The 57,671-nt window shown below is 48.1% G+C and carries 18 protein-coding genes and 1 pseudogene (2 of these 19 cut by a window edge); 7 read left to right on the top strand and 12 right to left on the bottom strand.

From position 1 onward, the window contains the following. The 10 genes from ACO6VG_RS24205 to ACO6VG_RS24160 form a co-directional block, all read right to left on the bottom strand. On the bottom strand, nucleotides 1-4,774 hold the 5' portion of the coding sequence (locus ACO6VG_RS24205) for a hypothetical protein (RefSeq protein ID WP_422476043.1). The gene continues 215 nt to the left of window position 1, outside the view; 4,774 of the gene's 4,989 nt are visible here — the first part of the coding sequence; the start codon lies at nucleotides 4,772-4,774; its stop codon lies beyond the left edge, outside the window. 28 nt (nucleotides 4,775-4,802) lie between these two features. Beyond that, nucleotides 4,803-11,792, bottom strand: coding sequence for a hypothetical protein (locus ACO6VG_RS24200; protein ID WP_422476041.1), 6,990 nt, complete (start codon nucleotides 11,790-11,792; stop codon nucleotides 4,803-4,805). 234 nt (nucleotides 11,793-12,026) lie between these two features. Further along, complete coding sequence (locus tag ACO6VG_RS24195) at nucleotides 12,027-16,721, bottom strand: hypothetical protein (protein WP_422476039.1); 4,695 nt, start codon at nucleotides 16,719-16,721, stop codon at nucleotides 12,027-12,029. Between the two features lie 117 nt (nucleotides 16,722-16,838). Continuing rightward, on the bottom strand, nucleotides 16,839-23,165 hold the full coding sequence (locus ACO6VG_RS24190; protein WP_422476037.1) for a hypothetical protein: 6,327 nt from the start codon (nucleotides 23,163-23,165) through the stop codon (nucleotides 16,839-16,841). Nucleotides 23,166-23,356: 191 nt separating this feature from the next. Further along, a complete protein-coding gene (locus tag ACO6VG_RS24185; protein ID WP_422134658.1) occupies nucleotides 23,357-28,036 on the bottom strand; it encodes a hypothetical protein in 4,680 nt (1,559 codons plus the stop codon). Nucleotides 28,037-28,343: 307 nt separating this feature from the next. Beyond that, a complete protein-coding gene (locus tag ACO6VG_RS24180; protein ID WP_422476035.1) occupies nucleotides 28,344-38,822 on the bottom strand; it encodes a hypothetical protein in 10,479 nt (3,492 codons plus the stop codon). Nucleotides 38,823-39,092: 270 nt separating this feature from the next. Further along, nucleotides 39,093-39,272: a hypothetical protein gene (locus ACO6VG_RS24175; protein WP_422134656.1), complete on the bottom strand. Its 180-nt coding sequence runs from the start codon at nucleotides 39,270-39,272 to the stop codon at nucleotides 39,093-39,095. Continuing rightward, a complete protein-coding gene (locus tag ACO6VG_RS24170) occupies nucleotides 39,269-44,050 on the bottom strand; it encodes a hypothetical protein (RefSeq protein WP_422476033.1) in 4,782 nt (1,593 codons plus the stop codon). The genes ACO6VG_RS24175 and ACO6VG_RS24170 overlap by 4 nt, the downstream gene beginning before the upstream one ends. Nucleotides 44,051-44,304: 254 nt before the next feature. Continuing rightward, nucleotides 44,305-44,484 (bottom strand): hypothetical protein, encoded by a 180-nt coding sequence (locus ACO6VG_RS24165; protein WP_422476031.1) that lies wholly within the window; start codon nucleotides 44,482-44,484, stop codon nucleotides 44,305-44,307. Further along, nucleotides 44,481-50,417, bottom strand: coding sequence for a hypothetical protein (locus ACO6VG_RS24160; RefSeq protein WP_422476029.1), 5,937 nt, complete (start codon nucleotides 50,415-50,417; stop codon nucleotides 44,481-44,483). Before ACO6VG_RS24160 ends, ACO6VG_RS24165 begins: the two co-directional genes overlap by 4 nt. Nucleotides 50,418-50,891: 474 nt before the next feature. Between ACO6VG_RS24160 and ACO6VG_RS24155 the strand changes: the two genes are divergently transcribed. From ACO6VG_RS24155 to ACO6VG_RS24135, 5 genes are all read left to right on the top strand, one after another. Beyond that, entirely contained in the window at nucleotides 50,892-51,017 is a 126-nt protein-coding gene (locus tag ACO6VG_RS24155) for a hypothetical protein (RefSeq protein ID WP_422134652.1), read from the top strand. Next, nucleotides 51,014-52,198: an AAA family ATPase gene (locus ACO6VG_RS24150; protein ID WP_422134651.1), complete on the top strand. Its 1,185-nt coding sequence runs from the start codon at nucleotides 51,014-51,016 to the stop codon at nucleotides 52,196-52,198. Before ACO6VG_RS24155 ends, ACO6VG_RS24150 begins: the two co-directional genes overlap by 4 nt. Beyond that, nucleotides 52,198-52,764, top strand: a complete 567-nt coding sequence (locus ACO6VG_RS24145; protein WP_422138570.1) for a DUF4276 family protein — start codon at nucleotides 52,198-52,200, stop codon at nucleotides 52,762-52,764. Before ACO6VG_RS24150 ends, ACO6VG_RS24145 begins: the two co-directional genes overlap by 1 nt. A 557-nt stretch (nucleotides 52,765-53,321) precedes the next feature. Continuing rightward, nucleotides 53,322-53,846 (top strand): type IV toxin-antitoxin system AbiEi family antitoxin, encoded by a 525-nt coding sequence (abiEi, locus tag ACO6VG_RS24140; protein WP_422134649.1) that lies wholly within the window; start codon nucleotides 53,322-53,324, stop codon nucleotides 53,844-53,846. A 1-nt stretch (nucleotide 53,847) separates the two neighbouring features. Beyond that, nucleotides 53,848-54,738, top strand: coding sequence for a nucleotidyl transferase AbiEii/AbiGii toxin family protein (locus ACO6VG_RS24135; protein WP_422413905.1), 891 nt, complete (start codon nucleotides 53,848-53,850; stop codon nucleotides 54,736-54,738). A 20-nt stretch (nucleotides 54,739-54,758) separates the two neighbouring features. On the opposite strand, the gene ACO6VG_RS24130 is transcribed toward ACO6VG_RS24135, so the two are convergent. Together ACO6VG_RS24130 and ACO6VG_RS24125 are read right to left on the bottom strand one after the other, a co-directional pair. Continuing rightward, nucleotides 54,759-56,393 carry an IS1634 family transposase gene (locus ACO6VG_RS24130; RefSeq protein WP_422476027.1) on the bottom strand — a complete coding sequence of 545 codons (1,635 nt, stop codon included), beginning with the start codon at nucleotides 56,391-56,393 and terminating at the stop codon, nucleotides 54,759-54,761. A gap of 212 nt (nucleotides 56,394-56,605) precedes the next feature. Further along, a pseudogene (locus tag ACO6VG_RS24125) lies at nucleotides 56,606-56,869 on the bottom strand (IS1634 family transposase); the annotation flags it as partial. Between the two features lie 163 nt (nucleotides 56,870-57,032). Here ACO6VG_RS24125 and ACO6VG_RS24120 point away from each other — a divergent pair. Further along, nucleotides 57,033-57,341, top strand: coding sequence for a hypothetical protein (locus ACO6VG_RS24120; RefSeq protein WP_422476025.1), 309 nt, complete (start codon nucleotides 57,033-57,035; stop codon nucleotides 57,339-57,341). Between the two features lie 35 nt (nucleotides 57,342-57,376). Next, on the top strand, nucleotides 57,377-57,671 hold the 5' portion of the coding sequence (locus tag ACO6VG_RS24115) for an AAA family ATPase (RefSeq protein WP_422476023.1). Its footprint extends 329 nt past the window's final position; 295 of the gene's 624 nt are visible here — the first part of the coding sequence; it begins with the start codon at nucleotides 57,377-57,379; its stop codon lies off the right edge, out of view.

The raw sequence follows: 57,671 nt of genomic DNA, 5'->3' as shown, positions 1-57,671 counted from the left end.
TGTTGGCTTTAACACGGTAGGCGTACTCTTCATCGGTTTCACTGAAATATTGAGGCGCGGCAATAGCTGTGTGTTTCACATATTCATCGTCCGATTCACCCATGCCTCGCCAGCGGTTAAATTTATCAAGACTTCGGCCCAGGGGGCCACCCAGCCACTGAGTGAGCATCTTGTTGTCGTTCATAAAGAAGTCGTAAGTGAGACTCGACGCCAGAGCGAATCCGAAGGCTTGCGCATAAGTGAATCCGGATATAAGTCCATGGGCGTATGCTCCGACAGTGGCTACCGGACCCAGCACCAGAGCGGCTGTGGTCGAGGCCAGCGCTTTCACTTTTTGTGGTGTCACCCTGTGCAGAAGTGGCACTTGAACCCCTTGTCCGGAACCCATGGATTTCACTATTTCAGGCACCAGACGGGAAATGCTGCGATACCTGTGGGGATTAGCGTTGTACTGTCTGGCAAACAACACGGAGCCGGTTTTTAGCAGAATGACTGAAGCAGCGGCCTTGCCCAATGGCATGGCCAGACCGCCCACTTCAGAGACTTGTTCAATTCCGTTGTGGTAGGCGTATTGGCCGGTTCGCTCAAGATCAACACCATAATGTTCCAACCAGTGTTGGAAAGGTGTAAGCATTCTGTGGAGGTAATCACCCCTGTTGGTCAGATCCAGAAGATAGAGGAACGCCATGTTTGACAGGGACAGTCTGGCAGCATTCCAGGCGTTAGTGTTCATCAGCAGTGGTTTGTAGCTGGAGTAGTACCAGGTAACAGCCTGAACCAGAAAGGCTGAAGGTTTGACCCAGTAGTTATTTAGCTCCTGCTCAACCGCTGCAGCGTGAGCCTGCTTCAATGTGTCATGGATAGTCTGGATCAGTTCTGGCTCAGACAGGCCAACAGCATTGGCATAAGGTGTCAGGGTCTCCTGAGCATTGGCCAGAAATGCTGCCGTTCTGCGGCCATTTTCAAAGGCAATATCATCCAGAACGTAGTTGGCGATGACAGCTGCGGCATACTCTTTCATGCCGACAACAGACTCTTTCATGCCCGCCGGGCCAGTTGCGGTCACGGTCACAGGAGTAATGGCAATCCCCATGAATTGCTCAGCATCCTCATCGGACAGCATCTGGATAACCTTGCTGAACCCGGGCACCTTGATACCCTGTTTATAACCAAGGAAGTGTTCAAACTCAGCCACTGTCTGATAACCATCAACACCTCTGACGGCCTTTATGTAGTTTTCAAGTTCAACCTTGCTGATCAGACCTTCACGCAGCAGAGCTGTTATCTTTATCGCTGCAGACGCTGACAGAATCATTGCGGCTTCCAGAGCCTGTTTCTTGAGAGCGTGCAGGTGGACGAAGTCGTGCATATCGGTCAGTACTTCTAAATGCCCCGGTGTGTCCTGGAAGGGACCGCCATTATTTTCGAGGGCTTTTCCGGCGGCCTTCAGGGTATCCTGCATTCTCTCAAGGTCTGCCTTCCTGACTTCAATCTCAGCTTCCCGACGGACCTGTTCCTGAATTGGTTGCTGGATCTTGTCGCCACTGGCATCATCACCGCCCTCTAGTACCAGAGCATTCAGTTTTTGATGAGCAGTCTCCAGTTCATTTTCAGCTTCTTCCCAAGGCTGTTCTGTTGCGGTAGCTGGTGTTGCAGCAACCGGTGTTGCGGTAACCGGTGTTGGGGCAATTAAGGTTGCGACAACCGATGTTGCGGCAATCGGTGTTGGGGCAACCGATGTTGGGGCAACCGATGTTGGGGCAATCGGTGTTGCGGTAACCGATGTTGGGGCAATCAATGTTGCGGTAGCTGATGTGGCTGCAGCAGGTTGCTTGATTTCATTAATTTTCTGGCTGATGATTTTGGCTTGTTCTTCGGGGGTTTGGGTACCATCCCAGTTATCAATACCAAGCTTTGCTGCAATTTGACTGTTGTAATCCTGTATAGCTGCAGCTGTTGCTTCACGAGCTTTTTTTCTCAGCACTGGAATTCGGTCGACTTCTTCCTCGAGAAAGCGTAACCAGGTGCTCCGTTTTACGATCTTTTGCTGATTCTCAACATTTTGTTGATGGATCTCCAGTGACAGCTGCTTGATGCGCTGCTGAAGCCCCAGGTTGCGGGCCTCAAGGTCATCTTCGTTTTCTGGAACCAGATCGAGCTTACCTTCATAGAAGGCCAGTCTTTCCCGGATTTCCCCATCAGTTAGTTCTTCGTTATCTTGCAGCCGCTGTTGCTTTGACGGGCGAATGAACCGAAGGGCAGTCAGATCCTCTTTATTGTCCCAGACAAAACGCCTCTTGCTTCCAATGGCTGACGTTTTTGCTTGCACAGCTTCTCTATCAGGCTGTTCTGTTACGGCAGCCAATTGCCTGATTTCAAGAGTTTTTTGTCTAATGATGCTGGCTTGTTCTTCAGGTGGCAGTTTATCATCCCAGTGATCAATACCGAGATCTATTGCCATTTGAGCGTTGCGAACTTTTAAGGCATCTGCTCTGGCATCACGAGCTTGTTGTTTCAGCTTTGGAATTTGTTCGATTTCCTGCAGAAGTTTCTGTAACCATTTTTTCGGTTCTTCATGCTTTTGTGGATTCTGAATATGTGTTTGAAAAATCTCAATGGCCTGATGCATAAGGTGCAGTTGAATGGCCCGGCGACGGTCTGTAGGGCTACATCGGTTATTCGTCACCAGGCCGAGCTGACCTTCAAAGGCAGTCAGTTTTTCCAAAGCTTGAGCGTTGGGCAGTTTAGCATTTTGTCGTAGCTGTCTTTGAATGGAATGAAGGGTAGCCAGATTTTTTTTATTGACCGAAGCAATAATGCACTTGCCGCCAATGGTCGCCGGATTTGCTTTTAACGCTCCTTCATGAGACTGCCCTGCTGAGGCGTATACTCTTAAGATTTCATCAGTTCTCTCAATAATGCGTCTGGATTGTTCTTCTATTGAAAGGCTATCATCCCAGCCATTAATACCAAGCCGTGCTGCCATTGTGGCGTACTGAGCTATCAAGGCATGGGTTTTGGCACTACTGGTTTTTTTTTCCAGCGCTGGAATTCGACTGACTTGCAGCTGAAGTTTTTGTATCAGTGCGTTCTGTCGTTCCAGCTCTTGCTGAAACTGTGTAAGTTTACCTACAGTTTGCTGCCTGAGTTTAAGCACTCTTACTGTTTCCTTTTCACTGTTACTGTTTTTCTCCGTTGTAAGCTTTAACTGGTTTCCGGGCTGGATGAGTTCGCTTTCTTTTGTCAGCTGCTCTTTTTGCCTGGTGTTCATCTCAATCAGCTGTTCGGGCGTGTCGCTCGTGACTTTGGCAGCAAACTCTTCCCTGTCCTCGTTAGTATCGGCCTGCGCCAGGATGATATCACTGCCATCCGGTATCACTTCCCGCATACTCTCGATAAAGAATTGATCCGTCAGAAGGTTTCTGATTGCAGGTTTGAAGCTAAAGTGTTTTTCCAGTTGATCATGCATCCAGGTTGATGTAACAACCGAGGAAGCCACTTCGATCTGTCCTGTTGTGAGTTCAAATTCATCTGCTCCATCTTTAGTTGCAATGGTTAATGCCTGATGGAGATATTCATAATGTGACAGCGCCCTCAGTTCGCCTTCGCAAGCAAGTATCATTTTTCCATCTTCGTCAGGTTCGACATTGCGCTCTGCCGCTAAATCCTCCAGCAGTGCCATCTGCCTGCTTCGAATGGTGTACTGGTAGCTTTTGACCTTATCTTTTTTAATCTTTGCTGATGTTTTAGAGAGGGTGTTGTAGCCAGGTTCCTGCACCCACATGTCATAGAGACCTTCCACAAAAGCGACATCGGCCGAATTCTGTTTTTGACCGCGAAAAACAATAACCTCTCCGGGAGCCTCAGTCACTTTCAGCATTGGATAATCCTCAGGCAGAGGATATGGCTGTGTGTCATCCTCAGCGAGTACAACATAGCCGACAGGTTTATGGTACGACAGCAGTTTTTTGAGCGCTTTCTGTTGTATATCTTTTCCCAGAACATGGACCTGGATGTAGGCAGAAGTGGCTGCTGCTAAAAGAGCCTCATCATTAACAAAGAGCGACTGCCCCAGGTGCTCCAGTTCAGGGGGCTGATCGCCCGCAACAATATGACGCATAAAGGTGCGCCCGTTCACTTCAACTTTTCTAACTGGAATGGTGGTCAGGGCGACATAGTGATCGCTTGTGCCAAGGTTTCCCGCTCTTCCATGGGCACCTTTCAGCACTCCCGCCAGCTGTGTGGGATTGGCGATTTCCGTTGATGGTTCTAATGATTCGATGTCACCTGATTGAGCACGAATGGCCGCAATTGAATGCTGGTCGGTCATACCTTTTCTGACTTCAATGACCAGTTTCTCTTCTGCAAGGTTGTGGGTGAACCTGAAGACTCCCTCATCACCCACCTTGAGGACTTTGGTGTATTTCTGAGCAACGTCATTGTCGTCTGTTTCAAACTGATCAACACTGGAAACCCCCCCTTCGATGCCAGAAAGAACGTCTGTGAAGCCTTCGGAAGGAACCTCGTAGCCCGCTCTGGCTTGAGCCTGATCAGGGTAGGTGGTTGTATAGGATTTGGGTATTGGCTGCTGATCATCACCTAAAGTTGGCTGAACTATGACCACACTCTGGGTAAACTCCACCTGTCCATTGTCCGAAATATCGACAGATTTTATCTGCAACCTTGAATCAGCCAGTGCCTGTGTACTTATGATGGAAGAGCTAACTGCAACGGCCACAGCAAAGCTTAATGCATGGGGGCGAGTATTCGTCATTCTGTTACCTCAGAGCAGAGTAATTTGATTACCGTGAAAAATTTCTCATCTTTTTGTCACCCCATTCGTAGAAGGTACCCAGAGTGTAGGAATAAGGAATACTTTTTGCGTGGGAGAACGACCATTTAGGCACATTTTCCCTGAAGTATTTCTCCCAGCCATTCTCAAACAGTTTGATGGTGCGATCCCGGCGTTCACGGAACTGCAGATAATTTTCATGTCGTGTCCAGCCATACATTGTGTTGTTGGCTTTAACACGGTAGGCATACTCGTCATCGGTTTCACTGAAATATTGAGGCGCGGCAATAGCTGTGCGTTTTACATAGTCATCGTCCGATTCACCCATGCCTCGCCAGCGGTTAAATTTGTCAAGACTTCGTCCCAGGGGGCCACCGAGCCACTGAGTGAGCATCTTGTTGTCGTTCATAAAGAAGTCGAAAGTGAGACTCGACGCCAGAGCGAATCCGAAGGTTTGGGCATAGGTGAATCCGGATATAAGTCCATGGGCGTATGCTCCGACAGTGGCTACCGGACCCAGCACCAGAGCGGCCGTGGTCGAGGCCAGAGTTTTCACTTTTTGTGGTGTCACCCTGTGCAGAAGCGGCACCTGTACCCCTTGTCGGGAACCCATGGATTTCACTATTTCAGGTACCAGACGGGAAATGCTGCGATACATCTGCGGATTGGCGTTGTACTGTCTGGCAAACAATATGGAACCGGTTTTTAACAGAATGACTGAAGCAGCGGCCTTGCCTAATGGCATGGCCAGACCGCCCACTTCAGAGACCTGTTCAATTACATTGTGGTAGGCGTATTGGCCGGTTCGGTCAGGATCAACACCATAACGTTCCAACCAGTGCTGGAAAGGTGTGAGCATTCTGTGCAGGTAATCACCCCGGTTGGTCAGATCCAGCAGATAGAGGAATGACATGTTTATGACAGACTGCTCGGCAGCCTGCCGGGCGGTATGGGTTATCAGTAGCGGTTTGTAGCTGGCGTAGTACCAGGTGACAGCCTGCACCAGAAAGGCTGAAGGCTTGATCCAGTAGTTAGTTAGCTCCTGCTCAACCGCTGCGGCATGAGCCTGCATCAAGGTATCATGGATAGCCTGGATCAATTCTGATTCAGACAGCCCGGCAGCATTGGCATAAGGTGTCAGGGTCTCTTGAACATTGGCTAGAAACGCTGCTGTTCTGCGACCATTTTCAAAGGCAATATCATCCAGAACGTAGTTGGCGATGACCGCAGCGGCGTACTCTTTCATGCCGTCAACGGACTCTTTCATGCCCGCCGGGCCAGTTGCAGTCAAGGTCACAGGAGTAATGGCAATCTTCATGAATTGCTCGGCACCCTCATCGGACAGCATCTGGATAACCTTCCTGAACTCCAGCACCTTGACACCCTGTTTATCACCAAGGAAGTGTTCAAACTCAGCCACTGTCTGATAACCATTAACACCTCTGACGGCCTTAATGTAATTTTCAAGTTCAATCTTGCTGATCAGACCTTCTCGCAGCAGTGCTATTATCCTGTTACCAGTTGCAGAACGGGTAGCGAAGTATTCCAGGAAGCTTTTCAGGTCCTCTTCTTCGTACTTGACGAAGTGAATGGCCATTTTGCCCATACCATTAATGATTTCGTCGTATTGTTGAGGCCCTTTGCCCAACTCATTTCTGATCCTCTGCACCAGAATCCCGACTTCTTCCAGGACGTTCTGAGGCTGATTATCTACCGGCTCGACAGAGGAGAGTGGGAAGCTCCTTTTCAGGTTCCTGAAGACGGTTGCAATCCGGCTGGCCTGATGAAACGTCAGATCTTTTCCGACCTTTGCCTGCAAGCGAATGGGGGCAAATTCATCGTCAAAATCGAAAGTAGAAAGCTCAGGTATCACCTTACCGCTTTTGGCTGCAGATGCTGCCAGACCCATTGCGGCTTCCAGAGCCTGTTTCTTGAGCGCGTGCTGGTGGATGAAGTCGTACATATCGGTCAGAACTTCTACCTGTCCCGGCGTGTACTGGAAGGGACCGCCATCATTTTCGACGGCTTTCTCGGCAAGCTTCAGAGCAGCCTTCATTCTCTCAATGTCTGCTGTCCTGACTTCAATATCAGCTTGCAGACGGGCTTGTTCCTGAGTCAGTTGCCGGATCTTTCTGTCACTGGCATCATCCCCGTCCGGTTGTGCCATAGCATCCAGTTTTAGATGAGCAGCCTTCAGCTCACTTTCAGCTTTTTTCAAAACGGTTCTGGCTGTGGCTGCTTTACGATCCAGGACGTACCGGGGTTTAGGTCCCAGGCGAGCCATATGCCTGTCAAGCTCGTTCTCAATGATCAGGATACGCGCACTAACGTCTGGCTGAACCCTGTCAATAACTTCTTCGTCCAGCAGTTGGAGTTTTGCTTTAATTTGTCTATTTTGGTCGTCTATACTGGCGTCATCGTCATAGTCTTTAATGTTGAGTTGGCGCGCCATTTCATTGTTCCGTGCTCTTCTGGCTGTTCCATCGTCATAGACTTGGTTGACTTCATCCCGAAATGCCTGAATTCTGGCTATCAGAGCATCCCTCTGTTCAGAAAGGCTGGCGTCGTTATCAATGTTTATCATTAGATCACTGGCCAGTTTCGCCGTGAAAGCATTGACTTTTTTTATACCAACAACGTATTCAAGAGGGTGGATATGCAGCTGGTCCTCTATTGCTGCAATCAAGCGTAGCAGCCGTACTATGACCTGCTTATCATGGTACGGATCTTCGACTTTATAAGTTAGACTTGCATCAAGCTTCCTGAGTCTGAGACCCCTCTCGTCGAGAACTTCGCTATCTTCTTTCCAGAGGCTCTGGTCTATCCGACCCAAGTTGTATTCTCCGACGCAGTCAAGTATTTTAAGAACCCTGTCAAGTCTTGTTGCTTTGTCATTCTGTTTATTGAAGTTGATTCCGAATTCTTCTTCTACCTGTGCCAGGGGATCGGTCTGTTGTTCTCTGGCGCACTGATCCGGGTTAGGGCCTCCTACTTTATAGTGAAGATACGCAAGAATTTTCGTGACTTTAAGATCCCTTCCGTCCGGAGCTGCGTCTTCATCTGCCCAAAGGGTGTTATGTATCTTATCCAGCCTCTGATCTGTGAGATAATCGCCGTCAAACATTCTTCGAACCCTGATAAGTCTTGTTGTTTTGTCGTCCCCTTTATTGACTTTGATGTTGAGTATTTCTTCGATGGCTTTCAGTATTGCCAGAGCCTTTTCCTCTGACCGTTGTTTGGCTTTGCTGATGAATCCCTGTATTTCTTCAGAAATGACCTGGCGACGAAGATACACGTCATCCTTTTCATCGGGGGCTCTCATCTGAAGGGTTTTTTCCACGTCACTTAATGTCTCACGGACTTCAGGCATAACTTCAGAGTTGCCTGTTCTGATGTAATCCACATAGGTGTCCAGAAATTTAAGCTTGTTAAGTTTGGTATATACTGCTGATTCTACGGCGTCGCGGTTTGATAGTATGGTGTTGTCGTTTGGATCAATACCAAGAACCCCAGCTAGAGCAACTTTTCTGGTAATGGTGTAAAAATCCTCCATCTCGAGTTGGGTGCTCATGGTATTGAGTTGTTGACGCAGACGTTGCGCTTCAGCATTCATTGTCTCCAGTTTTTGAACCAGGCATTCTTGTTGAACGTCAATATCTGCATTGCTATCAAAATCCTTAATGTCACAATGTACGGCAATAGTTGCATAGAAGGCTTTAATTTCAGCTTCTTTTTCAGCATCTGTCGTGATGCTCTGTTGCTGCAGATATTGTTGATCGGTCTGAGTTTGCTGCTCCTTATGGTGTTGCTGAATGGCCCGGCAACAGGCTTGCGGGTCCTTTTCGTTCTCCGGGACCAGACCGGGCTGACGTTCAATGCTCGCCAGCTCTGCTTTTACAGCTTCTTCCTGAGTCTGTTCTGTTGCGGCAACCGATGTTGCGGCAACCGATGTTGCGGCAACCAATGTTGTGGCAACGGGTGTTGAGATAACTGGTTTTGGGACAATCGATGTTGAGGCAATCGGTGTTGCAGTAACCGATGTTGGGATAATCAAAGTTGCAGTAGCTGATGTGGCTGCAGCGGCTTGCTTGATTTCATTAATTTTCTGGTTGATGAGTCTGGTTTGTGCTTCGAGGGTTTGGGTACCATCCCAGTTATCAATACCAAGCTTTGCTGCAATTTGAGTGTTGTAATCCTGTATGGCTGCAGCTGTTACTTCACGAGTTTTTTTTCTCAGTATTGGAATTCGGTCGACTTCCTCCTGAAGAAAGTGTAACCAGGTGCTCCGTTTTGCCAGCTTTTGCTGATTCTCAATATTTTGTTGATGGATCTCAATTGACAGTTGCATGATGCGCTGCTGAAGTCCCAGGTTACGAGCTTCAAGGTCGTCTTCGTTTTCCGGAACCAGATCAAGCTTACCCTCATAGAAAGCCAGTCTTTCCCGGATTTCCCCATCAGTTGGTTCTTCGTTTTGTTGCAGTCGCTGTTGCTTTGGCGGGCGAATGAACTGAAGGCTGGCAAGATCGTCTTCATTGGTCGACGCTTTTGCTTTTACAGCTCCTTTATCAGGCTGTGCTGTTGCGGCAGCCAATTGCTTGATTTCAAGAATTTTTTTTCTAATGATCCTGGCTTGTTCTGCCAGTGGTTGGGTAACATCCCAGTAATCAATACCAAGCTCTATTGCTATTTGAGCGTTGCGAACTTTCAGGTCACCTGCGCTGGCATCATGGGCCTCTTGTTTCAACTCTGTAATTTGTTCGATTTCCTGCAGAAGTTTCTGTAACCATTTTTTCGGTTCCTGGTGCTCTTGTTGATTCTGAATATGTGTTTGAAAAATCTTAATGGCCTGATGCTTGAGGTGTTGCAGAATGGTACGGCGACGCTCTAAAGGGTCATGTTGGCTATTCGTAATCCCGAGTTGACCTTCAAAGGTAGTCAGTTTTTCCGAATCGAGTAAGTCGGGTCGTCTAAAGGCTTGTTGCAGCTGCTGCTCAATGGACAGAAGGATAGCCAGATTTTTTTTACTGACCGGAGCGATACCTTGCTTGCCGCCAATGGCCGCCGGTTTGGCTTTTAACGCTTCTTCATCAGGCTGTTCTGTTGCGGCGTATACTCTGAAGATTTCACTAACTCTTTCACTGATGCGCCTGGATTGCACTTCCAGTGGAAGGGTATCAATCCAGTCATCAATACCAAGCCTTGATGCTGTTACAGAGAAATGAGCCAGTAACGCATACGCTCTGATGTTACTAAGTTTTTTTTCCAGTGTTGGAATTCGATTGACTTGCCTTTGAAGTGTTTGTATCTGGTTTTTCTGTTGTCCCAGCTCCTGATGAAACTGTATAAGTTTATCTTCAATTTGTTGCCTGAGTTGAAGTGCTCTTAGTTGTTCCTTTGCACTGGTACTGGTTTTCTCGGTTGTCAGCTTTAACTGGTTTCTAAGCAGGGTGAGCTCTCTTTCTTTTGCCAGCAGCTCTTCTTGCCTGACTTTTATCTCAATCAGCTTACTGGGCTTGTCGCTCAAGATATTGGAAGCGAACTCTTCCCCGTCCCCGGGATCATCGGCCTGCACCCGGATGATATCACTATCATCTGCTATCACTTCGTGAATATTCTGAATAAAGAACTGATTAGTCAGGAGATTTCTAAATGCCGGCTTGAAGCTGAAGTATTTTTTGAGTTGATTCTGCATCCAGGTCGATGTGACGACCGACGAAGCGATTTCGATCTGTCCTATTGTGAGTTCAAATTCATCCGCTCCATCTGAATTTGCACTGGCTAATGCCTGATAGAGATATTCATATTGTGACAGCGGCGTCATCAGATCATGGTCGTATGCAAGCGTCATTCCTCCATCTTCTTCAAGTCCGGCATTGTGCACTGCTGCTAACCCCTCCAGCAATGCCATCTGCCTGCTTCTAATGATGTATTGATAGCTTTTGACCTTATCTTTTTTGATCTGTGTTTTTGCTTGAGAGGGGGGGCAGTAGCCAGATTCTTGCGCCCACATGTCATTGAGACCTTGCACAAAAGCGAGATCGGTTGGATTCTGTTTTTGACTGCGGAAAACTATAATCTCCCCGGGAGCCTCAGTCACTTCCAGTTTTGGATAACCCACAGGCACAGGATAAGGCTGTGTGTCATCTTCGACGTGAACAACATAGCCGACAGGTTTATGGTACGACAACAGTTCGTTGAGAGCTTGCTGTTGTATCTCTTCCCCCAGAACATGAACCTGGGTATAGGCAGAGGTGGCCGCTGCCAAAAGCACCTCTTCATCGACAAAAAGCGATTGACCCAGACGCTGCAGCTCAGGAGGCCGGTCACCTGCGGCGATAAGGCGCATGAAGGTGCGCCCCCCCACCTTAACCTTGTCTACTTCAAGGGTGGCAAGGGCAACATAGTTATCAACTTCGCCAAGGTTTCCTGCTCTTTCATGTACACCTTTGAGCACTCCGACCAGATGTTCGGGGCTGGCAACTTTCGTAAACGGTTCTAATGTTTGCGTGTTGCCTGATTGAACGCGAACAGCCTTAATTGAATCCTGATGGGTCATTCTGTCTCTGACTTCGATAAGCAGTTTCCTTTCTGCAAGGTTATGGGTGAACCTGAAAACCCCCTCATTACCGACCTTCAGAACTTTGGTGTACTTCTGAGCAACGTTATTCTCGTCTGTTTCAAACTGATCAACAATGGAAACGCCACCCTCGATGCCGGAAAGGACGTCGGTGAAACCTTCAGAAGGGATGTCATAACCCGCTCTGACTTCAGTCTGATCAGGGTAAGTGGTAGTAAAGCATTTGGGTATTGGCTGCTGGTCGTCGTCTAAAGTTGGCTGAACTATGACCTCACTCTGGATGAACTCTACATGTCCATTGCCATGAATATCGACAGATTTTGTCTGCAGCCTGCGATCCGCCAGTGCCTGTGTGCCAATCATGGAAGAGCTGATTGCAATGGCCACTGAAAGTGTTAAGGCATTGGGGCGAATATTTGTCATTCTACTACCTCAGTGCTGAGTACTTTGACTATCGTGAAAAGTGATTACCGCACCTCGCGAGTAAGCGACTCCTGATAACTGATGGCTGTCAATCGCTCATGGCTGTTCGCTCATGGCCGTTTCTGTAAGCCGTTGAGAGAATTTAGTTCACACTGGCAGATCCGCTAAGCTGTTGAGCGAATTTAATTCTCAGTGGCAAAGTTCAATGTCCGGAACTCGTTCCCACGCTGTGACTCACTTCTTAACCTCAAGACCAACTGGTGCTGCTTTTACGGTTGCGGAGGGTTGCCCAGGCGCTGCAGTCCCGGACCCGAAGAAAGTACCCAGAGTGCAAGAGTAAGGAATACTTTCTGCATGGGAGAACGACCATTTAGGTACATTTTCCCTGAAGTATTTCTCCCAGCTATTCTCAAACAGTTTGAGGGTGCGATCCCGGCGTTCACGGAACTGCAGATAATTTTCATGTCGTGTCCAGCCATACATCGTGTTGTTGGCTTTAACACGGTAGGCATACTCTTTATCGGTTTCACTGAAGCATTGAGGTGTGGCAATCGCCGTGCGTTTCACATAGTCATCGTCAGACTCAGCCACGCCTCGCCAGCGGTTAATCCTGTCAAGACTTCGGCCCAGAGGGCCACTCAGCCATTGAGTGAGCATCTTGTTGTCGTTCATAAAGAAGTCGAAAGTGAGACTCGACGCCAGAGCGAATCCAAAGGTTTGCGCATAAGTGAATCCGGATATAAGGCCATGGGCGTATGCTCCAAAAGTGGCTACCGGACCCAGCACCATAGCGGCTGTGGCCGAGGCCAGCGTTTTTACTGTTTGCGGTGTCACCCTGTGCAGAAGTGGCACCTGAACCCCTTGCCCGGAACCCATGGATTTCACTATTTCAGGCACCAGACGGGAAATGCTGCGATACCTCTGCGGATTGGCATTGTATTGTCTGGCAAACAACAAAGCGCCGGTTCTCAGCAGAATGACTGAGGACGCTGCCTTACCCAATGGCATGGCCAGCCCACCCACCTCAGAGATTTGTTCAATGCTGCTGTGAAAGGCATATTGGTCGGTTCGGTCAGGATCAACACCATAACGTTCCAACCAGTGCTGGAAAGGTGTAGGCATCCTGTGGAGGTAATCACCCCTGTTGGTCAGATCCAGAAGATAGAGGAACGCCATGTTTGACAGGGATAGCTCGGCAGCCCGCCGGGCGTTAGTGTTCACCAGCAGTGGTTTGTAGCTGGAGTAGTACCAGGTGACAGCCTGTACCAGAAAGGCGGAAGGTTTGACCCAGTAATCATTGAGCTGCTGCTCAACCGCTGCGGCATGAGCCTGCATCAATGTGTCATGAATAGCCTGGATCAGTTCTGATTCGGGCAGGCCGACAGCATTGGCATAAGGTGACAGGGTCTCCTGAGCATTGGCCAGAAATACTGCCGTTCTGCGGCCATTTTCAAAGGCAATATCATCCAGAACGTAGTTGGCGATGACAGCAGCGGCATACTCTTTCACGCCGTCAACAGACTCTTTCATGCCCGTCGGGTCAGTTGCGGTCACGATCACAGGAGTAATGGCAATCTCAATGAATTGTTCAGCCCCCTCATCGGACAGCATTTGAATAACCTTCCTGAACTCGGGCACCTTGACACCCTGTTTATAACCAGGGAAATGTTCAAACTCAGCCACTGTCTGATAACCATCAACACCTATGATGGCCTTTAGGTACTTTTCCAGTTCAACCTTGCTGATCAGACCTTCTCGCAGCACACCAACAATACCATCATCACCCTCTGGTTTTTGATGAATGGTCTCCGGCTCACTTTCAGCTTCTTCCAATATTTGTCCGGTTGTGGCTACCTCACGAACGTATTGGGGTTTGGGTCCCAGGCAAGCCATATGCCTGTCAAGCTCTTTCTCAATGATCAGGATACGCACATTAACATCTGGCTGAACCCCTTTGATAACTTTGTCGTCCAGTTGTTGGAGTTTTGCTTTAATTTGACTATTTTGGTTGTCTATACTGTCATCATCGTTATAGTCTTTAATGTTCAGTTGACGGGCCACTTCATTGTTCCGTACTCTTCTGGCTGTTTCATCTTCATAGCCTTCGTTGATTTCATCCCGAAATGTCTGAATTCTGGCTATTAAAGCATCCTTCTGGTCAGACAGGCTGGCATCCTCGTCAAAGTTCATCCTTAGATCACTGGCCAGTTTCGCTGTGAAAGCCTTGACTTTTTTTATGACAGCCACGTAATCAAGAGGGTGGATATGCAGCTTGTTCTCTACGGCTGCAATGCAACCTGCCTGTTGTTCTCTGACCTGCTTATCATGGTACGGATCTTCGACTTTATAAGTGAGGCTCGCATCAAGCTTCCTGAGTCTGAGACCTCTCTCGTCAAGCGCTTTGCTGTCTTCTTTCCAGAGTGCCTGGTCTACCTCACCCAGCAGGTATTCTCCGGCGTCAGGGTGGTTAATCATTTTAAGCACCATGGCAAGCCTTGTTGCTCTGTCCTTTCGTTCAATGGAGTCCAGGTTGAGTGCTTCTTCTACTTCTGCCAGCGGATCTGTCTGTTGTTCTCTGGCTCGCTTATCCGGGTCAGGGCCTCCGATTTTATAGTGAAGATAGGCAAGAAACTTCGCGACTTTGAGATCCTTCCCGTTCAGAACTGCGTTTTCATCTGCCCAGAGGGTGTTATCTATCTTATCCAGCCTATGATCTGTGAGATCATCGTTGTCAAACATTCTTCGAACCCTGATAAGTCTTGTTGTTTTGTCATCCCCTTCATTGACTTTGATATCGAGTATTTCTTCTATGGCTTTCAGTATCGCCAGAGCCTTTTCCTCTGCCCGTTGTCTGGCTTTTTCGATGAAATCCTGCAGCTCTTCAGAAATGCTCTGGCGACGAAGGTAGACATCATCGTTTTCATCGGGAACAGTCATCTGAAGGGCTTTTTCCACGTCACTCAGTGTCTTAAGGACTCCCGGTATAACTTCGGAGTGATCTGTTCTGACGTAATCCAGATATGTGTCCAGAAATTTAAGCTTGTTAAGCTTGGTATATACTGCTGACTCTACGGCTTCACGGTCTGATAGTGCGGTGTTGTCGTTTGGATTAATACTAAGTACCTGAGCCAGAGCATGTTTCCTGGTAACGGTGTGTAAATCCTCCACAATGAGTCGGAAGGTCATAGGATTGATTTGTTGACGCAGATCTTGTGCTTCAGCTTTCATTGTCTCCAGTTTTTGAATCAGGCGATCTTGCTGAGCGTCAATATCTGTATCACTATCAAAGTCCTCAATGTTCAAATGTGCGGCAATGGTTGCAAAACGAGCTTTGGTTGCAGCTGTTTTTTCAGCTTCTGTTCTCATGCCCGGTGTGGCATGTCTTGCCCGCAAGTTCTCCAGGTTCCTGGATAATTCAAGCAGCTGTCTGGCCATGTCGGTCATCACTCTGGAAGTAAACTCTTCGTCTTTTTCGGGATCGATCTGCGCTTGTTTGATATCGCCGGTAGCGGGTATCACTTTCCGAATATGCTGAAGAAAGTGCCGGTTCATCAGGAGATTTTTAACTACGGGTTTGAAGCCAAAGTGTTTTTCGAGTTGCTCATACATCCGGTTTAGCGTGATGACTGATGAAACGGCTGTGATGTCTTCCAGTGTTAACTCAAATGGACGACGACGTGTTCGATATGGTTTATCTGGAGCAGCCAGCGCCAATACCTGCTGGAGGGATTCGTAATTTGCAAGGGAACGCACCGCCAGTTTATCTTCGTTAGAAAGTATCATCGGTTGATCTTTGTTAACGCCGATATCGTGTCGGGCAACAATCTCCTCCAGCAGTGCCATCTGCCTGCTTCGGATGACGAACTCGTAGCTTTTGATCTTAATTCTGAGAAGCTCTGTTATGACTATGCGATTATTAACCTCAGCTTCTACCCAGAGTTTGATGAGTTTTTCTACAAAAGCGACGTCATCCGGACGCTGCATCTGACCATGGAAAATAATATCCTCCCCCGGAGCTTCTGTTATTTCCAACTTTGGATAACCCTTAGGCACAGGATAAACCTGTGTGTCATCCTCGACGTGTACAACATAGCCGACGGGTTTGTTGTGTAGCAAAAGTTCGTTAAGCGCCTGCTGTTGTAAGTCCTCTTTCATGAGGTGAACCTGTATGTAGGCAGAGGCAGCCGCCGCCAGGAGGGCTTCATCATTGACAAAGAGTGATTGACCCAGGCGTGGCAGTTCTGGGGGCTGATCGCCCGAAGCGATAAGACGCATGAAGGTACGCTCATTCACTGCAACTTTTTCAACTTCAATGGTGGCAAGGGCAACGAAGTGATCACTTGAGCCGAGGTTTCCTGCTCTTGCAACGGCAGCTTTCAAAACATCAGACAGTTGCGCGGGGCTGGCGATTTTCGTTAACGGTTCTAATGATGTAGAAAATAATTTACCACGAGCAACCGCAACTGAATCCTGATCGGTCATTCCGCCTCTGACTTCAATGACCAGTTCCTTTTCTTCAAGGTTGTGGATGAACCTGAAGATTCCTTCATCACCTACCTTAAGAACTTTGGTATATTTCTGAGCAATGCCGCCCTCGTCTGTTTCAAACTGATCAACACTGGAAACGCCGTCACCAATACCATAAAGAATTGCTGAAAAGCTTATAGTGGGAGAGATACGAGGGTGACATTTTGAAGGTGGAGGCTCATAAGGGTAGCTGGTGGTAACAGATTTGGGTATTGGCTGCCGGTCATCACCTAAAGTTGGCTGAACCATGACCTCACTTCGAGGAAACTGAAAATCTCCAGTGTTCAGAATATAGGCGTATGTCTGAAGTTTGCGAACGGCCAGTGCCTCTGTACTCATGATGGAAAAGCTGGTTGCCAGGGCCACTGCAAAGCTTAATGTATTGGGGCAGGTATTTTTCATCCTACTACCTCGAAGCTGATTACTTTGATTCCTGTGAAAAGTGAACAACCCGCTCCCACGCAAGGACCCACAGGGCCTGAAAGCACGGGAACCAGAGTTTTCTAGTGGTTTCTAATATCAAAGTTCGTCGCGGGTATTTTTATTTTTATCAAGATCGAATGTCTTGACCTCAAGACCAACCGGTGCTGCTTTTACGGTTGTGGACTCAAATAAGGCACCCAGAGTGTAGGAGTAAGGAATACTTTCTGCATGGGAGAACGACCATTTAGGCACATTTTCCCTGAAGTATTTCTCCCAGCTATTCTCAAACAGCTTGAGGGTACGATCCCGGCGTTCACGGAATTGCAGATAATTTTCATGTCGCGTCCAGCCGTACATCATGTTGTTGACTTTAACGCGGTAGGCGAACTCTTCATCGGTTTCACTGAAGTATTGAGGCGTGGCAATAGCCGTGCGTTTCACATATTCATCGTCAGACTCACCCGCGCCTCGCCAGCGGTTAAATTTGTCAAGACTTCGGCCCAGGGGACCACCCAGCCATTGAGTGAGCATCTTGTTGTCGTTCATAAAGAAGTCGAAAGTGAGACTCGACGCCAAAGCGAATCCAAAAGTTTGCGCATAAGTGAATCCGGATATAAGGCCATGAGCGTATGCTCCAACAGTGGCTACCGGACCCAGTACCAGAGCGGCTGTGGTCGAGGCCAGTGTTTTTACTTTTTGTGGTGTCACCCTGTTCAGAAGTGGTACCTGAACTCCTTGCCCGGAACCCATGGATTTCACTATTTCAGGCACCAGACGGGAAATGCTGCGATACCTCTGCAGATTGGCATTGTATTGTCTGGCAAACAACATGGAGCCGGTTCTCAGCAGAATGACTGAAGAAGCGGCCTTGCCCAATGGCATAGCCAGACCGCCCACTTCAGAGATTTGTTCAATCCCGCTGTGGTAGGAATATTGGCCAGTTCGGTCAAGATCAACACCGTAACGTTCCAACCAGTGCTGGAAAGGTGTGAGCATTCTGTGCAGGTAATCACCCCGGTTGGTCAGATCCAGCAGATAGAGGAACGCCATGTTTGAGAGCGACAGCTCGGCAGCCCGCCGGGCGTTAGTGTTCACCAGCAGTGGTTTGTAGCTGGAGTAGTACCAGGTGACAGCCTGTACCAGAAAGGCAGAAGGTTTGACCCAGTAATCATTGAGCTGCTGCTCAACCGCTGCGGCATGAGCTTGCATCAATGTGTCATGAATAGCCTGGATCAGTTCTGACTCAGACAGGCTGACAGCGTTGGCATAAGGTGTCAGGGTCTCCTGAACATTGGCCAGAAATGCTGCCATTTTGCGGCCATTTTCAAAGGCAATATCATCCAGAACGTAGTTGGCGATGACAGCAGCGGCGTACTCTTTCATGCTGTTAACAGACTCTTTCATGGCTGTCGGGCCAGTTGCGGTCATGGTCACAGGAGTAATGGCAATCCCCATGAATTGCTCAGCACCCTCATCGGACAGCATCTGGATAACCTTCCTGAACTCGGGCACCTTGACACCCTGTTTATAACCAAGGAAATGTTCAAACTCATCCACTGTCTGATAACCATCAACACCTCTGATGGCCTTTAGGTAGTTTTCAAGTTCAACCTTGTTGATCAGACCTTCACGCAGCAGGGCTAGTATCTTGTTACCACTGGCAGAATGGCTGGCGAAGTATTCCGAGAAGCCTTCCAGATCCCCCGTTTCATGCTCGACATAGTGAATGCCTGCCGAGCCTATGCCGTCAATTTCGTCGTTGTATTGTTGTGCCCCTTTATTCATCTCATTCCTAGCCCTGTGTACCAGAGTCTGGACTTCTTCCAGAGGCTGGTGAGAAGATTCCGGGAAGGTCGTCTTCAGGTGCTTGAAGACTTCCACCATTCGACTGGTCTGTTTAAACGTCAGTTTATCTCCGACCAGTGCCTGCAAGTGAATGGGCGCATATTCATCGTCAAAATTGAAAGTCGTAAGACAGGGCATTATCTTACCGCTTTGTGCTGCTGATTCTGCCAGACCCATTGCGGCTTGCAGAGCCTGTCGTTTAAGAGGGTGTTGTTGCATGCATTTGTGGATAGCTTCCAGAACATCGGCCTGTCTCGGCGTGTACTGGAAGGGGCCGTCATCATTTTCGACGGCTTTTTCGGCAGCCTTCAGGGCATCCTTCATTCCCTCAAAGTCTGCTTTTCTGGTTTCAATTTCTGCTTCCAGAAAGGCGTGTTTCTGAATCAGTTGCCGGATCTCGCCGCCAGCGCCATCATCACCGCCCAGTTGTAACTGCTTGTTTCTCAGGGCCTTAACCCATCGTTGACTGGTATCAGCGGACTCCGGCTTAACAGCCACGGTTTTTTCAATGATATCAGGAACTGCTTCATCCGGGATATGTTTCAGGAAAGCAAAGGTTCCGGCAGATGCAAGGTGTTTGATACGAATAGCATTCAGTTCCTGATTAGCCGCTTCCAACTCACTTTCAGCTTCTTGCATTGTTTGTCTGGCTCTGGTCACCTTGAGATCAAGAACATATCGGGGTTCAGGTCCCAGGCGGGCCATTTGCCTGTCAAGCTTATCCTCAATGGCGGCAATACGCTCTTGAACGTTAGGCTCACCGGCACTGAAAGCTTCATCATCCAGCTGTCGGAGTTTTGCATCAATCTGACGGACCTGATCGTCGATAGTGGCATCATCTTTATAGGCTTTAATGTTGAGTTGATGAGCGATTTCATTGTTCCAGGCTCTTCTGGCCGCTTCGTCTTCATAGTCTTGGTACACTTCATCCAATAATGTACTGATTCTGGCTCTCAGGGCATCCCTCCGATCAGGCAGGTTGGCATCGTTTGCAAACTCTACCTGCAGGTCTCTGGCCAGTCTGGCAGTGAAAACCATGCTTCTTGCTTCAGCTGCATTGTTTTCATGAGGGTAGATCTTTAGCCTGTTCTCTATAGCTGCAAGATAATTTGTCTGTATTTCACTGGCTTGCTCATCCACCTCTTCGACTTTATAGGTAAGACGCCTGCGAAGTATATCGAGCCATTCTGGCCCCCCTTTTTTTGGATAAGAAAGGGTAATATCTGTATCAAGGCTCTCGGGTTTGAGATCCTTCATATTTACAAGACTGCTGTCTTCTTGCCAGACAATACTATGTATCTTATTCTGCATGAACTCTGAAAGATCGCCATCAAGCCTTGTTCGAACTCTGGCAAGCCTTGCTGCATTGTCATCACCTTCATTGCTTTTGATCTCGAATACTTGTTCCAGGGCTTCCAGTATTTCCAAGGCCTCTTCCTCCGCCCGCTCTCTGGCTTCTGTGATGAATTCCTGCATGTTTTCAGAAATGTCCTCGCGACGAAGATACACACTATCGTTTTCATCAACGTCGCTCATCTCAAGGGCTTCTTCTACGGCTCTGAGTGTCTCGAGTACTTCAGGTTTGGCTTTGTGGCGGCCCCAGGTTCTGGACTCTTTCACTTCTTCTTTCAGCTCTGCAAGCCTGAAGAGCTTGAGATTGACCGTTGATTCCAGGGTTCTGCGATCTTCTGGTGTATTGTCTTCACTCAGATCAATATCAAGAGCGGCTGCCAGAGCACATTTTCTGGCCCAGGTGTAAGAATTCTCTATATCCTGTTGATCACTCAATGTTTCAACTCTCTGAAACAGCATTTCTTTTTGAGCATCCATTGTCTTGATTTTTTCAAGCAGGCGTTCTTGCTGAACGTCAATATCTGCATTGCGATCAAAATCCTCAATGTTTAAATGTGCGGCAATGGTTGCAAAGCGTGCTTTGGTTGCAGCTATTTTTTCAGCTTTTCTTTTGATGCTCAGTTGCAAAAGATGTTCTTGCCCAACCTGTTCTATCCGTTGCTTGAGGTGTTGTTGAAGGGCATATCGCCGGTAGTCCAGGTGATAATCGTTATCCGGAAGGCCGAGCTGATCTTCAAAGTTAGCCAGTCTCGTGCAGATTAAGTCGTCGATGAGTTCTGTCTTTTGTTGCAGTTCCTGTTGCAGCTGCTGCTGAATGGACTCAATGCGGGCAGCCAGATCGTTTTCATTGTTGGGAGTAATATCGTACTTGCTTTCAATGGATGCCAGTATTTCTTTTAAACCCTCTTGCGGAAGCTGTCCCGATTTGCTGAATTTATGAATTTCTTTTCTGATGATTGTGGCTTGTTCTGCCATTGTTGGCTCGGTCTCAACCCAGTTGTCAATACCGAGCTTATCTGCCAGTTGCTCGTTGTAATTTTCTATGGTTTCTATTACGGGATCACGAAGTTCCTCTCTCAGCACTGGAATTCGATCGACTTTCTGCTTGAGTTCCTGTAGCCAGTTTTTTTGTTTTTCCAGCTTTTGCAGATGCCGAAGATGCTGCTTACGGTGCTGACCTTCAATGTTTGCCAGCCTGTTCCAGGCGGCCTTATCGGTGAGTTTTTCCTGTTGTTGCAGGTGCTGTTGAATGGATTGAAAGCGGGTATCGAGATCGTTTTTATTATCTGGAACAATACCGAGCTGGCCTTCAATAGCGGCCAGATTTGTTCTTACAGTGTCTTCTTCAAGCTGTCCCGTTGCGGCAACTGCACTGAAGATTTTATGAATTCTCTCTCTGATGCGTGAGGCTTGCTCCTCTGATGTCTGGGTATCATCCCATTTGCCAATACCAAGCTCTTCGGCCAGTTCAGCGTTGCGAATTTTTGTGGCTTTTTCTATGGCATCAGTAACTAGTTGTACCAGCGACGGAAATCGTTTGGCTTCCTGCTGCTGTTTCTGTATCGGGTTTTGCTGTTCTTCCAGCGCTTTACGAGTTTTAGCAAGCCCATGCTCAGTCTGTTGCTTGAGTTCAGGTGCTCTGAGCTTTTCCCTTTCACTGTCCCTGTCTTTCTCTGCTGTGAACTCTATGTGTTTTATAGGCCTGATGTAATCGCCATCTTTTTTCTGCAGAGCATCTATTTTGTCGTAGGTGTCAATCATCATCTGCCGGGACATGGCTTTCAGTACTCTGGAAGCAAACTCATCATCTCCGGGAGCGTCGGCCTGAACTTTGTGGATATCTCTGATAACGGGTATCAATTCCTCCATATTCTGAATAAAGCGCTGGTCAGTCAGAAGACTTTTCGTTGCGCCACAGAAACCGAAGTATTTTACCAGTTGATAATGCATCCAGATTGGCGTGAGGACTGACGAAGTGACTTTGAGATGTTCTAATGTGAGTTCAAATTTATCTGCTATATGAGGCGTAGCGCTGACCAGAGCTTGCTGGAGAGCTTCATAGTATGCAAGCGAAGTCAGTTTATCCTTGCTAAATCCGGCATTGCTCCGGGCAGCTAATTCCTCCAGCAGTGCCCACTGCTTGCTTCGAATAACATGCAGGTAGCTTTTGACCTTATATTTTTGAACCTCTGTTGTTGCGTGAGTGAGGCCATCAGGCTCAGTTTCTGTCAGGAGGCTATAGAGGTTTTCTACAAACGCGATATCGGCTGGATTCAGTTTCTGACTATAGAAAACAATAGTATCTTCCTGAGTATGACCAGGTACCAGCTTTGGATAACCCGAAGGGGCAGGATAAACCTTTGTGCAATCTTCTTCGTGCACAACATATCCGACGGGTTTGCTCAGTGCCAACAGTCTATCAAGAGCCTCTTGTTGTAACTCTTCTTTCAGAACATGAACCTGGATATAGGCCGAGGTAGCTGCGGCCATAAGCGTTTCATCATTGACAAAGAGCGATTGACCCAGTCGCTTCAGTTCAGGGGGCTGATCGCCCGAAGCGATAAGACGCATAAATGTTCGTCCATTCACTTCAACGGGTTCTACTTTTATGGTGGCAAGGGCAACATAATGGTCGCTTGTGCCGAGGTTTCCTGCTCTGTCATCGGCACCTTCCAGCACTGCATACAATTGTTCAGGTATGGCTATTTTCGTTAAGGGTTCTAATGACGGTATGACAGTTAATTGATCACGAACAGCGTCAATGGTGTCCTGGTCGGTCATTCCGCCTCTGACTTCAATGGTCAGTTTCGTTTCTTCAAGGCTGTGGGTGAACCTGAAGACTTCCTCATCACCCACCTTCAGGACTTTGGTGTATTTCTGAGCAATGTCATTCTCGCCTGTTTCAAACAGATCAACACTGGAGACGCCAGCACTAACGGCAGAAAGAATGTCTGTAAAACCATCAGAGGGAACCGTATAGCCGTCTCTGGCTTGAGTCTGATCAGGGTAAGTAGTGGTAAAGGATTTGGTTATTGGTTGCTGGTCACCCGATAAAGTTGGCTGAACCCTGACCAGACTCTGGGTAAACGACACGAATTCACTGTTCGAAATATCAAGAGATTTTGTCTGCAGCTTGCGCTCGGCTTGCGCCTGTGTACTGATGATGGTAGAGCTGATGGCAATGGTTACTGCAAGGCTTAATGCATTGGGGCCGGCATTTGTCATTCTACTACCTCAGAGTTGGTGCTTTGGTTATCGTGAAAAGCGATTGCCACACCCGGCGAGGAAACAACTTACAAAGGCTCACGGCTGTTCCGGTAAGCTGTTGAGAGAATTTAGTTCACAGTGGCAAATCCGCTAGCTATTGGCCGAATTTAATTCTCGTGACAAAGTTCACTGCCAATAAAATTGAATGTTTACAACTCGTTCCCTCGCTCTGCGTGGGAATGCATACCTCCCCCAACCGGTGCTCCTTTCAAGGTTGCGGAGGGTTGCTCGGGCGCTGCAGCCCCTGACTCAAAGAAGGCGCCCAGGGTGTAGGAATAAGGAATACTTTCTGCATTGGAGAATGACCATTTGGGCACATTTTCCCTGAAGTATTTCTCCCAGCTATTCTCTGACAGTTTCATGGTGCGATCCCGTCGTTCACGGAATTGCAGGTAGTTTTCGTGCCGAGTCCAGCCGTACGCAGTGTCGCCTGTCTTAACACGGTTTGCGTACTCTTCATCGGTTTCACCATAGCGTTGAGGTGTAGCAATGGTGGTACGTTTCACATATTCATCCTGGCTTTCACCGACGCCCCGCCAGCGATTAATCCTGTCAAGGCTACGACCCAGAGGTCCACCCAGCCATTGAGTGAGCATCTTGTTGTCGTTCATAAAGAAGTCGAAAGTGAGACCCGACGCCAAAGCGAAGCCGAAGGTTTGAGTATAGGTGAACCCGGATATAAGGCTTTGGACGTATGTTCCGATGGTGGCTATCGGACCCAGCACCAGACCGGCTGTGGCCGAGGCCAGCGTTTTTACTTTTTCTGGTGTCATACTGTTCAGCAACGGCATCTGAACCCCTTGTCCGGAACCCATGGATTTCACTATTTCCGGCACCAGACGAGAAAGGCTGCGATAGCTTTGAGGGTTAGCATTGTATTGTCGGGCAAACAGCGCAGAGCCGGTTCTTAACAGAATGACTGAAGAAGCGGCTTTGCCCAGTGGCATGGCAAGTCCGCCCACTTCAGAGATTTGTTCAATGCCGCTGTGGTAGGCATATTGGCCGGTTCGGTCAAGATCAACGCCGTAGCTTTCCAGCCAGTGCTGGAAAGGTGTGAGCATTCTGTGCAGGTAAACACCTCTGTTGGTCAGATCCAGCAGATAGAGAAATGACATGTTTACCAGGGACAGTTTGGCAGCCTGCCAGTGGGTATAAGCAACCAGAAGCGGTTTGTAGCTGGAGTAGTACCAGGTGACAGTCTGTACCAGGAAGGCTGAAGGTTTGACCCAGTAATGCAACAACTGTCGTACAATCGCTGCGGCATGAACTTGCATCAATGTGTCATGAATAATATTGATCAGGTCTGTTTCAGACATCCCGACAGCATTGGCATAGGGTTTCAGGGTATCCTGAATATTGGTCAGGAAGGCTGCCGTCCTTTGGCCATTGTCAAAGGCGATGTCATCAAGAACGTAGTTGGCGATGACAGCCGTTGCATACTCTTTCATGCCGTCAAGAGACTCTTTTATACCCGCTGGGCCATTCACCGTCACGGTCACAGGAGTAAAGGCACTCTTTATGAACTCCTCAACACCCTCGTCAGACAGCATCTGGACAACGCTCTTGAAGTGAGGCAGCTTGACGCCGTGTCTGTAGCCAAGGAAGTGTTCAAATTCAGCCACTGTCTGATAACCATCGACACCCCGGGCGGCTTTTATGTAGTTCTCAAGTTCAATCTTGCTGATCAGACCTTCTCCGATCATTGCCTGCAGGCGGATCGGTGCAAATTTATCGTCAAAATCCAACGTCGTAAGGTCGGGTATTTCCTTACCGCTCTTTACTGCCAGCTCTGCCAGCTCTGCCAGACCCATTGCGGCCTCAAGGGCTTGTTTCTTCAGAGGGTGCTGCTGTACGATGTGGCTCATAATGTACTGAATGTGCTTCTGTCTTGGCGAGAGCTGGAAGGGACCGCTATCATTCTTGACGGCTTTCTTTGCAGCCCTCGCTTCTTCTACGGCACTGAGTGTCTCAGGTACTTCAGGTTTGGCTTTTTGCTGGCCCCGGATGTAAGAATTCTCTATATCCTGTTGATCATTTAATGCCTCAACTCTCTGAAACAGGATTTTTTGTTGAGCCTCCATGGTCTGGATTTTTTCAAGCAGGCGTTCCTGCTGAACGTCAATATCTTCATCGCTATCAAAATCCTGAATGTTTAAATGTGTGGCAATGGTTGCAAAGCGTGCTTTGGTTGCAGCTATTTTTTCAGCTTCTGTTCTGATGTCCAGTTGCCGATGATATTCTTGCCCGACCTCGGCTATCTGCTGCTTCAGGTGCTGTTGAAGAGTGTATTGACGGTATTCCAGGTCATTTACGTTATCCGGAAACAGGCCGAATTGACCTTCAATGTCAGCCAGGTCGTAGTGGATTCTATTGTCGATCAGATCTGTCTCTGCTTGCAGTTGATATCGCAGTTCCTGCTGAATAGTCTCAAAGCGGCCAGCCAGATCATTTTCATTTTTTGGAGTAATACCATGCTCGCTTTCAATGGACGCCAGTATTTTTTTTACAGCCTCTTTCTGAGGCTGTTCCGATTTGCTGATTTTACGAATTTTTCTGCTGACGAGTCTGGCCTGCTCTTCAGGTAACTCGAACACATCCAATTCAATACCAAGCTCATCTGCCAGTTGAAAGTTGTAATCTTCCATGGTTATTAATAGGGGGTCACGGACTTTTTCTCTCAGCGTTGGCATATGATCAACTTTCTGCTTAAATTCCTGCAACCGGTTTTTTTGTTTTTCCAGCTTTTGTATATGCTGAAGATGTTGCTGACCTTCAAAGTTAGTCAGTCTGTTCCAGACTTCTTTATGAGTTAATTTTTCTTGTTGTTGCAGGTGTTGTTGCAGGTGCTGTTGAATGGATTGAAAGCGGGCATCCAGATCGTTTTCATTATCTGGAACAATACCGAGTTGGCCTTCAATAGCGGCCAGATTTGTTCTTACGGTGTCTTTTTCAGGCTGTCCTGTTGCGGCAGCTGCTGTGAAGATTTTATTAATTCTCTCTCTGATGCGTGAGGCTTGCTCTTTTGCTGGCTGGGTATCATCCCAGTTATCAATACCAAGCTCTTCAGCCAACTCAGTGTTGTAAATTTTTGCGACTTTTTCTCTGGCATCACGAACTTGTTGTTGCAGCGCTGGAATTCGTTCGACCTCCTGCTGCATTTTTAGTGACTGGTTTTGCAGTTCTTCCAGCACTTTATGAGTCTGTGCATGCTCATCTTCAGCTTGTTGCTTGAGTTTAAGTGCTCTGAGTTTTTCCCTTTCAAAGCCAGTGTCTATCTCAGCTATGCACTTTAAATGGTTTAGAATATGAGTGAATTCGCCCTCTTTTTCCCGCAGCTCATCTATGTTTTTATAGGTCACACTCAGAAGCCTGGACATGTCTTCCATGACTTTGGAAGCAAACTTCTCGTCGTCACCAGTATCGGCCTGTGCTTTGTCGATATCGCTGAAAATGGGTATCACTTTCTCCATATTCTTAATAAATCGCTGGTCAGTCAGAAGATTTTTAAATGTGCGTTTGAAGCCGAAGTATTTTACCAATTGATAATGCATCCAGGTTGACGTGACGACCGACGAAGTCACTTTGAAGTGTCCTGATGTGAATTCAAATTCATAGGCGCTTTTTGGTGTAGCACTGCTTAACGCTTGCTGGAGAGATTCATAGTATGCAAGCGAAATCAGTTTATCTTTGCTGAATTCAGCATCGTGCTGTGCAGCTAACTCCTCCAGCAGTGTCATCTGCCTGCTTCGAATAATATGCCGGTAGCTTTTGACATTATATTTTTTAACCTTCGTTGATACTGTCTCAGCAGGGTCTTTAGTCCCAGCTTCTTTCAGGAGTTTGTAGAGGTTTTCTACAAAAGCGACATCGGCTGGATTCTGCGTCAGACCATGAAAAACAATAATGTCTTCCCGCGCTTGCACTGCTTCCAGCTTTGGATAACCCGCAGGCAGAGGATAAAGCTCTGGGTTGTCCTCGACGTGTACAACATATCCGACGGGTTTGCTGTGTGCCATCAGATTATTAAGAGACTCCTGTTGTAATTCCTCTTTCAGAACATGAACCTGGATATAGGCAGAAGTGGCTGCAACAAGGAGAGCTTCATCATTGACAAAGAGTGATTGACCCAGACGCTTCAGTTCAGGTGGCTGATCACCCCCTGAGATAAGAATCATGAATGTACGCCCATTCACTTCAACTTGTTCTACTTTGATGGTGGCAAGGGCAACATAGTGATCGCTTGTGCCCAGGTTTTCTGCTCTGTCATTGGCAGCTTCCAGCACTATATAAAGATGTTCGGGTCTGGCTAATTTCGTTGACGGTTCTAATGATGAGATGCAAGCCAATTGATCACTTACAGTGTCAACGATATCCTGATCGGTCATTCCGCCCCTGACTTCAATGACCAGTTCCTTTTCTTCAAGGCTATGGGTGAACTTGAAGACTGCTTCATCACCCACTTTCAGTACTTTGGTGTATTTTTGAGCAACGTTATTCTCGCCTGTTTCAAACAGATCAACAATGGAGACAAGAGTGCTGACGCCGGAAAAAACGTCTGTAAAGTCATCTGAAGGAACCCTGAAACCCTCTCTGACTGGAGTCTGGTCAGGGTAGATGGTGGTAAAAGATTTGGGTATTGGCTGCTGGTCATTCCCTAAAGTTGGCTGAACCTTGACCAGGCTCTGGGTAAACACCCTATATCCATTGTTCGAAATATCGACAGATTTTGTCTGCAGACTGCGGCCGGCCTGTGCGTCTGTAACAATGATGGAAGAGCTGATGGCAACGGCCGCTGCAAGTCGTAATGCATTGGGGCAAGTATTGATCATACTACTACCTCAGAGCTGACCAGCTTGATTACCGTGAAAAGCGATTCCACACCCGACGAGAAAGCAACTTCTAATCGCTCATAGCTGTCAGTTGCTGATAGCTGTTTCGATAAGCCGTTGAAAGAATCTTTTTCACAGTGGCAAAGTCTGTAAGTTGTTGAGTGAATGTGGGTCCCAGCGTGGGAACCCATACCTTATCTCACGCTGTAGAGTCCGGTTTTCAGGGGAGTTATGCCTTCCCACGCAAGACCCACAGGGCCTAAAAGCGTGGGAACGCGTTGTTGGAGTTTTGTACTGGTTTCTGATATCAAAGTTCGTCGCGGGTATTTTTATCTTTATCAAACTCGTGATCAGCCAGTGCTGCTTTCATAGCTGTGGAGGCGGCCTCAGGCGCCGCAGTCCCTGACTCAAATAAGGCACCCAGAGTGTAGGAGTAAGGAATACTTTCTGCGTGGGAGAATGACCATTTGGGCACATTTTCCCTGAAGTATTTCTCCCAGCTATTATCGAGCATCTTCATGGTGCGATCCCGGCGTTCACGGAACTGCAGATAGTTCTCGTGTCGAGTCCAGCCATACATAGTGTTATTTGCTTTAACGCGGTTTGCGTACTCTTCATCGGTTTCACTATAGCGTTGAGGTGTGGCAATGGCGGTACGTTTCACATATTCATCCTGGGTTTCACCGCCGCCGCGCCAGCGATTAATCCTGTCAAGGCTTCGACCCAGAGGTCCACCCAGCCATTGAGTGAGCATCTTGTTGTCGTTCATAAAGAAGTCGAAAGTGACACCGGACGCCAGAGCGAAGCCGAAGGTTTGAGCATAGGTGAAACCGGATAGAAGTCCGTGGGCGTATGCTCCGACAGTGGCCACCGGACCCAGCACCAGACCGGCTGTGGCAGAGGCCAGTGTTTTTACTTTTTGTGGTGTCACCCTGTTCAGCAGCGGTACCTGAACCCCTTGTCCGGAACCCATGGATTTCACTATTTCCGGCACCAGACGGGAAAGGCTGCGATAGCTGTGGGGGTTGGCATTGTACTGTCTGGTGAACAGCGCAGAGCCGGTTTTCAACAGAATGACTGAGGAAGCGGCTTTGCCCAGTGGCATGGCCAGTCCGCCCACTTCAGAGATTTGTTCAATGCCGCTGTGATAGGCATATTGGCCGGTTCGGTCAAGATCAACACCGTAGCGTTCCAGCCAGTGCTGGAAAGGTGTGAGCATTCTGTGCAGGTAATCACCTCTGTTGGTCAGATCCAGAAGATAGAGGAATGACATGTTTGCAAGGGACAGTTTGGCAGCCTGCCAGTCGCTATGAGTTGCCAGAATAGGTTTGTAGCTGGAGTAGTACCAGGTGACAGCCTGTACCAGGAAGGCTGAAGGTTTGACCCAGTAATTATTGAGCTTCTGCTCAACCGCTGCGGCGTGAGCCTGCATCAATGTGTTATGGACAATCTTGATCAGTTCTGATTCAGACATCCCGACAGCATTGGCATAGGGGGTCAGGGTATCCTGAATATTGGTCAGGAAGGCTGCCGTCCTGCGGCCATTGTCAAAGGCAATATCATCAAGAACGTAGTTGGCGATGACAGCCGCTGCGTACTCTGTCATGCCGGCAACAGACTCTTTCATGCCTGCCGGGCCAGTTGCAGTCAGGGTCACAGGAGTAAAGGCACTCTGTATGAGTTCTTCAACACCCTGGTCGGACAGCATCTGGACAGCGGCTTTGAAGTCAGACACCCTGATGCCGTGTTTGTGGCCAAGGAAGTGTTCAAATTCATCCACTGTCTGATAGCCATCAACACCTTTGACAGCTTTCATGTAATTCTCAAGCTCAATCTTGCTGATCAGACCTTCACGCAGCAGAGCTATGATCTTGTTACCGCTGGCAGAACGGGTAGCGAAGTATTCCGAGAAGCTTTTCAGGTCCTTTGGTCCTTGCTCAACGTGGTGAATGCCTGCTAAGCCCATGCCTCGAATTTCGACGTCGTATTGTCGGGCCCCGGCTTCTAAGTGCATCCTGGCCCTGTCCGTCAGAATCTCGATTTCTTTCAGCACATTCCGGGGTTGATCTTCTACAGACCCGGATGGGGATTCCGGGAAGGTGGCCTTCAGGTCATTGAAAATTTCCACAATCCGACCGGCCTGTTCAAACGTCAGTTTGTCTCCGATCATTGCCTGCAGGTGAATGGCTGCAAATTCATCGTCAAAATCGAAACTCGTAAAGAATGGTGTTGCCTTGCCACACTCTATCGCTGCTTCTGTCAGGCCAACTGCGGCTTCCAGAGCTCGTTTTTTGAGAGGGTGCTGCTTCGTGAATTTGTGGATGGCGTTCAGAACTTTTTCCTGATCCGGGGAGTACTGGAAGGGACCGCCATCACTTATGACGGCTTTTTCTGCAGTATTCAGGGCTTCCTTCAGTTTCACAATGTCTGCTTTTTGGGTTTCAATTTCGCCTTCCAGGCGGGCCTGTTCCTGAATCTCTGCCAGTGATCCGAGGTCATCTTTTATCCGGGTGTTCAGATTTTTTGCGGCAGCTTCGTCGTCTTCATCCGGAACAGGGTGAACGTCATTGCCCATCATAACGGCCAATTTTTTGCGTGGAAGATCATTCAGCTTACGATGAAGCCATTCCAGCTTGGTTTCAGCTGCCAGTATTGCTCGCCTGGCCATGGCAACATCACGATCAAGAACGTAGCGGGGTTTAGGTCCCAGGCGAGCCATTTGCCTGTCAAGCGCATCATCGATAGCTGCGATACGCTCATTAACGTCAAGCTGGACCGCTTTGAAAAATTCTGCCTCCAGCTGCTCAAGTTTTGCCTCAATCAGACTATTTTGTTCGTCTATACCGGCATCATCTCCATAGTCCTTAATATCAAGTTGCTCAGCAATTTTATTGTTTTTGATCCTTCTGACACCTTCATCGTCATAGATTTCGTTTACTTCTTTCCTTAATTTCTGAATTCTGCTTCTCAGTGCGTACTGTTTAGACAGTTTTGAATCGTCGTCATAAAACTCTATCTGCAGATCAGTGGCCAGTTTGGCCAGGAAAGTTTTGCCTCTTGCTTTTGCAGCAGGGTTTTTATCAGGATCGATATTGAGCTCTTTCTCCAGAGCAACAAGGTACTCTGCCTGTTTTTCTATGGCTCGCTTATCCGATTCTTTGACTATAAAGATAAGACGATCACGAATACATAAGAGTCTGAGATCCATTCTCACCTGCTCCAGATCTTCCTGCGACCTGTCAATTTCCGGCCAGAGGTTCATGTCCATCTGATCCAGCTGATAATTGGAGATATCACCATCATCAAGCCTTGTAAGAATGCTCTTCAGTCTTGCTGCCTTGTGATCATCTTCATCGGCTTTGATGTTGAGTAAGTTTTCCAGATAACTCAGTGTCATCAGGGCCTTATTCTCTGAGTGCTTTCTGGCTTCTCTGATGAATGCCCTCATGTCTACAGAAATGTCCATGCGACGCAAATACACATCTTGCTCCTTAGTGAGGCGTTCATCCTTCAGTACTTTTTCTGCGGCACGAAGTGTTTGCAGTACTTCAGACATGGCTTTTGGATGGCCTGGTGTTCTGATGTCTTCCAGTTCTTGTTCCAGCTCTGCAAGCTGGGAGAGCTTGTCACGAACTATTAACTCCAGGGCAGCACGATCTTCAGGAACCCGATCTAAACCAATAACCGCCGCCAGGGCATCTTTTCTGGCCAGGGTGTAAGAATGCTCTATATCCTGTTGATTGGCCATTGTATAAAGTTGTTGACGCAGATCTTGCTCGCGGGCATTTATTTCCTCAAATTTTTGAATCAGGAGTTCTTGTTGAACGTCAATATTTGCATTGCTATCAAAACCCTGGATGTTTGAATGTTCAGCAATGGTCGCAAAGCGGGCTTTTATTTCAGCTTCTTTTTCAGCCCTTGTCCCGGTGCTCTGTTGCTGAAGAAGTTGCTGAAGATCTTGCTGAAGATGTTGCTTTTGTTGAGTGATCCGGGCTAACCGCTGCTTAATGTCTCGTTTAACGGATTTATGAAGGACTTCCGGTTCATTGTCTGAAGTAAAATCGTACCAGCTTGCAATGGCAGGCAGTTTTTTCTTTAATTTTTCTTCCTGATAGTGTGCTGTTGAGGCAATGGAAGCTGTTGCAAACGGCGTTGCGCTGACGGGTGTTGAGGCAATGGAAGCTGTTGCAAGCGGCATTGCGCTAACGGGTGTTGAGACAATAGAAGCCGTTGCAACTGGCATTGCGCTAACGGGTGTTGGGGCAATCGAAGCTGTCGCAACCGGCGTTGCGCTAACCGGTCTTGAGGCAATGGATTTTACGCTAACCGATTGCCTGGTTTCATGAATTTTCTGGCCTTTTATCCGGGTGTTCAGATTTTTTGTGGCCGCTTCGTCGTCTCCATCCGGAGCAGGGTGAACGTCATTGCCAATCGTAACGGCCAATTTTTTGCGTGGAAGATCATTCAGCTTACGATGAAGCCCTGCCAGCTTATTTTCAGCTACCAGTATTGTTCGCCTGGCCATGGCCAGATCACGATCAAGAACGTCTCTGGGTTCAGGTCCCAGGCGAGCCATTTGCCCGTCAAGCTCATCATCAATGGCTGCGATACGAACATTAACCTCAAGCTGACGCGCTTTGAAAATTTCTGCATCCAGCTGTTTAAGTTTTGCTTCAATTAGACTATTTTGTTCGTCTATACCGGCATCATCTCCATAGTCCTCTTCTCTGGTATAAGGGAATTGTTGTTTCATCTTTGAAAGAAGCAGATCTTGTTGAAGATTTAGTTTCTTGAGTTCTTGAAGCAGATGTTTTTGTTGATCGCCAATATCTGCATTGCTATCAAAATTCTCAATGTTTAAATGTGCGGCAATGGTTGCATAGCGGGCTTTGATTTCAGCTTCTATTTCAGTCTCTGTGCCTGTACTCTGTTGCTGAAGAAGCTGCTGTTGTTGAGCGATTTGGGCATTCTGCTCCCCAAGGTGTTGCCTAATGGTCTGACAGCGAACTTCCGGGTCTCTTTCGATACCAGGGGTCAGGCCGAGCTGACCTTCAATCCAGGCCAGCTTATTCTCGACTTCGCTAAAATCGGCTAATTCTGCATGTTTTTGCTGCAGGTACTGTTGCACAAACTGACAGCGGGCAAGCAGATCATTTTCGTCGTCTGGAGTAATATTGTGCCTGCTTTCAATGGCCGCCAGAGTTTCTTTGAAAGCTTCTTGCGGAGTTTGTGCGGTTGCGGCATTCGTTGTGGTCACCGATAATGTTGCAGTCACCAATGATGTTGCGATGACCGGTGTCGGGGCGATCTTTGTTGGCGCAATCGTTGTCGGGGTCATTGATGATGCAGTAATCTGAGCTACGGTCGCCGGTTGCTTGAGATCACGAATTTTCTGTCTAATGAGGCTGTCTTGTTGTTCCAGTGGCTGGGTATCATCCCAGTCATCAATTTCGAGCGCTGCTGCCAACTGAATGTTGTAATTTTTTCTGTTTTCCTCCATTGACTCAGGGGCTTCTTTTTTCGGTATTGAAATTCGATTAACTTCATCCTGAAGAAACTTTAGCCAGTTTCTCCGTTTTGCCAGTTCTTCCTGGTTCTCAACATGTTGCAGATAAGCCCTGCGTGACTCCTTCTGAATGCCCTGATGCAGGCTCAGGAGGCGGACTTCAGGGTCATCTTCGTTTTCCGGAACCAGGCCGAGTTTATTTTCAAAGAAAGTCAGTCTTTCCAGAATTTCCGGATAGGGTAGTTCTTCGTTTTGTTCCAGGCGCTGTCGCCGTGGAGTGAAATGAAGGGCAGCCGGATCTTCTTCATCGACCGAAGTAATGCCGCGCTTTTGGCTAATGGTCGGCGGTTTTGCTTTTACAGCTTCTTCATCAGACTGTCCTGTTGTGGCAACCGATGGTTTTATTTTATTAATTTTTTCTCTAATGAGCCTGGCTTGTTCTTCGGATGACTGGCTATCATCCCAGTCATCCATACCAAGCTCTGCTGCCAGTTGCGCGTTGCGAACTTTTGTGGCATCGGCTCTGGCAGTGAGTATTTGTTGTTCCAGCTCTGAGATTCGTTTGTCTTCCTGTTGGTGTTGATTCTGAAAAGGTTGTTGAGCAGTCTCTGTTACCTGCTGCTTCAGGTGTTGCTGAATGGCCTGGTGACGAGCTTTAAGGTCATCATTGTTTTCCGGAACCAGACCGAGATGACTTTCAAAGGCAGTCAGTTTTTCCCGAACTTCCTCATCGGCCAGTTCGGTGTTTCCTTGCAGCCGCTTTTGAATGAGCAGAAGGGTGGCCGGATTGTTTTTGTTGACCGAAGCAATCCCACGCCTGCCACTAATGGCCGCAGATTCTGCCGTTACAGCTTCTTCATCAGGCTGACCTGTTGCGGCCATTGATCTGTATATGTCATTAATTTTTTCTTCTATGAGTCTGTGTTGTTCTTCGAGTGGCAGGAGTTCATTCCAGTCATCAATACCAAGCCTTGCTGCTGTATGAGCGTAGTTAGCCTGCCTGGCAATTCTCCTGACAGTAAGAATTTGCTTTTGCAGCTCTGGAACCATATCGGCTTTCTGCACAAGCTTCTCTAACTGGTTTTCCTCTTCTATCTGCATGGCCGACGGTTCCGCCTCTAAAGTTTCTTCATCAGACTGAGCTGTTGTGACAACCGATGGTTTTATTTCATTAATTTTTTCTCTAATGAGCCTGGCTTGTTCTTCGGGTGACTGGGTATCATCCCAGTCATCCATACCAAGCTCTGCGGCCAGTTGAGCGTTGCGAACTTTTGTGGCAGCTGCTCTGGCAGTGAGTACTTGTCGTTTCAGCTCTGAAATTCGTTTGTCTTCCTGTTGCTGTTGATTCTGAAAAGGTTGTTGAACGATCTCGGTTATCTGCTGCTTGAGGTGCTGTTGAATGGTCCGGTGACGGGCTTTGAGGTCATCATTGTTTTCAGGAACCAGGCCGAGATGATCTTCGAAGATAGTCAGTTTTTCCCGAACTTCCTCATCGGTCAGTTTGGTGTTTCCTTGCAGCCGCTTTTGAATGAGCAGAAGGGTGGCCGGATTGTTTTTATTGACCGAAGCAATCCCACGCCTGCCACTAATGGCCGCTGGTTCTCCCGTTAAGGCTTCTTCATCAGGCTGACCTGTTGCGGCCATTGATCTGTATATATCATTAATTTCTTCTTCTATGAGTCTTTGTTGTTCTTCGAGTGGCAGGGTATCGTCCCAGTCATGAATACCAAGCCTTGCTGCTGTATGAGCGTAGTTAGTGTTCCTGGCAATTCTCCTGACAGTAAGAAGTTGCTTTTGCAGCTCTGGGACCGTATCGGCTTTATGCACAAGTTTCTCTACTCCAGTCTTCAGAAGCTTCTCCAACCGGTTTTTCCGTTTTCTCAGCTCTCTTTGACTGACATCAAATGCCTCTTGTTCAAGGTGTTTCAGAATGTTCTGGTGACGGGCTTGCAGGTCATCTTCTTTGTTCGGGACCAGTCCGAGCTGGTCTTCCAGGTCAGACAGTTTTTCCTGAAAGTCCTCGTCGGGTTGTTCCGGATTTTGTTGCCGCTGCTCGTGGGTGATCAGAAGGGGTTGTTGAACAATCTCGGGTGCCTGCTGCTTGAGGTGTTGCTGAATGGCCCGATGACGGGCTTCAAGGTCATCATTGTTTTCCGGAACCAGGCCGAGATGACTTTCAAAGATAGTCAGTTTTTCCTGCACTTCCTCATCGGATAGTTTGGTGTTTTGTTGCAGCTCCTTTTGAATGAACAGAAGGATCCCCGGATTGTTTTTATTGACCGAAGCAATAACACGCCTGCCACCAATGGCCGCCGGTTCTGCTGTTACAGTTTCTTCATCAGGATGGCCTGTTGCGGCCATTGATCTGTATATGTCATTAATTTTTTCTTCTATGAGTCTGCGTTGTTCTTCGAGTGGCCGGGCTTCATCCCAGTCATCAATACCAAGCTTTGCTGCTCTCTGGGCGCAGCGAATTTTTCTGGCATATCTCTTGACAGTAAGAAGTTCCTTTTCCAGCTCTGGAACCCTACCGGCTTTCTGCACAAGTTTCTCTAACTGGTTTTCCTCTCCTATCTGCAGAAGCTTCTCCAACCGGTTTTTCCGTTCTCTCAGCTCTCTTTGACTGACATCAAATGCCTCTTGTTCAAGGTGCTTCAGAATGTTCTGGTGACGGGCTTGCAGGTCATCTTCTTTGTTCGGGACCAGTCCGAGCTGGTCTTCCAGGTCAGACAGTTTTTCCCGAATTTCCTCGTCGGGTTGTTCCGGATTTTGTTGCAGCTGCTCGCGGGTGATCAGAAGGGTTGCCAGCTGGTCTTCATCGACCAGAATAATGCGACCTTTTTTGCCAGTGCCCGCCGGTTTTGCTTTTACAGTTTCTTCATCAGGCTCTTCTGTTGCGGCAACCGATGGTTTGATTGCCTGAATTTTTTTTCTGATGAGTCTGGCTTGTTCTTCCAGTGGCAGGGTATCGTCCCAGTCATCAATACCAAGCTCTGCTGCCGTTTGAGCGTTGCGGTCTTTTGTGGCATCTGTTCTGGCATCATGAACCTTTTGTTCCAGCTCTGGAATTCGTTTGGCTTCCTGCTGAAGTTTCTGTAACTGGTTTTTCTGTTCTTCCTGCCCCTGCTGTTGATCCTGAAAAAATTGTCGAGCGGACTCAAGCGCCATCTGCCTGAGGGTTTCGAGAATGCTACGGAAGCGGGCTATCAGGTCTTCTTCGTTATCCCGTGTCAGACCGAGCTCATCTTCTGCCATAGCCAGTGTCTGTTGGGCCCCCTCAAAGGTTAGTTCTGACTTTTGTAGCAACTGCTCGTAAATGCCTCTAAAGCGGGCATTAAGATCGTCTTTATCGACCGGAGTAATATGGAAAATGGTTTCAATGGCTGCCATTTCCATACGTATAGCCTGTTTATAAAAATGAGCTTTTCCTGTTGCCGCCACCATTTGGTTGATTTCATTAATTTTCTGTATGATTATTCTGGCTTGTTCTTCGGTTGGCTGGGTATTATCCCAGTTATCAATACCAAGCTCCTTTGCCAGTTGACTGTTGTATACTTTTGAGGCGTCTGCCCTGGCATCAAGAACTTGTTTTTCCAATGCCGGAATTCGTTCGACTTCCTGCTGCGGTTTCTGTGACCGGTTTCGCAGTTCTTCCAGCGCTTTACGAGTCTGCGCAAGCTCTTCTTCAGCCTTCTGCGCAAGCTCATGTTTGAGTTCAAGGGCTCTGAGTTTTTCCTTTGCATTGTCCTCCAGGTGTTTTAGAAGCCTGTTGTACTCGCCTTCTTTTGTCCGCAGCGCCTCTATTTTGTTATAGGTATTAATCATCTGCGCTGACATGCCTTTCACGACTCTGGCAGCAAACTCTTCATCTCCATCGGCCTGCACTTTTTGGACAACTCTGATAAAGGGTATCAATTCTTCCATATTCTGAATAAAGCGCTGGTCAGTCAGAAGAGTTTTCATTGCGCTACGGAAACCGAAGTGTCTTACCAGTTGATAATGTATCCAGGTTGGCGTGAGGACTGATGAAGTGACTTTGAGATGTTCTAATGTGAGTTCAAATTCATCCGTTCTATAAGGCCTGGCGCTGTATAATGCCTGCTGGAGAGATTCATAGTATGCAAGCGAAGTCAGTTTATCCTTGCTGAATTCAGCATTGCCCTGGGCAGCCAACTCCTCCAGCAGTGCCCACTGCCTGCTTCGAATAACATGCTGGTAGCTTTTGACCTTATATGTTTTAACCTTTGTTGTTGCGTGAGTGAGGCCATCAGGCTCAGCTTCTGCCAGAAGGTCATATAGGTTTTCTACAAAAGCGATATCGGCTGGATTCAGTTTCTGACTATAGAAAACAATAGTATCTTCCTGAGTATGACTGGGTACCAGCTTTGGATAACCCGAAGGCGCAGGGTAAACCCTTGTGGAATCTTCTCTTTGCATAACATATCCGACGGGTTTGCTCAGTGCCAGCAGTCTATCAAGAGCCTCCTGTTGCAACTCCTCTTTCAGGACATGAACCTGGATGTAGGCCGAGGTGGCTGCGGCCAGAAGCGCTTCATCATTGACAAAGAGCGATTGAGTAAGGCGGGTCAGTTCAGGGGGTTGATCGCCCGAAGCGATGAGACGCATAAACGTTCGCCCATTCACTTCAATGGGTTCTACTTTAATGGTGGCGAGGGCAACATAGTAGTCGCTTGTGCCGAGGTCTCCTGCTCTGTCATCAGCACCTTCCAGGACCGCATGCAGTTGTTCGGGTCTGGCTATTTTCGTTGAGGGTTCTAATGACGGTATGACCGTTAATTGATCACGAACAGCGTCAATGGTCTCCTGGTCGGTCATTCCGCCTCTGACTTCAATTATCAGCTCCCTTTCTCCAAGGCTATGGGTGAACCTGAAGACTTCCTCATCACCCACCTTCAGGACTTTGGTGTATTTCTGAGCAACGTCATTCTCGCCCGTTTCAAACAGATCAACACTGGTGACGTCAGCACTAACGGCAGAAAGAATGTCTGTAAAACCCTCAGAGGGAACCGCACAGCCTTCTCTGGCTTGGGTCTGATCAGGGTAAGTAGTGGTAAAGGATTTGGGTATTGGTTGCTGGTCACCCGCTAAAGTTGGCTGAACACTGACCAGACTCTGTGTAAACGACAGATGTTCGTCGTTAGAGATATCAAGAGATTTTGTCTGCAGCTTGCGCTCGGTTATTGCCTGTGTACTGATGATGGAAGAGCTGAGGGCAATGGCTACTGCAAGGCTTAATGCATTGGGGCGGGCATTTGTCATTCTACTACCTCAGAGTTGGTACTTTGATTACAGTGAAAAGTGTTTGCCACACCTGGCGAGGAAACAGCTTACAAAGGCTCATGGCTGTCAATCGCTCATGGCTGTCAATCGTTCATGGCTGTTACGGTAAGCTGTTGAGAGAATTTAGTTCACAGTGGAAAATCTGCTAGCTGTTAAGCGAATTTAATTCACGTGGCAAAGTTCAATGCCAGTGAAATTACAACTCTTTCCTACGCTCTGAGGGTGTCGCAAAACTTCAACAGCTCGTTCTCACGCTCTGAAGTCGTCATTCCCGCGAAGGCGGGAATCCAGCGCCAACGGTGGATCTCTGCCTTCTCGGGGATGACAAGGCCAGGGGGACACCGGGCAGTATGGTTCTGGTGGAGAGTCAGTGTGGATTCCCGCCTTCGCGGGAATGACGAGAATGAAGCCGGCAATGACGGGAGTCAACGCGTTCCCATGCCGGAGAGAGTTTTGCGACAGCCTCGCTCTGCGTGGGAATGCATACCTCCCGCAACCGGTGCTGCTTTCACGGCTGCGGGGGTTTGCTCAGGCTCTGCAGTCCCTGACCCAAAGAAGGCACCCAGGGTGTAAGAGTAAGGAATGCTTTCTGCATGGGAGAACGACCATTTAGGCACATTTTCCCTGAAGTATTTCTCCCAGCTATTCTCGAACAGTTTCATGGTTCGATCAAGGCGTTCACGGAACTGCAGGTAGTTTTCGTGTCGAGTCCAGCCATACACAGTGTCGTCTGTCTTAACGCGGCTCGCGTACTCTTCATCGGTTTCACTATAGTGTTGAGGTGTAGCAATGGCCGTACGTTTCACATATTCATCCTGGGTTTCACCGACGCCGCGCCAGCGATTAATCCTGTCAAGGCTACGACCCAGAGGTCCACCCAGCCATTGAGTGAGCATCTTGTTGTCGTTCATAAAGAAGTCGAAAGTGAGACCGGACGCCAGAGTGAATCCAAAGGTTTGAGCATAGGTGAACCCAGATATAAGACCCTGGGCGTATGCTCCGACAGTGGCTACCGGACCCAGCACCAGACCGGCTGTGGCAGAGGCCAGCGTTTTTACTTTTTGTGGTGTCACCCTGTTCAGCAGCGGTACCTGAACCCCTTGCGCGGAACCCATGGATTTCACTATTTCCGGCACCAGACGGGAAATGCTGCGATACCTGTGTGGGTTGGCATTGTACTGTCTGGCAAACAGCGCAGAGCCGGTTTTTAACAGAATGACTGATGAAGCGGCTTTGCCCAGTGGCATGGCCAGTCCGCCCACTTCAGAGATTTGTTCAATGCCGCTGTGATAGGCATATTGGCCGGTTCGGTCAAGGTCAACGCCGTAGCGTTCCAGCCAGTGCTGGAAAGGTGTGAGCATTCTGTGCAGATAATCACCCCTGTTGGTCAGGTCCAGCAGATAGAGGAACGACATGTTTGAGAGGGATAGCTCGGCAGCCCGCCGAGCGTTAGTGCTCACCAGCAGTGGTTTGTAGCTGGAGTAATACCAGGTGATAGCCTGTACCAGGAAGGCTGAAGGTTTGATCCAGTAATCCGACAGCTGCCGCTCAACCGCTGCGGCATGAGCCTGCATCAATGTGTCATGGACAATCTTGATCAGGTCTGATTCAGACATCCCGACAGCATTGGCATAAGGTGTCAGGGTCTCCTGAGCATTGGCCAGAAACGCTGCCGTCCTGCGGCCATTTTCAAAGGCAATATCATCAAGAACGTAGTTGGCGATGACTGCAGCTGCGTACTCTGTCATGCCGACAACCGACTCTTTCATACCTGCCGGGCCAGTTGCAGTAGCAGCTACAGGAGTGAAGGCACTCTGCATGAATTCCTCAGCACCCTGATCCGACAGCATCTGGACAACTTTCCTGAACTCAGTCATATGGATGCCGTGTTTGTAGCCAAGGAAGTGTTCAAATTCATCCACTGTCTGATGACCATCAACACCTCTGACAGCTTCCATGTAGTTCTCAAGTTCAATTTTGCTGATCAGACCTTCGCGCAGCAGAGCTATTATCCTGTTACCGCTGGCAGAATGGGCCTCGAAGTATTCCGAGAAGTCTTTCAGGTCCTTTGGTTCATGCCCGACGAAGTGAATGGCTCTTCTGCCCATGCTGTGAATTTCGTCGTCGTATTGTTTAGCCCCGGTTTTCATCTCATTCCTGGCTCTGTCTGCCAGAGCCTGGACTTGTTCAATGACATTCTGAGGCTGATCTTCCAGAGGCTCGGCAGGGAAGCTCGTTTTCAGATTTTTGAAGACTTCCACAATCTGACCGGCCCGATCAAATGTCAGATCGTCCCTCACCAGCGCCTGCAAGCCAAGCGGTGCAAATTCATCGTCAAAATCGAAAGTCACAAGGCTAGGTATTGTCTTACCGGTGTTGATTGTTGACTCTACCTGACCCAGTGCAGCATCCAGAACCTGTTGCTTTTTAGCCACGGCAGGAGGTCGATCTTCCAGCGGCACGACAGGGGTGAGCGGAAAAATCCTCTTCAGGCTCTTGAAGACTTCTACAATCCGACTGGCCTGATTGAACGTCACTTCATCTCCGACCAGTGCCTGCAAGCGAATCGGTGCAAATTCATCGTCAAAATCGAAAGTCGTAAGGTCTGGTATTACCTTACCGCTGTTTAATGCTGATTCTGCCAGACCCAGTGCGGCATCCAGAGCCTGTTGTTTGAGAGAGTGCTGCTGTGAGAAGGTGCCCATATCAGCCAGAACCCTGGCCTGTCTCGGCGAGAACTGGAATGGACCGACGTTATTTTCGATGGCTTCCTCTGCTGTCCTCAGGATTTCATCCATTCTTTCCAGCCAACTTTCACTTTTTTGTATTGCTTGTCTGGCTCTGGCTAGCTCACGTTCAAGAACATATCGGGGTTTGGGTCCCAGCCGGGCCATTTGCCTGTCAAGTTCATTCTCAATGCCGGCGATACGATCATTAACCTCAGGTTGATCCTCATTGATCATTTCTTTGTCCAGCTGTCGGAGTTTTGTTGCAATCACACTGTTCTGGTTTTCGATAGGGGCATCTGCTTTATAATCCTCAATGTTGAGTTGATGAGCTATTTCATTGTTCCAGGCTCTTCTGGCAGCTTCATCGTCGTAGAGTGCGTCTGATTTTTCGATTAATTCCTGAATTTTGGTTCTCAGGGTGTTTTTCTGATCATACAGGTCGTCATCCATGTCAAATGCTACACGCAGATCTTTTGCCAGTTTGACAGTGAAGCTCTTGCCTCCTTTTTTAGCAGCAGAGTTTTCGCTAATGTCGATGTTCAGCCTGTCCTCTAAAGTTTTTAGTATCGCTTTTTGTTGTCTTATGGCTCGCTCATCCAAGTCTTTCAGTGCCTCTTCCCCTGCCTGTTGACTGACTTTTGTGATGTATCTCTGAATTTCCCCGGAAATGGCTTCCCGACGGTAATACAAATCGTCCTCTCTACCGAGGATATCCATCGCCAGGGCTTTTTCTACGGCAGTCAGTTTTCCAATGACTTCAGGCAAGGCCTCCGGGTGAACGGGTGTTCTGATGTCTTCCTGCCCGGCACGAACAGGTGTAAGCTCTGATTCAGCCAGCCGATAGAGTCGTTCTGTTCTCAGTTTTTCCTCTTCATTGATAGAGGCTTCCTCCGTTATGAGCTCTAATTGCTTTCTGACCCGGATGAGTTCGCCTTTTGTTGCCAGATTTTCTGCCAGTGAGCTTTCCCATTCAATCAGCTGTTGGGCCATATCGCTCAGGACTTTGGAAAGAAACGGGTCGTCGTTGCGAAGGGCATTGCTGTCGACAGCGGGTACATGATTCAGAATACTCTTAACATAATGCTGTTCAGTCAGACTATCTCTGAGTACGGGTTTGAAGCTGAAGTATTTTGCCAGTTGAATCTGCTGCCAGGTTGGCGTGATGACTAACGAAGTGAGCCTGATGTGTTCCAGTGTGAGTTCAAATTGATTCGTTCGAGCCGCTGCAGCTGGAGTGGCACTGACCAATGCCTGCTGAAGAAATTCATAGTATCCAAATGCATGCATCGCCTCCCTGTCTTCGTTTGTCATCGTCGGCGGTTGGTCTTTGTTAAATCCACCCGTGCCGTGCCGTGCAATAACCTCCTCCAGCAGAGCCATCTGCTTGCTTCGTATGACGTACAGGTAGCTTCTGACTTTTTGTCTGAAAACCTTTATTACTGCTGCCGCTTCCGGGGTGGGGGTATTAAGCTCAGCTTCTTTCCAGAGGTTATAGAGGCTTTCTACAAAAGCAATATCATCGGGACTCTGCATCTGACCATGGAAAACAATGACCTCTCCCGGAGTTTCAGCGACTTCCAGCTTCGGATAACCTGCAGGCACAGGATAAATCTGTGAGTCATCCTCGACGTGGACAATATATCCGACGGGTTTGCTATGTGCCAGGAGTTCATTAAGAGCCTGCTGTTGTAAATCCTCTTTCAGGATATAAACCTGGATATAGGCAGAGGCCGCTGCTGCCAGGAGAACATCATCATTGACAAAGACTGACTGACCCAGACGTTGCAGGTCAGGGGGCTGGTCGCCCGCAGCGATAAGACGCATAAAGGTTCGCCCATCCACTGCAACTTTTTCTACTTTAATGGTGGCAAGGGGAACATAGTGATCACTTGCGCCGAACTGTCCTCGCAGGGAATAAACAATGCTCAGCAACCGACCCATTTCTGTGGAGCTGGCGATTTTCGTCAGCGGCTCTAATGACAGGCCGCCAGATGACAGGCTATGAACACCCACAAGTATATCCTGATCGGTCATTCTGTCTTTGACTTCAATGACCAGTTCGTTTTCTGCAAGGTTGTGGGTAAACCTGAAGATGCCATCGTCACCCATTTTCAGGACTTTGGTGTATTTCTGAGCAACGTCATTCTCGTCTGTTGCAAACACATCAACAACAGAAACGTCCTCAAGAGCGTCAGCAAGAGCTTCCGTAAAGCCCACAGAATTAAAGTGATGGCCAAACCTGTCACGTGGCTGAGCAGGGTAGGTGGTGGTGATGGATTTGGGTATTGGTTGCTGGTCATCCCCTAAAGTTGGCTGAACCCTGACCTCACTCAGGGTCATCTCCACATGTCCATTGCCCGGTATATTGGCAGCTTTTATCTGCAACTTGCGATCGGCCAGTGCCTGTGAACTAATGATGGAAGAACTGATTGCAACGGCCACTGCAAGACTTAATGCATTGGGGCGGGTATTTGTCATTCTACTACCTTATAGCTGAGTATTTTTATTACTGTGGCAAGTGATTTACACTGCAAGCGGGGGGACGGCTGTTAATCGCTCATGGCTGTTAATCGCTCATGGCTGTTCCGGTAAGCTGTTGAGAGAATTTAGTTCACAGTGGCAAATCCGCTAGCTGTTAAGCGAATTTAATTCACGTGGCAAAGTTCAATGCCAGTGAAATTACAACTCTTTCCTACGCTCTGAGGGTGTCGCAAAACTTCAACAGCTCGTTCTCACGCTCTGAAGTCGTCATTCCCGCGAAGGCGGGAATCCAGCGCCAACGGTGGATATCTGCCTTCTCGGGGATGACAAGGCCAGGGGGACACCGGGCAGTATGGTTCTGGTGGAGAGTCAGTGTGGATTCCCGCCTTCGCGGGAATGACGAGAGTGAAGCCGGGAATGACGGGAGTCAACGCGTTCCCACGCCGGAGAGAGTTTTGCGACACCCACGCTCTGCGTGGGAATGCATACCTCCCCCAACCGGTGCTGCTTTCACGGTTGCGGAAGGTTGCTCAGGCTCTGCAGTCCCCGACTCAAAGAAGGCACCCAGAGTGTAGGAATAAGGAATACTTTCTGCATGGGAGAAAGACCATTTAGGCACATTTTCCCTGAAGTATTTCTCCCAGCTTTTCTCAGACAGTTTCATGGTGCGATCACGGCGTTCACGGAACTGCAGGTAATTTTCGTGCCGCGTCCAGCCGGGCACCGTGTTGTTTGCTTTAACACGTTTTGCATACTCTTCATCGGTTTCATTGAAGCCTTGAGGCAAAGCAATAGCCTTGGGTTTTGCGCACTTATTTTGCGTTTTTATCGCGCATCTCCAGCGCTTCACGTTGTCAAGACTACGACCCACAGGTCCACCCAGCCACTGAGTGAGCATCTTGTTGTCGTTCATAAAGAAGTCGAAAGTGAGACTCGACGCCAGGGCCAATCCGAAGGTTTGAGCATAGGTGAATCCGGATATAAGGCCGTGGGCGTAAGCTCCCACAGTAGCTACCGGGCCCAGCACCAGAGCGGCTGCGGCAGAGGCCAGCGTTTTTACTTTTTCGGGTGTTACCCTGTTTAGCAGCGGTACCTGAACCCCTTGTCCGGAACCCATGGATTTCACTATTTCGGGCACCAGACGGGAAAGGCTGCGATAGCTGTGTGGGTTGGCATTGTATTGTCTGGCAAACAGCATAGAGCCGGTTTGCAGCAGAATGACTGAAGAAGCGGCCTTGCCCAGGGGCATGGCCAGTCCGCCCACTTCAGAGATTTCTTCAATGCTGGTGTGGGAGGCATATTGCAGTCTTCGGTCAAGGTCAACGCCGTAATGTTCGAGCCAGTGCTGGAAAGGTGTGAGCATCCGGTGCAGGTAATCACCCCGGTGGGTCAGATCCAGAAGATAGAGGTACCACATGTTTGTCAGGGACAGCCTGGCAGCCTCCAGAGCGGTTCGGGTCACCAATAGAGGTTTGTAGCTGGAGAAGTACCAGGTGACAGCCTGTACCAGAGAGGCTGAAGGTTTGACCCAGTAATCAGTCAGCTGGTGCTCAAGGGCTGCAGCATGTGCCTGCATCAATGTATCATTGAGAGCCATGATCAGGTCTGATTCAGACAGGCCTGCGGCATTGGCATAAGGTGTCAGGGTATTCTGAATATTGGTCAGAAAGGCTGCCGTCCTGTGGCCATTGTCAAAGGCAATATCGTCAAGAACGTAGTTGGCGATAACAGCAGCTGCGTACTGTTTCATACCGGCAACCGACTCTTTCATACCTGCCGGGCCCGTTGCAGTGACGGTGACAGGAGTAAAGGCAATCTGCATGAATTCCTCAGCACCCTTGTCGGACAGCATCAGGATAACGGCATTCAAATGAGGCACATTGACGCCGTGTTTATAGCCAAGGAAGTGCTCAAATTCTTCCACTGTCTGATAACCATCGACACCTCTGACGGCCTTCATGTGGTTCTCAAGTTCAATCTTGCTGATCAGACCTTCACGTACCAGAGCTGTGATCCTGTTACTACTGGCATGGCGGTTAGCGAAGTATTCCGGGAAGCCTTCCTGGTCCTTTGCTTCATGCTCGACGAAGTGAATGGCTGTTTTGCCCATGCCGCTAATGACTTGGTCGTATTCTTGAGCCCCGTTTTGCAGCTCATCCCGGGCATCGTTCACCAGCCACTGAATTTTTGTCAGGACTATCGGAGGCTGAAATTCTAAAGGCTCGGGGTGAGCCGGAAAGTTATGGAGGGCCGGAAAGGTCTTCTTCAGGCTCCTGAAGACTTTCACAATCCGATTGGCCTGACCAACTGCCAGACCGTCTCCGACCATTGCCTGCAGGTGAAAAGGCGCAAGTTCATCGTCAAAATTGAACGTCGTGAAATGGAGTTTTGGCTTACCGCTTTTCACTGCTAATTCTGTCAGACCTATGGCGGCTTCGAGCGCTTGTTTCTTGAGAGTGTGCTGCTGCATGAAGTCATGTATACGGGTCAGAACGTTTACCTGTCTGGGCGTAAACTGAAAGGAACCACCATCATTTTCCACGGCTTGCTCTGCAACCTTCAGTTCTTCCTTCATTCTTGCAATGTCTGCTTCCCTGGTTTTAATGTCACCTTCCAGGCGTGCCTGTTCCTGAGTCAGTTGTTGGATTTTGCCGCCGGTACCATCATGCCCGCCCAGTTCTACCTGCTGGTTTCTCAGGGCATTAACCCGTTGTTCACAGCTGTCAGTAAAGTCAGGTTTAAGACCCATGGCTTCTTCAATAGCGTCAAGAGCTGCCTTATGATAATCCGTCAGAACCTCTTGTGCTTTTGAAACGGCATCACTTTTTTGCTTCAGGGCTAAATCCAGGCGAGCTATTTCGTTCTTATGTAAGGTTTTAGCCTTCTCATCAATATTTTCAGAATGGATCATCTCCTGTTTTTTAAGATCCAGGTGTTCTTGTGCATTCCTCTCTTCATGCCGTGCATAGGTCACTTCCATACTTTTTTTGTGGTGCTCATGCAGGAATTCCGTAATTTGAGCGTACTTTTTCCTGATGAGAGGCAGTTCCCCCAAGGTTTCATCGAATTGATCAGTTTCGTCCCCGCCAGAAGTCTGTACATAGGCACTAATGGTAATAGCGCTATCAGCCTCATCCCGTAAATCAAATATAACTGGTTTGCGAGCCAGACCTTTCAGTTTGCGATGAAGCTCTGTAAGCTCACTTTCAGCTTTTTGTAGTACCCGTCTGGCGACGGCTAGCTCACGATCAAGGACGAATCGGGGTTTAGGTCCCAGGCGGGCCATTTGCTTGTCAAGCTCATTTTCAATAACTGTGATACGCTCATTAACGTCAGGTTGGCCCGCATTGAGAACTTCTTTGTCCAGCTGTCGGAGTTTTGTTTCAATCACACTGTTCTGGTTTTCGATAGAGGCATCTTCTTGATAATCCTCAATGTTAAGTTGATGAGCTATTTCATTGTTCCAGGCTCTTCTGGCAGCTTCATCGTCGTAGAGAGCGTCTGATTTTTCGATTAATTCCTGAATTTTGGTTCTCAGGATATCTTTCTGATCAGACAGGTCGTCATCCATGTCAAATGCTACATCCAGAACTTTTGCCAGTTTGACAGTGAAAGTCTTGCCTCTTTCTTTAACAGCAGAGCTTTTGCTCATGTCGATGTTCAGCTTGTCCTCTATGGCGGCAAGCAAACTTGTCTGTTTTTCTATGGTTTGCTTATCCAGGGACGAATCTTCGACTCTATATTCAAGAATTGCCCGAAGCTTGCTGAGATTGAGATCCCTCTCGTTCAGAGCTGTGCTGTCATCTTTCCAGAGGGTCTGACTTATCTGATCCAGCATAGCTTCTGAGACATCGTCGTCGTAAAGCAGGCTGCAAACCCGGGCAATTCTTGCTGCTTTGTCATTCTCTTCATTGAGTTTGATGTTGAGTATTTTTTCTACGGCTGGCAGCAGATCGGTCCCTTGTTCTCCGGCTGGCATATCCGGGTCAGGGTCTTCCAGTTTATAGTGCAGGTGAGCAAGAAGCCTGTTACGTTTGATATCTTTAGCGTCTGGATGAATTTTTCTTTCATGCATCCAGAGGATCATATCTATCCCATCCAGTATCTCATTCAGTACCTCATTTGAGAGATCAACCTTGTCAAGTATTATAAAAATTCTGGCGAGCCTTTTTTCTATGTCATCTTCTTTACTGACTTTCATATTGGGGGTTTCTTCCAAGGCTGTCAGTATGTCCAGGTCCTCTTGCTCTGTCAGCGGCGTGTCTTCTCTGATTCCTGTTGTTTTATCATTCTTGTCATTGACCTGGAGGTTGAGCTTTTCTTCTGCGACTTGCAGTATGTCCAGGGCCTTTTCTTCTGCCAGTTGTCTGTAGTCTCTGATGTACATCTGTAGGTTGTTTGAAATGTACTGGCGACGAAGATACACATCGTCACCTTGAGTAAGGCCCATCATCTCAAGGGCTTTTTCCACAGCTCTCAGTGTCTCAAGTACTTTCGGAACCGCTACAGAATCTTCCTCAGTCTGTCCTGCTGGTGGCTGGGTTTCGTCCCGGTTTTCAATATCAGGCTCTGTTGCCGGTTCGGCGTTGCGGGCCTTTATGACTTCTGCTCTGACATTAGCAACTTCTTGTTCCAGCTCCGGGATTCGTGCAACTTCCTCCCGAAGTTTCCGTATTTGTTTTTGTTGTTCTTCCATTGCATTAACAAGCTGATCAAGCTCCTTATCAGCCAGCTGCTTGAATTGAAGTGCTATGCGCTTTTGCCTTTCACTGGTAATGGCTTTCTCCGATGTGAGCTTTAACTGATTTCTAACCCGGGTGAGTTCGCTTTCATTTTGCAGCAGCTCTTGCAGCTTGTTTTCCCTCTCAATCAGTTGTCTGGCTATGTCGCTCAAGACTCTGGAAGCAAAAAGTTCTCCGTCGTGAGAAACATTGGTCTCTAATACATAGGCAGCGGGTAAAAGGTTCAGAAAATTTTGAACAAAATGCTGGTTAGTCAGAAGATCTCTAAGTGCGGGTTTGAAGCTGAAGTGTTTTGCGAGTTGATTATGCATCCAGGCTGGCGTAATGAGAGACGCAGCGACTCTGAAGTGTTCTATTGAAAAATTAAATTCATCTGCCTGATCTGCAGTAGCACTGGCCAATGCCTGCTGGAGAGTTTCATAGAATGCAAGCACAAGCGTCGCCACCTGATCTTCCAATGCAAACCTCATCGGTTGAGCTTTGTTTACTGTAATATGGTGCCGCGCAACTAACTTTTCCAGCAGTTCCATCTGCCTGCTTCGAATAACGTACTGGTAGTTTTTGAACTTGTCTTTTTTAATCTGTGTTGATAATTCAGGAACGGGGGTATTAGCATCAGCTTTATCCACGATGTCAAAGAGTCCTTCCACAAAAGCGATATCGGTTGGATTCTGCTTCTGGCCATGGAAAACAATAATCTCTCCCGAAGCCTCAGTCACTTGCAGTTTTGGATAACCTGCAGGTACAGGATAAGTCTGCGTGTCATCCCCAGTGTGTACTATATAGCCGACGGGTTTATGATATGAAAACAGCTTATTCAGTGCTTCCTGTTGCAGATCTTCACCCAGAACATGAACCTGGACATAGGCAGAGATAGCTGCTGCTAAAAGCACTTCATCATTGACAAAGAGCGATTGACCCAGACGTTGCAGTTCAGGAGGCTGATCGCCTGCAGCAATAAGACGCATGAAGGTGCGGCCGTTCACCTCAACTTCTCCTGCTTCAAGGGTGGCAAGGACAGCATAGTCATCAGCTTCGCCCAGGTTTCCTGCTCTTTCATTCGCCCCTTTCAGAACTGACGCCAGATGTTCGGGGCTGGCAACTTTCGTTAACGGTTCTAATATCCGGTCGTCGTCTAACCGAGCGCGCACAGCTGCAATGGTATCCTGATGGGTCATTTTGTCTCTGACCTCAATGACCAGTCGCTGCTCTGCAAGGTTGTGAGTGAACTTGAAGATCCCTTCATTACCGACCTTGAGGACTTTGGTGTATTTCCGGGCAACGTCATTCTTGTCTGTTTCAAACAGATCAACAGTGGAAACACCTCCGTCGATGCCCGAAAGAACGTCTGTGAATCCTTCGGAGGGAACGTCATAGCCAGCTCTGGCCTGGGTCTGATCGGGGTAGGTGGTTGTGCAGGACTTGGGTATTGGCTGCAGGTCATCACCCAAGGTTGGCTGAACCATGACCTCACTATGGGTAAACTCCGCATGTCCAGTGCCGGTAATATCGACAGATTTTGTCTGCAGCCTTCGCTCGGCCAATGCTTGTGAAGCAATAATAGAAGAACTGATTGCAACGGTTACGGCAAGGCTTAATACATTGGGGCGAGTATTTGTCATTCTATTACCTCAGGGCAGAGTACTTCCACTACCGTATATAGTGATTGCCAAACCGGGCGAGGAAGCGACTTCTAATTAATCATGGCTGTTAATCGCTTGTTTGAGCAGCTTCAGGCTCTTTTACCAGAGAAACCTCTGTGGTCTCAGAAGGAAACGTTAAGCCTGGAACCATCACCGGTGTTTCATGGGGCACTGGTTCATTATTGCTGGTCATTACTTGTCGTGTAATTAATTCACCGGGGATTTCGCACTTGCCTCACTTCTGATCAGTTTCAGGCTGAGCGCCTGAGGCGGTCGTTAGAAAGCCTGATTGAGAGATACCTCTGTTATCATGAACAGAAGCTTTCTTATTATCGCCATGTTGCCACTTGTAGAAGGCTCCAAGAGTGTAGGAGTAAAGAATTCTTTCTGCATGGGAAAATGACCGTTCATGCCTATTTGTGAACTTAACTCGTTCCTGCGCTCTGCGTGGGAATGCATACCTCCCCTGAAAAACTGACTCTACCCGACACCACCCCAACCAAGGCAAACCCGCCAGAAAGTGATACTCTGGAAGGACAACGATCACAACAACAGCCACTGACGGAAGCCGCCGGATGAAGCTTGAGTCCCTGACAATCAAAAACTACAAGGTTTTTCAGCATGTGGAGCTGAAAAACCTGCCCGGCATGTGCGTGTTTGTCGGCGCCAATGGCAGCGGTAAAACCACCCTGTTTGATGTGTTTGGCTTTCTCAGGGATGCCCTGCACGGTAATGTCCGCACCGCCCTACAGAAAAGGGGCGGGTTTCGGGAAGTCGCCACCCGTGGTGGTATTGATCAGCCTATCGAGTTTACCCTGCAGTTCCGCTTGCCCATTGGCGGCGTTGATCGACTGGTGACTTATCTGTTGGAAATTCGACAGGACAGAGGTCGGCCTATTGTTGCCCGGGAGATACTCCGTTATAAGCGGGGCAGTCAGGGTTCACCGTTTCATTTCCTGGATTTCCGGGGAGGTCGCGGTTACGCCATTCTCAATGAAGAAGACTTTAATAAAGCCGATTCAGAGCTGGAACGGGAAGAGCAGACGCTGGATAGTCCGGATATTCTGGCCGTAAAAGGACTCGGGCAATTTCAGCGATTCCGGGCGGCCAATGCCTTTCGCCAGCTTATTGAAAACTGGCATGTCTCCGATTTTCATATCAGTGATGCCCGCCAGGCACGGGACGCTGGCTATGCAGAGCATTTATCGCCCCGAGGGGAAAATGCCGCGCTGGTGGCCCAGTACCTCTATGAGCAACACCCGGATATTTTCCAGCATGTACTGGATAAAATGAAACAGCGGGTGCCGGGAGTTGAAGATGTTCAGGCAGTAGAAACTGACGATGGGCGCATCGTCCTGAAATTTCAGGATGGCAGCTTTAAAGACCCGTTTGTGGCTCGTTATGTCTCCGATGGCACCATCAAGATGTTCGCTTATTTGCTGTTGCTGAACGACCCGTCGCCCCATCCATTGCTCTGTGTCGAGGAGCCGGAAAACCAGCTCTACCCTAGCCTGTTGGTGGAGCTGGCGGAAGAGTTTTGCAGTTATGCCGAACAGGGTGGCCAGGTAATGGTGTCTACCCATTCGCCGAACATGTTGAACAGCATCCAGCTGGACGAGATTTTCTGGTTAAAGAAGAGCAAAGGTGTCACCACCATTGAGCGTGCTGCGGATAATACGCTGATCAAAAGTCTGGTCGAAGGCGGGGATTTACCCGGTGCGCTCTGGAAACAAGGGCTGTTTGACGGAGTAAACCCCTGATGACGCAGTTGGTCTTTTTGCTGGAAGAGCCCTCTGCTCAAGTGTTGCTGAATACATTGTTACCCCGACTGTTACCACCGGAAGTGTCTTTTCGATGTATTCCCCATGAGGGCAAGCAGGATCTGGAAAAGTCCATACCCATCAAGCTGCGCCATTGGAACATCCCCAATAGCTGGTTTGTGGTGGTACGGGATAAAGATCAGGACGACTGTGAACGTCTGAAAGCACGGTTGCAAAAGTTATGCGAAGAAAACCATCGACCGGAGACACTGGTTCGCATTGCGATTCATGAATTGGAAAGCTGGTTTCTTGGGGATCTTGCTGCTGTTGGAACAGCGTTTAATAAGCCCCGACTGGCCGAAAAGCAGAATAGTCGTAAATTCCGCAACCCTGATGTTTTGGTCAATGCTCAGGAAGAGTTGAAAAAACTGATTACCGGTTATCAGAAAGTCTCTGGTGCCCGAGCCATTGCGCCCCACCTTAACCTTGCTAATAATCGGTCGGTCAGTTTTCAGCAGTTTGTCACCGGCGTTCACACGTATCTTGAACGCATCAATACAATGTAAATTGTTGTTTAACCGCCTCTCAACTCGTTCCCACGCTCTGAGGCCGTCGCAAAAGTGCTGCGCTTCGCTGATACTGCGTAAAAAGGTGACTCAAAATGCTCATTTACTCCCCGTAAACTGCGTTTTTTGCCACTTTTTGCCCTGTCTCAGTTTTGTCGTTACTTTTGCAACCCCCTTGCAGAGCGTGGGAACGAGTTGTTGGAGTTTTGCTGCGAACACACCTTGCCATACAGTGTCAGTAAAGCGTGGAGCCATGACCTATCAGGCAGCTTCGAGCCTGGGTCATAACTACTCGTGTTTGAAAAACTCAGGGACAGGAAGAAAGATCGTAGTTGAACTCGTCGATTAGTCGAATTTTATGGATGTCCTTATTTTTTTCCTTTTGGATGTCCTTATTTTTTGGATGTCCTTATTTTTTGTGGATGTCCTTATTTTTTCCTTTATTCTTCTTATTTTTATTTACTTTATGGATGTCCTTATTTTTACTTTTTTACTTTGACAAAATCAAATGTAGGTCTACAATAAATTACACTATAGGTAACAATGTGTAGACCTTTATGACCAAGAAAGATAGACTGGTTGCCGCACTATCAGAGTCAACCAAAGCGGGAGGTGGTATCAACACAGCGGCAGAGTTAGCCTACATGGTTGGCGAGAGACTCACTCCCGCGTTCACCAAGTTTCTCACTGTTTGTGCAAAAAAAGGCTTGATACGCAGGGTCGCCAAAGGCGTGTTTGAGAGCACGTTGACGCCTCCAGACCCAACGACTGCGATCTATAAGATAGCGAAAAAACTTCGCGCCAATGTCATAAGCTACATAAGCCTTGAGAGTCAACTTAGTCATACTGGGGACATCTCTCAAATACCCATGGGAAGGCTGACGATTGTGACGAAAGGCCGCAGCGGCACCTTCTCAACACCCTATGGCGTCATTGAATTCACTCACTCAAAAAAAACTATCAGAAATATTGCACCAAACCTGTATTTTGATGAATCTGTTGGCATGTACAGAGCACAATCCTCGCAAGCCATCAAAGACCTAAAGAACTGCAAAAGAAATACCCATATGCTGGAGAGCTAATGTGCTAAAGGAACAACTAAAAAGAATCGTGGAAGCAAATCCGGAATATGCAGCCATCACGCCAGTGATCGAGAAGGAAATTCTTCATCACGACATTGTGCACGTGCTGGTTAAGCAAGGGGCTATGCAGTCACTCACCTTCATAGGGGGCACATCACTCAGGATGTGCCATAACAGCTCCCGTTTGTCGGAAGATCTGGACTTTAATGGAGGGCTTGACTTCAAGCCCTCCGACTTTGACGGGCTGGAAACCGAAATCCAACAATTCATCCAGAACAAGTACGAGACCAACGTTTGGGTCAACAAGCCTGACCAAGATGAGCAGGGCGACACGTCGTCGTGGAAAATCAGCATAGAGAAGGAGGCCAACCGGCCTGATCTGCCAAGGCAGAAAATGCACATAGACATCTGCGCCATTCCCTCGTTTGACGCGAAAAAAAGACCCCTGATCAATCACTACAATATTGTGACGCCCACCGAAGGCCTGCTGGTACCGGTCCAGTCTCTCGAAGAGACGTTGGCGGACAAGTTTATTGCTCTGGCCTATCGGGCCAGACACATAAAACCTCGTGATGTCTGGGATATCGTTTGGATAAAACAAAAAGGAATTGATGTCTCTGCAGAGCTAGTCAATAAAAAACTGGAAGCAAGAGAAAAAAACAGGAAAGACTTCATGGAAATGCTCAGCAACCAAGTAACCAAAATATTAAAAGACGATGAGGTACGCATTAATTTCAATACTGAGATAAGTCGCTTTGTTCCTGAAAGCATAAAGCAGAGAACACTCGACAATCCGGAGTATTGGGATTACATCCAGAACGAGATCAAGTCCATGGCTAAGCTTCTTCTTGATGGCGACGAGCCCCGTAACAAGTTTGACATGAGCCTTTGATCCGCCTTTCACCACCCCTATCAGGAATACATGGACTCGTAAAAAATGCCCAAAATTTGAATGATCGTCCACTGCCTTTCCTTCAAACCAACCACATGTTCCTCCTGATTATTGACCGTTAATACACTAAGCCCCTGAAAACAGAAAAATACCCATCTTGCTGTTGGGTTCTGGCAGGGCTTTTTTTTCTGGTCTGGAAATACACGACTTTGCTTTTTCAGTTCCTGCCTGATTCTGTGCTGGATAGCAGCATAGACCATCAGGCACAGAGTCATCACCATTAACAGGGCTTCAATACGTTCCGCTTTCTTCAAATAGAGCGAAGAGACCAGAAAGTCCGGGCTCTTCAGGAACCGAAAGCCGCCTTCAACTTTTTGTTGCGACTTATAGATAGACAACAGCTCAGAGGCATTCAAACTATTTTTATCCAGCTCATTGGTGCTTAGGATAAAACAACCCAGTGAGGCCTCTGCATGCTCCCTCTTCTCGCAGGAAACAAAGCATTCAGCCTGCACAAAGTACTCGAAGTGATCAGGCTTGCTATCCGGCGATGGTCTTCCTTTGCCCGAATAGCAGGGTTTACAGATAACCTCAGGCTCTGTTTCGCTTTGGCAAAGTTTCGATTGTTTCTGCCACAAGGCAAAAGCCTTCAATGCATCGTCCCGGCACAAAAAGGCCTTTTTGCTCAGCTTCTCCAGATCACGGGCCTCTTTCAATGACTGTTTTTGCATCTTTCGGGTCAGTGTTTTCCGTTCACTAAGCCCGCGCTTTTTGTTGAGAAACAGGAACCATCGTTGTTGAACCCCTCCGTAGCAGGAAGGCACTTCAGCTGAGTAATAATCTTCATAGCCTTCAACAGGCTCCAGCGACATGGTTGGCGCTTTGCAGACCAGCTCCTTTGCCTCCTTGATGTTCAGGGGTACCCGGGAGATAAACAGCTGCTTTTGCTCATCAAGCGACTGAAGGGTTTCTGCAACATACATGGCAGCATCAGCAACCAGATAGCGGCTATTCAAAGCAGCCTTAAAACATGACAGATGATTTTTGATAATTTCCTGAAAACAGGTTTTGTCGTTTACATTACCGCTGGCAGGGGCCATAAACACAGGGATGCCCGCCTGGTTTTCAGTCATTAACTGTAAGACTACCTGGTTCAGGTCAGGCCGGTGGTCACGGCTGTAACCTTGGCAGATATGAATACAGTTCAAGTCGTCTGGATTGTCATGACTGTTATAGACTCCATCCATATGAAAGCTGGTGCCATCCAGATTTAATGCCTTGCAAGGAAGTTTCAGATGATTGACGACCTTGACGGCCAGATTGAGATACAAGTCGCTAACACCAGCGTCGTACAAACTGTCGAGAGCCCGACCAAGTACCTTATCGTTCAAGTGTTCAGCCTGTATACCTTCCCCGATAAGGCGGTCAATCGGCTTATCCTCAAAAAACTCAGGGAGCATGTATAGAGTTTGCCCCGTAAAGCCCAAGCCATTGATGATCATTGCAACTACAGCTTGTCCAATAGTGACATTACGAACATCGGAGTCATTTGTGATACGGGCATCAATGTATTCGGCTATCTTTAACTCCCGACACATAGCGGCAACCAAGCCAAGGTGGTTGAGGTTCTTAGACTGGTATTGAGCTTGAGACATGTTGGTGTACCTGAATGTCTGTTTATTTCTTTGACAACAGATTTTAGGCAAATATCAATCGGTGTGGTGAAAGGCAGTTTGATATTACTGCTCATTAAAATACTCAATTCTTAATTCTGACAGTCATACCGGCCTTTTGAACATTGCTGGTTCTGTACTTCAACATCAGAAGTGAAACAGGACATCCATATAACCGCCTTTCACCACCCCTATCAGGAATACATGGACTCGTAAAAAATGCCCAAAATTTGAACGATCGTCCACTGCCTTTCCTTCAAGCCAATCACATGTTCCTCCTGATTATTGACCGTTAATACACTAAGCCCCTGGAAACAGAAAAATACCCATCTTGCTGTTGGGTTCTGGCAGGGCTTTTTTTTCTGGTCTGGAAATACACGACTTTGCTTTTTCAGTTCCTGCCTGATTCTGTGCTGGATAGCAGCATAGAGCATCAGGCACAGAGTCATCACCATTAACCCATACCTCCCCTGAAAAACTGACACCACCCGACACCACCCCAACCAAGGCAAACCCACCAGAAAGTGATATGCTCAATGCAGGAAGCGTTCCTGTAGAGGTGGTAGTCTACCTCAGTCTCAGGAGCCATTGCCTCTGCCGCCGCAAAAAGTGGATAACAAAATGATACAGGCGTTTGAGTTTAATAACCTCGGGCCGCTGGAAAAGGGCACCGCAGAAAACCTTGGTCAGATCAACCTGATTATCGGGCCTAACAGCTCTGGCAAAACCTGGCTGATGAAGGCGCTCTACGCCGCCGTGCGCACTCTGGAAGAAACCGGACGGGGCGATGATCGCCGCTCAGCATCCGAGGTATTGAGTGAAAAGCTCTACTGGACGTTTCAACCGGATAAACTTGGGGATATTGTCACCAAAGGGAAAAGCAAAAAACTTTCAGCCTCCGTAACCCTGAAAGACCTGCCGCCGATGTAGAAATTTCAGAGCGTCGCAGTGCCAATTCAATTTTTTTGCCTCCCAAGGAAGTGCTGTCGCTGGATAAAATTATTTTCCAGTTGGCCTATCAGGATCGGGTGTTCGGCTTTGATAGCACCTACTCTGATCTGGTTGTCGCCTTGCAGAAACAGATGCCCGCCGACAAATCCAATTCAGCCCTCTCTCAAACCAGCCAGCAGCTTGAGTCAATGTTTGATGGCGATCGTATCGAGTATGATCGCCAGCGCAGTGAATGGTTTTACAAGCATAAAAAAGCTCGCTACTCCATCAATGCCACGGCTGAAGGCGTGAAGAAGATTGGTATTCTGG

This window comes from Endozoicomonas sp. ALB032, assembly GCF_049310125.1.
In the GTDB taxonomy this organism is placed as follows: domain Bacteria; phylum Pseudomonadota; class Gammaproteobacteria; order Pseudomonadales; family Endozoicomonadaceae; genus Endozoicomonas_A.
Note: the sequence above shows the minus strand (reverse complement) of the source record. Positions and strands in the feature narration are given on the sequence as shown.

Excerpts from the sequence above, each read along its gene's own strand:
- ACO6VG_RS24200 (WP_422476041.1), bottom strand. The coding sequence starts at position 11,792 with ATGACAAATATTCGCCCCAATGCCTTAACACTTTCAGTGGCCATTGCA.
- ACO6VG_RS24195 (WP_422476039.1), bottom strand. The coding sequence starts at position 16,721 with ATGAAAAATACCTGCCCCAATACATTAAGCTTTGCAGTGGCCCTGGCA.
- ACO6VG_RS24190 (WP_422476037.1), bottom strand. The coding sequence starts at position 23,165 with ATGACAAATGCCGGCCCCAATGCATTAAGCCTTGCAGTAACCATTGCC.
- ACO6VG_RS24185 (WP_422134658.1), bottom strand. The coding sequence starts at position 28,036 with ATGATCAATACTTGCCCCAATGCATTACGACTTGCAGCGGCCGTTGCC.
- ACO6VG_RS24180 (WP_422476035.1), bottom strand. The coding sequence starts at position 38,822 with ATGACAAATGCCCGCCCCAATGCATTAAGCCTTGCAGTAGCCATTGCC.
- ACO6VG_RS24170 (WP_422476033.1), bottom strand. The coding sequence starts at position 44,050 with ATGACAAATACCCGCCCCAATGCATTAAGTCTTGCAGTGGCCGTTGCA.
- ACO6VG_RS24160 (WP_422476029.1), bottom strand. The coding sequence starts at position 50,417 with ATGACAAATACTCGCCCCAATGTATTAAGCCTTGCCGTAACCGTTGCA.
- ACO6VG_RS24155 (WP_422134652.1), top strand. The coding sequence starts at position 50,892 with ATGCATACCTCCCCTGAAAAACTGACTCTACCCGACACCACCCCAACC.
- ACO6VG_RS24150 (WP_422134651.1), top strand. The coding sequence starts at position 51,014 with ATGAAGCTTGAGTCCCTGACAATCAAAAACTACAAGGTTTTTCAGCAT.
- ACO6VG_RS24145 (WP_422138570.1), top strand. The coding sequence starts at position 52,198 with ATGACGCAGTTGGTCTTTTTGCTGGAAGAGCCCTCTGCTCAAGTGTTG.
- abiEi (WP_422134649.1), top strand. The coding sequence starts at position 53,322 with ATGACCAAGAAAGATAGACTGGTTGCCGCACTATCAGAGTCAACCAAA.
- ACO6VG_RS24130 (WP_422476027.1), bottom strand. The coding sequence starts at position 56,393 with ATGTCTCAAGCTCAATACCAGTCTAAGAACCTCAACCACCTTGGCTTG.
- ACO6VG_RS24120 (WP_422476025.1), top strand. The coding sequence starts at position 57,033 with ATGATACAGGCGTTTGAGTTTAATAACCTCGGGCCGCTGGAAAAGGGC.